Source organism: Nocardioides sp. CCNWLW216 (assembly GCF_037120545.1).
GTDB classification, from domain to species: Bacteria; Actinomycetota; Actinomycetes; order Propionibacteriales; family Nocardioidaceae; genus Nocardioides; species Nocardioides lianchengensis.
Window position 1 is genome coordinate 139,976 of sequence record NZ_JBBBBJ010000006.1, and the last position, 54,797, is coordinate 194,772.

Annotated in this window: 63 protein-coding genes (1 of these 63 cut by a window edge); 14 read left to right on the forward strand and 49 right to left on the reverse strand. The window is 72.3% G+C overall.

The window, feature by feature from the left end; translation table 11 throughout:
- Positions 1-132: 132 nt before the first annotated feature.
- Positions 133-1,092: a co-chaperone YbbN gene (locus V7S47_RS15145; RefSeq protein WP_336562336.1), complete on the reverse strand. Its 960-nt coding sequence runs from the start codon at positions 1,090-1,092 to the stop codon at positions 133-135.
- A gap of 33 nt (positions 1,093-1,125) precedes the next feature.
- Positions 1,126-2,331 (reverse strand): acetyl-CoA hydrolase/transferase family protein, encoded by a 1,206-nt coding sequence (locus V7S47_RS15150; RefSeq protein ID WP_336562337.1) that lies wholly within the window; start codon positions 2,329-2,331, stop codon positions 1,126-1,128.
- Between the two features lie 178 nt (positions 2,332-2,509).
- Here V7S47_RS15150 and V7S47_RS15155 point away from each other — a divergent pair, with 178 nt between their 5' ends.
- Positions 2,510-3,673: an endonuclease/exonuclease/phosphatase family protein gene (locus V7S47_RS15155; RefSeq protein WP_336562338.1), complete on the forward strand. Its 1,164-nt coding sequence runs from the start codon at positions 2,510-2,512 to the stop codon at positions 3,671-3,673.
- Between the two features lie 248 nt (positions 3,674-3,921).
- Here the strand turns inward: V7S47_RS15155 and V7S47_RS15160 are convergent, their stop codons facing one another.
- The 3 genes from V7S47_RS15160 to V7S47_RS15170 form a co-directional block, all read right to left on the reverse strand.
- Positions 3,922-4,443 carry a PH domain-containing protein gene (locus V7S47_RS15160; RefSeq protein ID WP_336562340.1) on the reverse strand — a complete coding sequence of 174 codons (522 nt, stop codon included), beginning with the start codon at positions 4,441-4,443 and terminating at the stop codon, positions 3,922-3,924.
- Positions 4,440-4,586 (reverse strand): hypothetical protein, encoded by a 147-nt coding sequence (locus V7S47_RS15165; protein ID WP_170867133.1) that lies wholly within the window; start codon positions 4,584-4,586, stop codon positions 4,440-4,442. Before V7S47_RS15165 ends, V7S47_RS15160 begins: the two co-directional genes overlap by 4 nt.
- A 118-nt stretch (positions 4,587-4,704) precedes the next feature.
- On the reverse strand, positions 4,705-5,193 hold the full coding sequence (locus V7S47_RS15170) for a VOC family protein (RefSeq protein WP_336562341.1): 489 nt from the start codon (positions 5,191-5,193) through the stop codon (positions 4,705-4,707).
- Between the two features lie 58 nt (positions 5,194-5,251).
- Between V7S47_RS15170 and V7S47_RS15175 the strand changes: the two genes are divergently transcribed.
- The gene (locus tag V7S47_RS15175) at positions 5,252-5,419 is read left to right on the forward strand and encodes a hypothetical protein (RefSeq protein WP_336562343.1); all 168 of its coding nucleotides are present in this window, start codon (positions 5,252-5,254) and stop codon (positions 5,417-5,419) included.
- 4 nt (positions 5,420-5,423) lie between these two features.
- Here V7S47_RS15175 and meaB read toward each other — a convergent pair whose 3' ends face one another.
- Entirely contained in the window at positions 5,424-6,386 is a 963-nt protein-coding gene (gene meaB / locus V7S47_RS15180) for a methylmalonyl Co-A mutase-associated GTPase MeaB (protein ID WP_336562344.1), read from the reverse strand.
- A complete protein-coding gene (locus tag V7S47_RS15185) occupies positions 6,370-7,569 on the reverse strand; it encodes an acetyl-CoA C-acetyltransferase (RefSeq protein ID WP_336562345.1) in 1,200 nt (399 codons plus the stop codon). The genes meaB and V7S47_RS15185 overlap by 17 nt, the downstream gene beginning before the upstream one ends.
- Positions 7,570-7,714: 145 nt before the next feature.
- On the opposite strand from V7S47_RS15185, the gene mce reads away from it, so the two are divergent.
- On the forward strand, positions 7,715-8,152 hold the full coding sequence (gene mce, locus V7S47_RS15190; RefSeq protein WP_336562347.1) for a methylmalonyl-CoA epimerase: 438 nt from the start codon (positions 7,715-7,717) through the stop codon (positions 8,150-8,152).
- On the opposite strand, the gene V7S47_RS15195 is transcribed toward mce, so the two are convergent.
- From V7S47_RS15195 to V7S47_RS15210, 4 genes are read right to left on the reverse strand one after another with little or no spacing between them, the layout of a single operon-like run.
- Positions 8,079-8,408 carry a hypothetical protein gene (locus V7S47_RS15195; protein WP_336562348.1) on the reverse strand — a complete coding sequence of 110 codons (330 nt, stop codon included), beginning with the start codon at positions 8,406-8,408 and terminating at the stop codon, positions 8,079-8,081. The two genes, mce and V7S47_RS15195, sit on opposite strands and share 74 nt — an antisense overlap.
- A 51-nt stretch (positions 8,409-8,459) precedes the next feature.
- The gene (locus V7S47_RS15200; RefSeq protein ID WP_336562349.1) at positions 8,460-9,320 is read right to left on the reverse strand and encodes a biotin-dependent carboxyltransferase family protein; all 861 of its coding nucleotides are present in this window, start codon (positions 9,318-9,320) and stop codon (positions 8,460-8,462) included.
- Positions 9,317-9,946, reverse strand: a complete 630-nt coding sequence (locus tag V7S47_RS15205; protein ID WP_336562350.1) for a 5-oxoprolinase subunit B family protein — start codon at positions 9,944-9,946, stop codon at positions 9,317-9,319. The genes V7S47_RS15200 and V7S47_RS15205 overlap by 4 nt, the downstream gene beginning before the upstream one ends.
- The gene (locus V7S47_RS15210; protein WP_336562351.1) at positions 9,943-10,704 is read right to left on the reverse strand and encodes a LamB/YcsF family protein; all 762 of its coding nucleotides are present in this window, start codon (positions 10,702-10,704) and stop codon (positions 9,943-9,945) included. Before V7S47_RS15210 ends, V7S47_RS15205 begins: the two co-directional genes overlap by 4 nt.
- Positions 10,705-10,805: 101 nt before the next feature.
- Between V7S47_RS15210 and ccrA the strand changes: the two genes are divergently transcribed.
- The 3 genes from ccrA to V7S47_RS15225 all read left to right on the forward strand — a co-directional run bounded on the left by ccrA (position 10,806) and on the right by V7S47_RS15225 (position 14,674).
- Positions 10,806-12,161, forward strand: a complete 1,356-nt coding sequence (ccrA, locus tag V7S47_RS15215; RefSeq protein ID WP_336562542.1) for a crotonyl-CoA carboxylase/reductase — start codon at positions 10,806-10,808, stop codon at positions 12,159-12,161.
- Between the two features lie 141 nt (positions 12,162-12,302).
- Positions 12,303-13,541, forward strand: coding sequence for a hypothetical protein (locus V7S47_RS15220; protein ID WP_336562353.1), 1,239 nt, complete (start codon positions 12,303-12,305; stop codon positions 13,539-13,541).
- Positions 13,538-14,674 (forward strand): AI-2E family transporter, encoded by a 1,137-nt coding sequence (locus V7S47_RS15225; RefSeq protein WP_336562354.1) that lies wholly within the window; start codon positions 13,538-13,540, stop codon positions 14,672-14,674. Before V7S47_RS15220 ends, V7S47_RS15225 begins: the two co-directional genes overlap by 4 nt.
- Before the next feature lie 7 nt (positions 14,675-14,681).
- Here V7S47_RS15225 and V7S47_RS15230 read toward each other — a convergent pair whose 3' ends face one another.
- Positions 14,682-15,662 carry an EamA family transporter gene (locus V7S47_RS15230; RefSeq protein ID WP_336562355.1) on the reverse strand — a complete coding sequence of 327 codons (981 nt, stop codon included), beginning with the start codon at positions 15,660-15,662 and terminating at the stop codon, positions 14,682-14,684.
- Between the two features lie 39 nt (positions 15,663-15,701).
- Here V7S47_RS15230 and V7S47_RS15235 point away from each other — a divergent pair, with 39 nt between their 5' ends.
- The gene (locus V7S47_RS15235) at positions 15,702-16,241 is read left to right on the forward strand and encodes a CGNR zinc finger domain-containing protein (RefSeq protein ID WP_090859446.1); all 540 of its coding nucleotides are present in this window, start codon (positions 15,702-15,704) and stop codon (positions 16,239-16,241) included.
- Position 16,242: 1 nt separating this feature from the next.
- Here the strand turns inward: V7S47_RS15235 and V7S47_RS15240 are convergent, their stop codons facing one another.
- Positions 16,243-17,019: an alpha/beta fold hydrolase gene (locus V7S47_RS15240; protein WP_336562357.1), complete on the reverse strand. Its 777-nt coding sequence runs from the start codon at positions 17,017-17,019 to the stop codon at positions 16,243-16,245.
- A 10-nt stretch (positions 17,020-17,029) separates the two neighbouring features.
- A complete protein-coding gene (locus tag V7S47_RS15245; RefSeq protein WP_336562358.1) occupies positions 17,030-17,797 on the reverse strand; it encodes an endo alpha-1,4 polygalactosaminidase in 768 nt (255 codons plus the stop codon).
- Positions 17,798-17,829: 32 nt separating this feature from the next.
- Between V7S47_RS15245 and V7S47_RS15250 the strand changes: the two genes are divergently transcribed.
- On the forward strand, positions 17,830-18,330 hold the full coding sequence (locus V7S47_RS15250; protein ID WP_336562359.1) for an SRPBCC family protein: 501 nt from the start codon (positions 17,830-17,832) through the stop codon (positions 18,328-18,330).
- A gap of 50 nt (positions 18,331-18,380) precedes the next feature.
- Here the strand turns inward: V7S47_RS15250 and V7S47_RS15255 are convergent, their stop codons facing one another.
- The 3 genes from V7S47_RS15255 to V7S47_RS15265 are packed head-to-tail and all read right to left on the reverse strand — an operon-like array spanning position 18,381 to position 23,206.
- On the reverse strand, positions 18,381-20,849 hold the full coding sequence (locus V7S47_RS15255) for a hypothetical protein (protein ID WP_336562360.1): 2,469 nt from the start codon (positions 20,847-20,849) through the stop codon (positions 18,381-18,383).
- A gap of 27 nt (positions 20,850-20,876) precedes the next feature.
- A complete protein-coding gene (locus V7S47_RS15260; RefSeq protein WP_336562362.1) occupies positions 20,877-22,676 on the reverse strand; it encodes a 3-hydroxyacyl-CoA dehydrogenase family protein in 1,800 nt (599 codons plus the stop codon).
- A gap of 35 nt (positions 22,677-22,711) precedes the next feature.
- Positions 22,712-23,206, reverse strand: coding sequence for a GNAT family N-acetyltransferase (locus tag V7S47_RS15265; RefSeq protein ID WP_336562363.1), 495 nt, complete (start codon positions 23,204-23,206; stop codon positions 22,712-22,714).
- Positions 23,207-23,241: 35 nt separating this feature from the next.
- Here V7S47_RS15265 and nucS point away from each other — a divergent pair, with 35 nt between their 5' ends.
- From nucS to V7S47_RS15280, 3 genes are all read left to right on the forward strand, one after another.
- Entirely contained in the window at positions 23,242-23,928 is a 687-nt protein-coding gene (gene nucS, locus V7S47_RS15270) for an endonuclease NucS (protein WP_336562364.1), read from the forward strand.
- 75 nt (positions 23,929-24,003) lie between these two features.
- Positions 24,004-24,177 carry a hypothetical protein gene (locus V7S47_RS15275; protein ID WP_336562365.1) on the forward strand — a complete coding sequence of 58 codons (174 nt, stop codon included), beginning with the start codon at positions 24,004-24,006 and terminating at the stop codon, positions 24,175-24,177.
- A 9-nt stretch (positions 24,178-24,186) separates the two neighbouring features.
- Positions 24,187-24,510, forward strand: a complete 324-nt coding sequence (locus tag V7S47_RS15280) for a DUF952 domain-containing protein (protein ID WP_336562366.1) — start codon at positions 24,187-24,189, stop codon at positions 24,508-24,510.
- Here V7S47_RS15280 and V7S47_RS15285 read toward each other — a convergent pair.
- On the reverse strand, positions 24,453-25,565 hold the full coding sequence (locus tag V7S47_RS15285; RefSeq protein WP_336562367.1) for a sensor histidine kinase: 1,113 nt from the start codon (positions 25,563-25,565) through the stop codon (positions 24,453-24,455). The genes V7S47_RS15280 and V7S47_RS15285 overlap by 58 nt on opposite strands.
- A 9-nt stretch (positions 25,566-25,574) precedes the next feature.
- A complete protein-coding gene (locus tag V7S47_RS15290) occupies positions 25,575-26,486 on the reverse strand; it encodes an FAD-dependent oxidoreductase (protein WP_336562368.1) in 912 nt (303 codons plus the stop codon).
- A gap of 72 nt (positions 26,487-26,558) precedes the next feature.
- Between V7S47_RS15290 and V7S47_RS15295 the strand changes: the two genes are divergently transcribed.
- Positions 26,559-27,617, forward strand: a complete 1,059-nt coding sequence (locus V7S47_RS15295; protein ID WP_336562369.1) for an alpha/beta hydrolase — start codon at positions 26,559-26,561, stop codon at positions 27,615-27,617.
- Here V7S47_RS15295 and V7S47_RS15300 read toward each other — a convergent pair.
- From V7S47_RS15300 to V7S47_RS15325, 6 genes are all read right to left on the reverse strand, one after another.
- On the reverse strand, positions 27,614-28,138 hold the full coding sequence (locus V7S47_RS15300) for a ferritin (RefSeq protein ID WP_090859471.1): 525 nt from the start codon (positions 28,136-28,138) through the stop codon (positions 27,614-27,616). The two genes, V7S47_RS15295 and V7S47_RS15300, sit on opposite strands and share 4 nt — an antisense overlap.
- Positions 28,139-28,170: 32 nt before the next feature.
- Positions 28,171-28,359 (reverse strand): hypothetical protein, encoded by a 189-nt coding sequence (locus V7S47_RS15305; protein WP_090859473.1) that lies wholly within the window; start codon positions 28,357-28,359, stop codon positions 28,171-28,173.
- A 65-nt stretch (positions 28,360-28,424) separates the two neighbouring features.
- Positions 28,425-28,970, reverse strand: a complete 546-nt coding sequence (locus V7S47_RS15310) for a hypothetical protein (protein ID WP_336562371.1) — start codon at positions 28,968-28,970, stop codon at positions 28,425-28,427.
- Positions 28,971-29,040: 70 nt separating this feature from the next.
- A complete protein-coding gene (locus V7S47_RS15315; protein ID WP_336562372.1) occupies positions 29,041-29,634 on the reverse strand; it encodes a histidine phosphatase family protein in 594 nt (197 codons plus the stop codon).
- Between the two features lie 3 nt (positions 29,635-29,637).
- Complete coding sequence (locus tag V7S47_RS15320) at positions 29,638-31,641, reverse strand: protein meaA (RefSeq protein ID WP_336562373.1); 2,004 nt, start codon at positions 31,639-31,641, stop codon at positions 29,638-29,640.
- Positions 31,642-31,870: 229 nt separating this feature from the next.
- Complete coding sequence (locus tag V7S47_RS15325; RefSeq protein WP_336562374.1) at positions 31,871-32,179, reverse strand: STAS domain-containing protein; 309 nt, start codon at positions 32,177-32,179, stop codon at positions 31,871-31,873.
- Between the two features lie 151 nt (positions 32,180-32,330).
- Here V7S47_RS15325 and V7S47_RS15330 point away from each other — a divergent pair, with 151 nt between their 5' ends.
- Both V7S47_RS15330 and V7S47_RS15335 read left to right on the forward strand, forming a co-directional pair.
- A complete protein-coding gene (locus V7S47_RS15330) occupies positions 32,331-32,906 on the forward strand; it encodes a cob(I)yrinic acid a,c-diamide adenosyltransferase (protein ID WP_336562375.1) in 576 nt (191 codons plus the stop codon).
- A 1-nt stretch (position 32,907) separates the two neighbouring features.
- Positions 32,908-33,852 carry a lytic transglycosylase domain-containing protein gene (locus tag V7S47_RS15335; protein WP_336562376.1) on the forward strand — a complete coding sequence of 315 codons (945 nt, stop codon included), beginning with the start codon at positions 32,908-32,910 and terminating at the stop codon, positions 33,850-33,852.
- Here V7S47_RS15335 and V7S47_RS15340 read toward each other — a convergent pair.
- The 24 genes from V7S47_RS15340 to V7S47_RS15455 form a co-directional block, all read right to left on the reverse strand.
- The gene (locus V7S47_RS15340) at positions 33,849-34,136 is read right to left on the reverse strand and encodes a SelT/SelW/SelH family protein (protein WP_442945353.1); all 288 of its coding nucleotides are present in this window, start codon (positions 34,134-34,136) and stop codon (positions 33,849-33,851) included. The two genes, V7S47_RS15335 and V7S47_RS15340, sit on opposite strands and share 4 nt — an antisense overlap.
- A 1-nt stretch (position 34,137) precedes the next feature.
- Positions 34,138-35,328, reverse strand: a complete 1,191-nt coding sequence (locus tag V7S47_RS15345) for an MFS transporter (protein WP_336562378.1) — start codon at positions 35,326-35,328, stop codon at positions 34,138-34,140.
- 37 nt (positions 35,329-35,365) lie between these two features.
- Positions 35,366-35,809, reverse strand: a complete 444-nt coding sequence (locus V7S47_RS15350) for a DUF2550 domain-containing protein (RefSeq protein WP_090859490.1) — start codon at positions 35,807-35,809, stop codon at positions 35,366-35,368.
- A gap of 127 nt (positions 35,810-35,936) precedes the next feature.
- Positions 35,937-36,332 (reverse strand): F0F1 ATP synthase subunit epsilon, encoded by a 396-nt coding sequence (locus V7S47_RS15355; protein WP_090859492.1) that lies wholly within the window; start codon positions 36,330-36,332, stop codon positions 35,937-35,939.
- A complete protein-coding gene (atpD, locus tag V7S47_RS15360) occupies positions 36,332-37,789 on the reverse strand; it encodes a F0F1 ATP synthase subunit beta (RefSeq protein WP_090859494.1) in 1,458 nt (485 codons plus the stop codon). The genes V7S47_RS15355 and atpD overlap by 1 nt, the downstream gene beginning before the upstream one ends.
- Positions 37,790-37,794: 5 nt before the next feature.
- Entirely contained in the window at positions 37,795-38,724 is a 930-nt protein-coding gene (locus tag V7S47_RS15365) for a F0F1 ATP synthase subunit gamma (protein WP_336562379.1), read from the reverse strand.
- Positions 38,725-38,731: 7 nt separating this feature from the next.
- Positions 38,732-40,375 carry a F0F1 ATP synthase subunit alpha gene (gene atpA, locus V7S47_RS15370; protein ID WP_336562380.1) on the reverse strand — a complete coding sequence of 548 codons (1,644 nt, stop codon included), beginning with the start codon at positions 40,373-40,375 and terminating at the stop codon, positions 38,732-38,734.
- A gap of 47 nt (positions 40,376-40,422) precedes the next feature.
- On the reverse strand, positions 40,423-41,235 hold the full coding sequence (locus V7S47_RS15375; RefSeq protein ID WP_090859501.1) for a F0F1 ATP synthase subunit delta: 813 nt from the start codon (positions 41,233-41,235) through the stop codon (positions 40,423-40,425).
- Entirely contained in the window at positions 41,235-41,786 is a 552-nt protein-coding gene (locus V7S47_RS15380; RefSeq protein WP_090859503.1) for a F0F1 ATP synthase subunit B, read from the reverse strand. The genes V7S47_RS15375 and V7S47_RS15380 overlap by 1 nt, the downstream gene beginning before the upstream one ends.
- A gap of 37 nt (positions 41,787-41,823) precedes the next feature.
- Positions 41,824-42,027, reverse strand: coding sequence for an ATP synthase F0 subunit C (atpE, locus tag V7S47_RS15385; RefSeq protein ID WP_056908071.1), 204 nt, complete (start codon positions 42,025-42,027; stop codon positions 41,824-41,826).
- Between the two features lie 60 nt (positions 42,028-42,087).
- On the reverse strand, positions 42,088-42,939 hold the full coding sequence (atpB, locus tag V7S47_RS15390; RefSeq protein ID WP_244509474.1) for a F0F1 ATP synthase subunit A: 852 nt from the start codon (positions 42,937-42,939) through the stop codon (positions 42,088-42,090).
- 43 nt (positions 42,940-42,982) lie between these two features.
- Positions 42,983-43,234 (reverse strand): AtpZ/AtpI family protein, encoded by a 252-nt coding sequence (locus V7S47_RS15395; protein ID WP_090859506.1) that lies wholly within the window; start codon positions 43,232-43,234, stop codon positions 42,983-42,985.
- A gap of 27 nt (positions 43,235-43,261) precedes the next feature.
- On the reverse strand, positions 43,262-43,759 hold the full coding sequence (locus tag V7S47_RS15400) for a hypothetical protein (RefSeq protein WP_336562382.1): 498 nt from the start codon (positions 43,757-43,759) through the stop codon (positions 43,262-43,264).
- Between the two features lie 123 nt (positions 43,760-43,882).
- A complete protein-coding gene (locus tag V7S47_RS15405; RefSeq protein ID WP_090859510.1) occupies positions 43,883-45,031 on the reverse strand; it encodes a glycosyltransferase family 4 protein in 1,149 nt (382 codons plus the stop codon).
- 3 nt (positions 45,032-45,034) lie between these two features.
- Positions 45,035-45,694 (reverse strand): L-threonylcarbamoyladenylate synthase, encoded by a 660-nt coding sequence (locus V7S47_RS15410; protein WP_336562383.1) that lies wholly within the window; start codon positions 45,692-45,694, stop codon positions 45,035-45,037.
- Between the two features lie 40 nt (positions 45,695-45,734).
- Positions 45,735-46,598 carry a peptide chain release factor N(5)-glutamine methyltransferase gene (gene prmC / locus V7S47_RS15415; protein ID WP_336562384.1) on the reverse strand — a complete coding sequence of 288 codons (864 nt, stop codon included), beginning with the start codon at positions 46,596-46,598 and terminating at the stop codon, positions 45,735-45,737.
- The gene (gene prfA / locus V7S47_RS15420; RefSeq protein ID WP_090859517.1) at positions 46,595-47,668 is read right to left on the reverse strand and encodes a peptide chain release factor 1; all 1,074 of its coding nucleotides are present in this window, start codon (positions 47,666-47,668) and stop codon (positions 46,595-46,597) included. Before prfA ends, prmC begins: the two co-directional genes overlap by 4 nt.
- Before the next feature lie 93 nt (positions 47,669-47,761).
- Positions 47,762-47,977 (reverse strand): 50S ribosomal protein L31, encoded by a 216-nt coding sequence (rpmE, locus tag V7S47_RS15425; RefSeq protein ID WP_090859519.1) that lies wholly within the window; start codon positions 47,975-47,977, stop codon positions 47,762-47,764.
- 116 nt (positions 47,978-48,093) lie between these two features.
- A complete protein-coding gene (locus tag V7S47_RS15430) occupies positions 48,094-49,698 on the reverse strand; it encodes a sensor histidine kinase (RefSeq protein ID WP_336562385.1) in 1,605 nt (534 codons plus the stop codon).
- 8 nt (positions 49,699-49,706) lie between these two features.
- Entirely contained in the window at positions 49,707-50,078 is a 372-nt protein-coding gene (locus V7S47_RS15435; RefSeq protein ID WP_090859523.1) for a response regulator transcription factor, read from the reverse strand.
- Between the two features lie 107 nt (positions 50,079-50,185).
- A complete protein-coding gene (gene rho, locus V7S47_RS15440; RefSeq protein WP_336562386.1) occupies positions 50,186-52,165 on the reverse strand; it encodes a transcription termination factor Rho in 1,980 nt (659 codons plus the stop codon).
- 228 nt (positions 52,166-52,393) lie between these two features.
- Positions 52,394-53,299, reverse strand: coding sequence for a homoserine kinase (thrB, locus tag V7S47_RS15445; protein WP_336562387.1), 906 nt, complete (start codon positions 53,297-53,299; stop codon positions 52,394-52,396).
- On the reverse strand, positions 53,296-54,381 hold the full coding sequence (gene thrC, locus V7S47_RS15450) for a threonine synthase (RefSeq protein ID WP_090859529.1): 1,086 nt from the start codon (positions 54,379-54,381) through the stop codon (positions 53,296-53,298). Before thrC ends, thrB begins: the two co-directional genes overlap by 4 nt.
- A protein-coding gene (locus tag V7S47_RS15455; protein WP_336562388.1) for a homoserine dehydrogenase crosses the window boundary here: on the reverse strand, positions 54,378-54,797 show its 3' portion. It continues 876 nt past the right edge of the window; the window shows 420 of its 1,296 coding nt (coding positions 877-1,296); the start codon falls outside the window, past its right edge — the gene reads right to left on this strand; its stop codon occupies positions 54,378-54,380. The genes thrC and V7S47_RS15455 overlap by 4 nt, the downstream gene beginning before the upstream one ends.

Sequence of the window (54,797 nt, forward strand, 5' to 3'; positions counted from 1 at the left end):
AGCGCCAGCGAGCGTATCGAGACCCTCGGTCACGGTCTCGATACGCCGGTCGCGACCTCCTTCGTCGGTCGCGCGGCTACTCGACCTTGCCGCTGCTTCCTCGTCCCCGAGCGAGCTCGGGGACGAGGGCGGCTAATACAGCGCGGAGGCGAGGGCCTGGCGGCCCTTCAGGACGCGGGCGTCGTCGTTGCCGACAGCGGCGAACAGGCCGAGCAGGTGCTCACGGGCGGCGTCGCGCTCCTTGCCCGACGTACGACGGACCAGGTCGACCAGGCGCGTGAAGGCGTCCTCGACGTGCCCGCCGTAGAGGTCGAGGTCGGCGACCAGGGTCTGCGCCTCGAGGTCGTCGGGCGCGGCCGCGGCCGCGGCCCGGGCGGCGTTCAGGTCGACGCCCTGGACCCGCTGGAGCACCTTGGCCATGGCCAGCCCGGCGGCCGCCTCGGCGTCGGCGGGGTTGGCGGCGACCAGCTTCTCGTACTCCGCGACGGCCCGGTCGACGTCGCCCTCGGCGAGCGCGTCCTGGGCGGGCGCGTAGCGCGGGTCGACGTACTCCTCGGCCTCGTCGCCGTCCGCGGCCGGGCCGGCCTGCCGCGGCTGGTGCCGGCCGCTGATGCCCTGCGCGGTGAGCTGCTGGGCGAGCTGGTTGAGCAGCGTGCTGAGCTCGTCGGCCTGCAGCACGCCGGGAATCGGCTGCGTCGCCGGTCGGCCGTCGAGCAGCACCATCAGCAGGGGGATCTGCTGGACCTGGAGCGCCTGCGCGATCTGGGGGGTCACGTCGACGTCGACCAAGGCGGCCAGGAAGCGGCCCTCGTAGGCGGCGACGGCGGCGGCCACGTCCTCGGCGTACGTCGCGCTCTCGGGCGAGCGGCCCGGCGAGTAGAGCACCAGCACGACGGGCGCGGTGACCGACGCCTCGATGGTCTCCTGGAAGTTCTGCTCGGTCACGGAGACGGCGTACGACGAGCCGCCGCCCGGTGCGCCGCCCGGCGTCCCCGCGGGCGCTCCGGCGCCTGCCGGCGGGGCGCTCGGCGCGGGACGCTTGAGCGCCGACAGGTCGATGGCACCGGGACGGGAGAACGGCTGCTGACTCATGGGCCCAATCCTAGGGATCCCGGGGTCACCCGATCACGCCAGCCCGAGCTCGACCGCCTCTTCCAGCAGCTCGTCGCGCACGCTCGGGTGCGCCACGGAGATGATCTGCCGGGCCTGCTCGCGCTCGTCGACCCCGAAGACCTCGGCCAGCCCCTGCTCGGTGACGACCGCGCTCATCTGGAACGAGGTGACCGGCTCGTCGACGAGCGGCACGATCGTCGAGACGTCGGCCTTGGGGTGCCAGGAGCGCAGCGCCATGAAGGCCTGGCCGCCCTGGCTGTGCAGGGCACCGACGTAGAAGTCGGTCTGACCGCCGAAGCCGGAGTGGATCCGGGCCCGGATCCGCGAGGCGTTGACCTGGCCGAAGAGGTCGACCTGCAGGGCGGTGTTCACGCTGACCATCCGCGGGTTCCGGGCGATCCGCGCCGGACTGTTGGTGACCTCGGTGCGCTTCATGACGATCCGGTCGTTGCGGTCGACCCACTCGAGCAGCTCCGGCGATCCGAAGAGGAACGACGCCGTGACCGGGACGTTGCGGTCGAGCGCGCCGGCCTTCTCCAGGGCCAGCACGCTGTCGGAGAACATCTCGGTCCAGACCCGCAGCCCGGTCCGGTCGACCAGCCCGCGCAGGGTGGCGTCGGGGACGGCGCCGATCCCGGCCTGCAGGGTGGAGCCGTCGCTGACCCGACCGGAGACCAGCGCACCGATCCGGGCGGAGGTCTCGTCCACGGCGTGCACCGGGGCGTGCGGCATCTCCGCGTCGCCCTCCACCAGGACGTCGATCTGGTCCAGGTCGAGCTCGGCGTCGCCGTACGTCCACGGCATCCGGTCGTTGACCTGGGCGACCACCAGGCCGCCCCGGCGGCGGCAGGCCTCGATCGCGGCCGGCAGCACGTTGACCTCGACGCCCAGCGAGACCTTGCCGTCGCGCGGGCGGGTCGTGTGCAGCACGACCAGATCGGGCGGCAGCCGGTCGGCGAAGAGCCGCGGCACCATCGACAGCCGGGCGGGCACGTAGCGCAGCCGCGGGCTGCGCCGCTGGGCCGGACCCACGAAGGACGACTCCAGAACGACGCCCTCCCGGTCGGGCAGGCCGGGCTGGCCGTTCAGCGCCCAGAGCCGGTACGACGCCAGCGCCTCGTCGACCAGGCCCAGCAGGTGCCACGGAGTGGCGTGGTTGCCGGTCACGACGACGCGGGGGTTCTCGGGCAGGCGGGCCAGGGCGGTACGGAGGTCCACGTCCCCATCCCACCACGCCCCCGGGCACCGGTCCTGGGGCGAAGGTCACCGGCCGACGGGACGTTCGCTCGCGGTTCGGTTTCCCGACACCTGCCCCGGGGACGCTCGAGCCATGACTCTCTCTCGGGGAGCCGCCGCTTGCGTCGCGGCTCTGATCACCACGTCCACCCTCACCGCCGTGACCGCCGGGCCCGCCGACGCGGGCCGCGGCCACCAGGACCATCACGGCCATCACGGCCACCAGAACCGCACCGTGCGGTTCCAGACCTTCAACGCCTCCCTCAACCGGGCCACGGCCGGGGAGCTGGTCGCCGACCTGTCCACTCCCGACGACGCCCAGGCGGCGGCCGTCGCCGAGATCGTCCAGCGCACGCGACCCGACGTACTGCTGCTCAACGAGTTCGACTACGTCGAGGGCGGGAAGGCCGTCGACCTGTTCCGGGAGAACTACCTCGAGGTGCCGCAGGGCGACGCCGAGCCGATCCGCTACCGCTACTCCTACGTCGCCCCGTCCAACACCGGCGTCCCGAGCGGGCACGACCTCGACAACAACGGGACCGTCGGCGGCGGCAACGACGCCTACGGATTCGGCGAGTTCGAGGGGCAGTACGGCCTGGTCGTGCTGAGCCGGCTGCCGATCGACACCCGCAAGGTGCGCACCTTCCAGCACTTCAGGTGGGCCGACATGCCCGGCAACCTGATCCCGACCGACTTCTACTCCCCCGAGGAGCAGGCCGACCTGCGGCTGTCCTCGAAGTCCCACTGGGACGTCCCGATCAAGGTCGGACGCCGGAGCGTGCACTTCCTGGTCTCGCACCCGACCCCGCCCACCTTCGACGGGCCCGAGGACCGCAACGGCCGCCGCAACCACGACGAGATCCGGTTCTGGGCCGACTACGTCGCCGGTGCCCGCTACCCGTACGACGACCGCGGCCGCCGCGGCGGCCTGGCCCGGGGCGAGTCCTTCGTGATCGCCGGCGACCAGAACGCCGACCCGCTCGACGGCGACTCCGTGGACGCCGCCATCGACCAGCTCCTCGACTCCCCGCGACTGCGCGACCCGCTGCCGACGTCGGCCGGCGGTCCCGAGGCGGCGGCCCGCCAGGGCGGCGCGAACGCCACCCACCGCGGCGACCCGTCGTACGACACGGCGGACTTCGCGGACACCGCCCCGGGCAACCTGCGGGCCGACTACGTGCTGCCCTCGCGCGACCTGAAGGTGCGCCACGCCGGGGTGTTCTGGCCCGAGCCGAGCGACCCGCTCTCGCGACTGACCGGCGAGTACCCCTTCCCGTCCTCGGACCACCGGGCGGTCTGGGTCGACGTCGAGGTCCGCCGCTAGCCGTCGGTGGCGGTGGGGCCACCGTCACCTCTGGGCTGCGGGGGTTTCGACACGGTTGCTGCGCAACCTGCTCAACCACCGGGAGCGCCGGTGGCTGAGCAGGGACGAAGTCCCGTGTCCAAACCCCCGGGAGCGCCGGTGGTTGAGCAGGGACGGAGTCCCGTGTCGAAACCCCCGCAGCCCGACCGCCCACCTGGATCGAGACCGTCGCTCGATCACCATCAGCGGATCCGCTGGCGCGTCTGCCGCTAGTTCATCCGGGGCCCGCGGAGCCCGCTGCGCTGCACGACCCGCTGGATGGACAGGTCCCGCTCGTCGGGGCGGCCGACGTAGCGGATGTCGCGCAGGCCCTGCTCCTGGGCCGCGGACTCGAACACGAAGTGGCCGAAGCCGAGGACCCGGCCGTGCAGCGGCTTGACGACGGTGATGTCGAGGATCCGGCTGAGCGGCATCGTCGCCAGGTTGCTGGAGAGCACGCCGTGCACGCGGAAGACGCGCATGTTGGTGATCACGAACCGGTCGCGGTGCTCGCGCAGCACCCCCCAGAGGCCGTACAGGAAGACCGCCAGGGCCAGCAGCATCACGATCCCGGCCACGTCGACGTGGATCCAGGGCGTGGTCGCGAGGAGCACGATCGAGGCGACGATCGCGAGACCCGGCCGCAGGTAGGCCATCCAGTGGTGGACGACCTCGTCGACGATCACCTCGCCCTCCTCGCGGAGCAGGTGGCGGGCGATCTGGGGGTCGGCGAGGGAGCCGAGGAGCGTCACAGCTCGCCGAAGAACGTGATCGCCGACGAGAACACGTCGCCGGTCGCCTCCCAGGCCCGGCCCCCGCCGTCGCTCGCCGTGTCGGCGAGTCCTCGGGGGTCGGAGACCAGCCAGAAGCCCAGGAACACCACGAGCACAGGCACGACTGCCTTCTTCACTACGACACCATCCTCAGACACCCGGAGTCAGACATGGATCGCCGTCGATGATGGCGTACGGCGGGCGGCGGACCCGGCAGGCGCGCCGGTCCAGACCAGTCGGCTACCCGGCGCGGACCGCGTCGTAGAACGCCTGCATGGCCGGGCCGATCCGGGCCAGCTCGACGTACGGGACGCCGGAGGCGGAGCCGTCGACGTAGGCGAACTCGATCTCGCCGTCCATCATCGAGCCCCGCATCAGCACCGGTACGCCGGCCGCCTCGGCCCGACGACAGGCCGCGTCCACGTCGTCGACGGCGAAGCAGAGGTGGTGCAGCCCGGGCCCGTTCCGGTCCAGGAACTCCCGGTGGATGGTGGGGCCGCTGACCGGCTCGATGAGCTCGAGCTGCAGGTCGCCGGCGTACCCGAGCGAGACGTGGGCGGTGAAGTCGACCGGCCGCCCGCGCAGGGTCGTGGCGTCCTGACCGAACCGGACGTCGGGGATCCGGGTCCAGGCGCCCACGCCGAACTGCTCGCTCAGCAGCCGCTCGGTGGCGGCGACGTCGTCGGTGACCCAGGCGAGCTGGATGACCGGACCCTGGGCGATCGTCATGGCCGGACCGTAGACCGGATCGCCGCAGGTCGGGCCCGCGCCGGCCGATGAGCGGGGCATGGACACCCTCTTCGACGGCCTGATGACCGTGGCGGCCGGCCTCCTGGTCGGCGCCGCCTGTCGCGTCGCGATCGACGCCTGGGACCCCGCCCGCGCCGAGGCGCGCACCTCGCTGACCGACGCCCGGCTCGAGGCCTTCCTCGAGGCGGCCGTTCGCTACCGCTGACCCGTCAGGAGTCGGCGAGCAGCTCGTCGGCCGCGGCGTAGGGGTCGCACTCCCCCGCCACCACCCGCTCGGCCAGCGCGTCCAGCTCGGACCGCCCGCCGAGGTCGGCCCAGCGCGACCGCAGCGCGGTGACCGCGATGGTCTCGATCTCCCGCCGCACCCGACGGGTACGACGGCGCGCCAGCTCCCCGGTCGACTCCAGCCACGCGTGGTGGTCGGCGATCGCCGCCGCGACCTCGTCGAGCCCGGTGCCGGCCCGGGCGACCGTCTTCACGATGGGTGGGCGCCAGGCGTCCTCGGTCCGCTCGGCGAGCGCCAGCATGGAGCGGAGGTGGCGTCGTACCTCGTCGGCTCCGTCGCGGTCGGCCTTGTTGACGACGTAGAGGTCGCCGATCTCCAGGATCCCGGCCTTGGCTGCCTGGATCCCGTCGCCCATCCCGGGCGCGAGCAGCACCAGGGTGGTGTCGGCCTGGGCTGCGATGTCGACCTCGCTCTGGCCCACGCCCACGGTCTCGACCAGGACCACGTCGTAGCCGGCGGCGTCCAGGACCCGGATCGCCTGCGGGGTGCTCCAGGCCAGCCCGCCCAGGTGGCCGCGGGCGGCCATCGAGCGGATGTAGACGCCGTCGTCGGAGGCGTGGTCCGACATCCGCACCCGGTCGCCCAGCAGCGCGCCGCCGGAGAACGGCGACGAGGGGTCGACGGCCAGGACGCCGACCCGGTGTCCCGCGCCGCGCAGCTCGCGGACCAGGGCGCTGGTGGTGGTGGACTTGCCGACGCCGGGCGAGCCGGTGACGCCGACCACCTGCGCGCGGCCGGCGTACGGCGCCAGCGCGGCCATCACCTCGCGCAGCAGCGGCGACTCGTCCTCGACCAGCGAGACCAGGCGCGCGACGGCCCGGACCTCGCCGGCGCGGGCGCGCTCGACGAGGTCCGGGACGTGGACGACGCTACTTCTTCGGGACACGCACGATCAGCGCGTCGCCCTGGCCGCCGCCCCCACAGAGCGCGGCCGCGCCGACGCCGCCGCCGCGGCGCTGCAGCTCCAGCGCGAGGTGCAGCACGACGCGGGTGCCGGACATGCCGACCGGGTGGCCGAGCGCGATGGCGCCGCCGTTGACGTTGACCTTCTCGGGGTCCAGGCCCAGCGCGCGGGTCGACTCGATGCCGACCGCGGCGAAGGCCTCGTTGAACTCGACCAGGTCGAGGTCGTCGACGGTGAGGCCCTCCTTGTCGAGCGCCTTCCTCGTCGCGTTGGCCGGCTGCAGCTGCAGGCTGGAGTCGGGGCCGGCGACCATGCCGTGCGCGCCGATCTCGGCCAGCCACTCCAGGCCCAGCTCCTCGGCCTTGGCCTTGCTCATCACGACCACCGCGGCCGCGCCGTCGGAGATCTGCGAGGCGGAGCCGGCGGTGATGGTGCCGCTCTTGGCGAACGCCGGGGGCAGCTTGCCGAGCGACTCGGCGGTGGTGTCGCCGCGGACGCCCTCGTCGGCGGAGACCACGATCGGCTCGCCACGACGCTGCGGGATGGTCACGGGGACGACCTCGTCGTCGAAGACGCCGTTCTTCCAGGCGGTCGCGGCCTTCTGGTGCGAGGCGGCCGCGAAGGCGTCCTGCTCCTCGCGGGTGAGCTGCACGCCCTCGGCGTTGACCTGCTCGGTCAGCCCGCCCATCGCCTGCTGGGTGGCCTGGTCGTAGAGGGCGTCGTACGCCATCGAGTCGAGGAGCTTCACGTCGCCGAACTTAAAGCCCTCACGCGACTTCGGCAGGAGGTGCGGGGCGTTGGTCATCGACTCCATGCCGCCGGCCACGACGATCTCGCACTCACCGGCACGGATCAGCTGGTCGGCCATCGCGATCGCGTTGAGGCCGGAGAGGCAGACCTTGTTGATGGTGATCGAGGGCAGGCTCCACGGCAGGCCGCCAGCGATGCCGGCGGCGCGGGCCGGGTTCTGGCCGGCGCCGGCGAGGATGACCTGGCCCATGATCAGGTAGTCGACCTGCTCCGGCTGCACGCCCGACTTCTCGAGGGCACCCTTGATCGCGATGCCGCCGAGGTCGGAGACCGACAGGGACTTCAGACCGCCGAGCAGGCGGCCGATCGGGGTGCGGGCACCGGCGACGATCACCGAGGGCGAGGCGCTAGACATGGGTTCCTCCAGAGCGGGGCGGACAGGCCGATGTCTCGGACCTTACCCACGGGTCACATGCCTGGCGAGGGGCTGTGAGATGCCCGGATGAGGCACATGTCACAAGGCGTCGCCGCGCTGCGCGCCGTCGTACGACGATGAGGCCATGAGCCTGCCGACCCACCTCTTCACCGCCATCGACCACGTCGGGATGGCCGTGCCCGACCTCGACGAGGCGATCGCGTTCTACCGCGACGTCTTCGGCATGACGCTGGCGCACCAGGAGGTCAACGAGGAGCAGGGGGTGCGCGAGGCGATGATGGCCGTCGGCGACTCCGGCTCGTCGGTCCAGCTGCTGGCGCCGATCGACGAGACGTCGACGATCGCCAAGTTCATCGGCCGCAACGGTCCCGGCTGCCAGCAGGTCGCCTACCGGGTCGAGGACGTCGAGCAGGTCAGCGCGATCCTGCGCGAGCGCGGCGTCCGCCTGCTCTACGACGCCCCGAAGCGCGGGACGTCGGACTCGCGGATCAACTTCGTGCACCCCAAGGACGCCGGCGGCGTGCTGGTCGAGCTGGTCGAGCCCGCGGGCTCGGCGCACTGACCTGCAGCAGGACCGTGGCGAGGTCGCCCATCGCGTCGTGCACGCAGCGGTAGGCGCGGCGCAGCCGCTCGTCCCGCGACTCGCGATGCGGGCCCAGCGCGACGAGCGCGACGCTCAGCCGGTGGCCGACGTCCTCCAGACCGTCGTCGGCGGGCGTGGCGTCCACCCGCCCGGCCACCCGGCCGGAGCGCAGCAGCAGCTCCGTGGCGTTGCAGGGCTCGACCTCGGCCCGACGTGACCACGCCCACACGGTCATGGGGCCACGGTACGCCCGAACCGTCCGGACGCCGCGTGAGCCGCCGGTCGGTCAGAGGCGGGTCCAGCGGAACCGGACCGCCTGCCCCGCCCGGACCTGGGCGGCCCGGTCGACGTCGGCGTCGATGACGACGCCGACCACCGGGTAGCCGCCGGTCACCGGGTGGTCGGCCAGGAACAGCATCGGCTCGCCCCCGGGCGGCACCTGCACCGCGCCCCGCCAGGCTCCCTCGCTGGGCAGCTGACGGTCGGGGTCGCGGTGGCGCAGCGGGGCGCCGTGCAGCCGCACGCCCACCCGGTTGCTCTCGTCGGACACCGTCCACGCGGTGCTGACGAGGCGGTCGGCGTCGGCCAGCCAGCCGTCGCGCGGACCGCGCACCACGCGCAGCTCGACCACCTCCGGCAGCCGCTGCGGGGGCAGCAGGTCGGTCGCGGGCAGGTCGCCGGTCGGCGCCCCGACCGGCAGCTCGTCGCCCTCGGCCAGTGGCTCGGGCCCGAGGCCGGCCAGCACGTCGCGGCTGCGCGAGCCGAGCACGGCCGGCAGGTCGAGCCCGCCGCGGACCGCGACGTACGAGCGCAGCCCGGAGGGCGGCCTCCCGAGGCGGACGACGTCGCCGTCCCGCGCCCTCGCGACGTACGACGACCCCGTGTCGCGGTCGCCCACGCGCACCGGCGCCGGGGCACCGGTGACGCAGAGCGTGACCGACCCCCCGACCACCTCCAGCTCCAGCCCGCCCAGCAGCACCTCGATCGCCGCCGCCGCCTCGGGGTTGCCGACCGCCCGGTTGGCCAGCCGGAGCGCGGCCCGGTCGGCGGCGCCGGAGCGGCCGACCCCGATCGCCGCGTGGCCGGGCCGGCCGAGGTCCTCGACCAGCGCCAGCGGCCCGGTACGACGGACCCGCAGGACGGTCACCGGCCGACCTCCACGAACCGCACCCTGAGGCCGCGCTGCAGCAGGGCCGGCGGGTCGCGATCGAGGTCCCACAGCCGCAGGTCGGTGCGGCCGAGCAGCTGCCAGCCGCCGGGCGAGGCACGCGGGTAGACGCCGCTGAACTCCCCCGCCAGGCCGACCGCACCGGCCGCAACGGTGGTGCGGGCCCGCTCCCGGCGCGGCACCCGCAGCCGCGGGTCACCGCCGACCAGGTAGCCGAAGCCGGGGGCGAAGCCGCCGAAGGCGACCCGCCACGGTGTACCGGTGTGCGCAGCGACCACCTCGGCCGCGGACAGCCCGGTCAGGGCCGCGATCTCCGTGAGGTCGGGGCCGTCGTACACGACGGGGACCTCGAGCACGCCCGTGTCCGGCGGGCCTGGGCTCGTCGTACCTGCTCGGACGGCGCGCAGCGCTTCCCGCACGCGCTCGTACGGCGCGTCCCCGCCCAGCACCACGAGCACCGTCTCGGCGGCCGGCACGACGTCGACGACGCCCGCCGGCCGATCGGACTCGAGGGCGTCGACCCAGGCCAGGGCCCGCTCGGTGCTGCCGAGCTCGACCAGGAGCGCGCGGTCGCCGTACGGCAGCAGGGTCGGGGGCTCGCTCACGCGAAGGCTCGCAGCTCGACCCCGGCCTCCCGGAGCCGGGCGTTGACGGTCTGGGCCGTGCGGACGGCACCCGGGGTGTCACCGTGGACGCAGAGCGAGTCGGCCCCGACCTCGACCACCCTCCCGTCGACCGCCACGACCGTGCCCTCCACGGCCATCCGCACCGCCCGGTCCGCGACCTCGTCGGGGTCGGTGACCAACGCGCCGGCCTCCGAGCGCGGGACCAGGGTCCCGGCCGCGGTGTAGCCGCGGTCGGCGAACGCCTCGCGGACCGTCCGCAGCCCGGCCCGCTCGGCGGCGGCCAGCAGGGCGGAGCCGGGCAGACCGAGCACGGCCAGGCGGCCGTCGTACGCCGTGACCGCGTCGACCACGGCGCCCGCCTGCTCCTCGTCGTGGACGGCGGTGTTGTAGAGCGCGCCGTGCGGCTTGACGTAGGCGACCCGGGTGCCCGCGGCCCGCGCGATGCCGTCCAGCGCGCCGAGCTGGTAGAGCACGTCGGCGGCGAGCTCGGCCCGCTCGTAGGCGATGTAGCGACGGCCGAAGCCGGCGAGGTCGCGGTAGCCGACCTGGGCGCCGACGCTCACCCCGAGGCCCTGGGCGACCTCGCAGACCCGGCGCAGGGCGAGCGGGTCGCCGGCGTGGAACCCGCAGGCGACGTTGGCACTGGTCAGGGCCTGGAGGAGGGCGGCGTCGTCGACGAGCTCCCAGCGCCCGAACGACTCGCCGACGTCGCTGTTGAGATCGATGGTCCGGGCCACGTGCCCACGGTAGAGCCAGATAGATCACAGGTGGTCGCGCTGGGCGTTACCGACCGGTAATACTCGGCCCACTCGTGACCCCGACCACGCAGGAGCCCGACGTGCAGCACATCCTCGACGCCATCCTCGCCGCCTCCACCGATCCAGGGAGCACCTCCCCGGAGGACTTCGCGAACCTGGAGATCCCCGAGTCCTACCGCGCCGTGACCGTGCACAAGGACGAGGTCGACATGTTCGAGGGCGTCGCCTCGAAGGACAAGGACCCCCGCACGTCCCTGCACGTCGAGGACGTCGCACTCCCCGAGCTCGGCCCGGGCGAGGCGTACGTCGCCGTCATGGCCAGCGCGATCAACTACAACACCGTCTGGACGAGCATCTTCGAGCCGGTCTCGACCTTCGGGTTCCTGGAGCGCTACGGCCGGGTCTCGGAGCTGACCAAACGCCACGACCTGCCCTACCACGTGGTCGGCTCGGACCTGGCCGGCGTCGTGCTGAAGACCGGTCCCGGCGTGACCGCGTGGAAGCCGGGCGCCGAGGTCGTGGCCCACTGCCTGTCGGTCGAGCTCGAGGACCCGGCCGGCCACGACGACTCGATGATGGACCCGCAGCAGCGGATCTGGGGTTTCGAGACCAACTTCGGCGGTCTCGCCCACATCGCGCTGGTGAAGTCCAACCAGCTGCTGCGCAAGCCCGACCACCTGACCTGGGAGGAGGCGGCGTCTCCCGGCCTGGTCAACGCCACGGCGTACCGTCAGTTGGTCTCCAAGAACGCCGGCCAGATGAAGCAGGGCGACAACGTCCTCATCTGGGGCGCCTCCGGCGGCCTGGGCGGCTTCGCGACCCAGTACGCCCTCAACGGCGGCGCGAACCCGATCTGCGTCGTCTCCAACGAGGAGAAGGCCAAGATCGTCCGCTCGATGGGCGCCGAGCACGTCATCAACCGCTCCGAGGAGAACTGGCAGTTCTGGAACGAGGACGGGACCGAGCAGAACCCGAAGGAGTGGCAGCGACTCGGCAAGCGGATCCGCGAGCTCACCGGCGGCGAGGACATCGACATCGTCTTCGAGCACCCGGGCCGCGAGACCTTCGGCGCGAGCGTCTACGTCACGCGCAAGGGCGGCACCATCACCACCTGCGCCTCGACCACGGGCTTCATGCACGAGTACGACAACCGCTACCTGTGGATGAACCTCAAGCGCATCGTCTCCAGCCACTTCGCCAACTACCGCGAGGCCTTCGAGGCCAACCGGCTGATCGCCCAGGGCAAGATCCACCCGACCCTGTCGCGCACCTACTCCCTCGACGAGGTCGGCCAGGCCGCGCTCGACGTCCACCACAACCTGCACCAGGGCAAGGTCGGGGTCCTCTGCCTGGCCCCCGAAGAGGGCCTCGGCGTCCGCGACCACGAGCTCCGCGCCCGCCACGAGGCCGCGATCAACCGCTTCCGCGGCGTCTGATCCGCCCCGCTCGCACGACCCACCACCCCGGTTCCTGCCCGGTCGCCACACCGTCGGGAACCGGGGTGGGAAGTTTTCAGGGTCATCGGGGAGGATGGGCCAGCGAGACCTCCCCCGATGCGGAAGAAGGATGCTTCGACCATGAGCGACCAGGGCCTGTCCATCTTCGACGACGAACCCGACAAGGAGTCGGCCGACGGCGAGAAGACCCAGGTCATCCCCGTCGTCGACCAGAAGGGTGCGGCCCCGGCCGCGCCCGCCGCGAAGCCTGCCGCGCCGAAGCCGGCCACCGCGGAGCCGACCCAGAAGCGTCCGGTGATCCCGCCGGCCCGGCCCGCCCCGAGCCCCTCGCGGTCGACCGCCGCCGCCCCGCGCACCACCTCGACGACGCCGTCCTTCCCGGTCGTCCGGCGCAACGGCTACGACCCCGCCGCGGTCGACGGCGCCTTCACCCAGCTGGCCGGCGAGAAGGCCGGCCTGGGGGCCAGCCTGGCCGAGTCCGAGCGCCGCGCGGTCGCCCTGGAGGAGCAGCTGGAGGCCGCCCGCCAGGAGCTCGCCGAGCACGCGAACCCGTCGTACGCCGGCCTCGGCGGTCGGGCGAGCGCGATGCTCCGGCTGGCCGAGGAGGAGGCCAACGAGATCCGCGAGACGGCCGACCGCGACGCGGCCGAGATCCGCGACCAGGCCACCCGCGACGCCAAGGCGATCCGGGCCGACGCCAGCCGCGAGGCCGAGGACATGCGCACCGTCCAGCTCGCCGAGCTCGACGAGATGCGGCAGCGCGCGACGGCCGACGCCGAGCAGGAGCGCACCCTGGCCCGCGGCGAGGCCGAGGACCTGCGCGCCTCGGCGCGCCGCGAGTCCGAGCAGCTGCGCCTGGCCGCCCAGCAGGAGACCACCGAGCAGCGCACCACCGCCCAGCGCGAGGTCGAGCAGGCCCGCGCCGCGGCCGACCGCGAGGTCCAGGAGGCCCGCCGGATGCTGGCCGTCGAGAAGGAGCGGCTGGCCCGCGAGGCGACCGACTTCCACAACAGCGCCACCGCCGAGACCCGCAAGCTGGTCCAGGAGGCCGAGGAGCGCGCGACCGCGGCCGAGGAGCGGGCCCGCCAGGCCACCTCGCAGGCCACCGAGCACCGCCAGCAGGCCCAGACCGAGGCCGAGGCGCTGCTGAGCCGGGCCCGGCGCGAGGCCGAGCAGATCGTCACCTCGGCGCGCACCCAGGCCGAGTCGATCAGCTCCTCCGGCAACGCGGAGGCCGAGCGTGAGCTGGCCCAGACCCGCGCCGAGCTCGAGCGGCTGCGCAAGCGGCGCGACGCGATCACCGCCCAGCTCGCCTCCCTGCGCGACGTGGTCGCGGGCTTCGGCGAGGACGACGCTTGAGCGACGCGCCGGAGGCGGCCGCCCCGGCCGCCCCGCCCGAGGACGCCCTCCCCGAACGCACGACCGTCGCGAGCCCCGACCACCTCGGCGAGCCCGGCCCGCCGCTCGACCACAAGGCCCCCTTCTTCGTGGGTCTGGTCGGCGGGCTGGGCTTCGCCCTGGCCTGGTGGCTCTTCGACCTGGTCACCGGCATCGGGTCGACCCTGGTCCTCATCGTGGTGGCGTTCTTCATCGCCGCCGGCCTCAACCCGGTCGTGCTCCTCCTCGAGCGACGGGGCCTGAAGCGCTCCTACGCCGTGATCGCGGTGATCATCGCCTTCCTGGCCGCGCTGGCCCTGTTCTTCGTCGCGATCGTCCCGGTCATCACCGACCAGATCACCAAGATCACCGACAACGCGCCGCACTGGCTCGACGAGCTGCAACGCAACCGTCGGGTCCAGGAGCTCAACGACGAGTACGAGGTCGTCGACAAGATCCGCGACTACGTCACGAACGGCGACTTCGCCGGCGCCGTGTTCGGCGGCGCGCTCGGCATCGGCTTGGCGGTCGTCGGCGCGCTGTTCAACGCGTTCATCGTGCTGGTCCTGACGCTCTACTTCCTGGCCTCGATGAAGTCCACGACGGGCGCCCTCTACAGCCTGGCCCCCGCCTCGCGCCGCGACCGGGTCAGCCGGCTCGGGGACCGGGTGATCGCCGGCATCGGGGGCTACGTCTCGGGCGCGTTCGTCGTCGCCCTGTGCGCCGGCACCTCGACGCTGGTCTTCCTCTTCATCGTCGGCCTGGGCGAGTACGCCGTCGCGCTGGCCTTCGTGGTCGCGCTGCTCGACGTCATCCCGATGATCGGCGCGACGCTCGGCGCCGTGGTCGTGACCGCGATCGCCTTCGCCACCGACGTCAAGACCGGGATCATCTGCGCGATCTTCTTCATCATCTACCAGCAGCTCGAGAACTACGTGATCTACCCGCGGGTGATGTCGCGCTCGGTCGACATCCCCGGCGCCGTGACCGTGATCGCGGCCCTGGTCGGCGCGGCCCTGCTCGGCGTCGTCGGCGCGCTGCTGGCGATCCCCACCGCCGCGGCGATCCTGATGCTGGTCCGTGAGGTCTACGTACGCCGGCAGGACGCCCGCTGAGCGTTGCTCAGGCCGGTGTCGGCACCTCGGTCCGCACGGTCCGCTCCCCCAGCTTCACGCCAACCACGCCGGCGAGGATGAGCAGGCCCCCGACGAGCTGCACCGCCCGGGGCAGCTCGTCGAGCAGCAGCCAGGCGAACCCGACGCTCGCGACAACCTCCAGCAGCGCGACGAAGGACGCGAGCCGGGAGCCGAGGCGCCGGTTGGCGGCGACGCCGGCGACGTAGGCGAGGGCGGCGGTGATCACGCCGAGCCCGATCAGCGGCACCCACCAGGCCACGTCGCCGACGGCGTACGACGCCCGCGCGGTGCTGGCCGTCATCGGCATCAGCCCGACCAGCCCGAGGGTGCCGAGCACCGCGGTGCCGACGGCCAGGCCGCCGGCGGCCAGGGTCAGCCCCGGCAGGCCGTTGGACTCGTCGGCCGAGATGATGAAGTACGACGCCGCGCCGACCATCGCGGCCAGCGCCCACAGCACGCCGGCGGTGCTGAGGTCGGCACCGGACAGGAGGTCGAGGACCAGCACCAGGCCGAGCGCGGCGACACCCGCGCCCGCGAGGGTGAGCGGGCCGGGGCGCTGACCGTGGCGCAGCCACAGGAAGACGACCACGGCGGCCGGTGCGGTGTACTCGATGAGGATGGCCGGGCCGACCTGCATGTGGGTGATGGCCTGGAAGTAGCAGAACTGCGCCCCGGCCACCGCGAGCAGGCCGTAGAGGCCGATCAGCCCGGCGTTGCGGCGGACCAGCCCCCAGCGACCGCGCAGCGCCACGATGCCGAACGGGAGAACGACGGCGGCGGCCAGCGCCACCCGGACCAGGACGACCGAGCCCGCGGTCCAGCCCGTGTCGAGGAGGCCCCGGGCAAGGGCGCCCGACATGCCGAAGGACGCCGCCGACACCACGGCGAGGAGCAGCCCGGCCGCGAGGCGCGACCCGTCCGCGACGATCGGGGCGACCGGATCGCTGTCATGAGTCATTGCCGTCATGGAGCATGACGGTAGGGGCCTATGGAGTAACCTGTCAACGTGGTATTCGCCCATGACACCGAGATGGCCCTGCAGGCGGCGGCGACGCTCGCCAACAGCGCGCTCGACCCCGACACCCTCGAGACCGTCGCCGACCTCGACGAGATGTACGCGCGCTTCGAGTACACCGGCCGCCACGAGCGCACCCGAGCCGAGCTCGACGAGGTCCGCGCCCTGCGGCCCCGGCTCTACGCGCTGCTGACCGCCGACCGCGACCGCGCCGTCGAGCTGGTCAACGAGATGCTGGCCGAGGCCCGGGCGCTGCCCCGCCTGGTGCGCCACGATCGCTGGGACTGGCACCTGCACGCGGTCGCCGACGACGCCCCCCTGGCGACCCGGTTCCTGGTCGAGACGGCGATGGCCATGATCGACGTGATCCGCGCCGACGAGATGTCCCGCCTCGACATCTGCGCCGACGACGACTGCGAGGGCGTCGTCCTCGACCTGTCCCGCAACCGCTCGCGGCGCTTCTGCTCCAACTCCTGCGGCAACCGCAACGCCGTGGCCGCCTACCGGGCCCGCCAGGCCGCGAGCGGCTGAGTCAGGCCAGGAACCGCTTCAGCACCTCCAGGAACACCGCCGGCTGCTCGGAGTGCACCCAGTGGCCGGCCCCCTTCACCGTCACCTTGCGCACCCGCGGGAACCACCGCTCCATCGCGGCGGCGTACTCGTCCTGCACGTACGACGAGGTCTGGCCGGCGACCCACAGCACCGGCCCGCCGTACGGCGCGGTGCCGGCCAGTGCGTCCTCGGGCCAGCCACCCAGCACCGGAAGGTCGCGGCCGAGCACGTCGAGGTTGGGCTGCCAGGCCCAGCCGTCGCCCTCGCGACGCAGGTTCTGCAGCAGGAAGCCCCGCACGGTCGGGTTCGGCACCGCCTCGACCAGGGCCGCGTCGGCCTCGTCGCGCCGGGTCAGCGCAGCCAGGTCGAGACCCTGCATGGCGTCGATGTAGCGGCCGAACTCCGACAGACCGTGGTAGTCGACCGGCGAGATGTCGACGACGCAGAGTCGCTCGACGAGCTCGGGGTGGCGCAGGGCCAGCACCATCGCGGCCTTGCCCCCCATCGAGTGGCCGATCAGCGCGACCGGGTCGTCGGCGGACAGCAGCGCGGCGACCTCGTCGGCGACGTCGAGGTAGTCGAACCGGTCCTGCCACGGTGAGCGGCCGTGGTGGGGCATGTCGACCAGGAGGACCCGGTGGTCGGGCGCCAGGGCCTTGGCGACCGAGGTCCAGTTCTTGCCCTGGCCGAAGAGCCCGTGGCAGAAGACGACCCGGGGCCCCGACTCGCCGTACGACGTGGTGTGCAGGCCGGCCATGGCGGCGAGGCTACTTCCGGCAGTACTCGCGCACGCCGTCGGGGCTCAGGTCGCGGTCGCGGTAGACGACCGCCAGCCGGTCGCCGTACTCGCGGCAGGTCTTCACGAAGTCCTGGCGGCGGTACTCGATGACCAGGACGCGCCGGCCGTACTCGGCGGCGTACTGCCCGCACTCGTCGTAGCGCCCGCACTCCTCGGCGACGGCGAAGTCGAAGCCGACCCGACGGCCGTGGAAGCCGGCGAGGTTCTTCTGCCCGACGGCCAGGCCGACCCGGTGGGCCCGACGGGTGAGCAGCCTCGAGAACGCGACAGCGTGCCGCTTGCGGACCAGGCCGTGGCTGCGGGTGAAGGAGTCGAGGTTGTCGTACTCCACGGCCTCGTAGCCGGCGCGCGCGCAGCCGGCCGTCCAGCGGCCCACCACCCGGGCCAGGGCTCGGCGCTTCTGCGGGGTGCGGATGTCGAGCAGCCACTCGCCCCAGGCCTCGTCGACGACGACCCTGCCGGCGCCGTCGCGCAACAGCAGGTGGCGGCGCTTCTTCCAGAACCGCTTCTCGTTGGGCTGGGTCTGGAAGCCGTTGACGTAGCAGACGTCGTAGCGCCCGGCCGGGCGCGCCGTACGCTCGCGCACCACGATGCCGACGTCGTCGGGGACGCTGCGGTTGCCCCCGAGCTGGTAGTCGACGCCGGTCCCGACCGGCAGCTGCTCCACGGCGTACGACGGCGCGACGCCGCCCACCAGCAGACCCAGCACGACGAGCATCCCCATGATCTTGCGCATGCCCGACGGTAACCCGGGGCACGGACCGGAGCATGACCGAGCCTGCCCGCTCCGAGACCCGCCTGGAGACCAGCCGCCTGGTCGCCGCTCCCGCCGCCGACGTCTTCGCCCTGCTCTGCGACCCGCAGGGTCACGTCGCCATCGACTCCTCCGGGATGCTCCAGGACGCCACCGGGGAGCCGGTCGCCGCGGCGGGTGACAGCTTCGTCGTGCACATGGACCGCGAGTCCTTGAACGACTTCCCCGAGATGGGGCGCTACGACGTCACCGTCACCATCCAAGAGTACGAGCCGGACCGACTGATCTCCTGGGACATCCTGGGCCGGGTCCGCCCGCAGATCGGCCACGTCTACGGCTACCGGCTCGACCCGGACGAGTCCGGCGGGACCCTGGTCACGTCCTTCTACGACTGGTCCGACATCCACCCCGACTGGGCCGCGGCCGGCATCTTCCCGGTCATCTCCGAGGACGCCCTGCGCGCCACCCTCGGCATCCTCGACCGCACCGTCCGCCGCGGCTACGTCCGGCCGTGACCGGCTCGGTGGTCGCGTAGCCCGCGAGGGACGAGCGGGCGTATCGAGACCTAGTCGTCGGCGTCCCCGGCGTCCTCGTTGCACTCCAGCTGCGGCGGCTCCTCGCCCGGGAACGCCAGCAGGCTGAGCTGCGGGAGCCGGGGTCGACCCAGGTCGAGGACCAGCGCCCGCCGGCGCGAGGGCCGGCCGGCCCGGTCGCGGTAGTCGTACCCGGCCTCGACGCGCGCCCCGACCGTGTAGAGGCACTCGTCGAAACGGGTGATCTCGGCGACCGGCCCGCGCAGGTCCGCGACGTCCTCGCGCAGCGCAGCGATCCGGGACCGGCGATCGCGCGCGCTCACCCGGTCGGTCCCCTCGCCGGGGTCGCGGTCGCAGCGACCGAGGGCCAGCAGCTCGTAGTCCGGGTCGTCACGCTCGCTGCGGTCCAGGTCGAGCGCCGGCCGGTACGCCGTCCGACCGCCCACCCGGGCCAGGTAGCCCAGCCGCTGCTCGGCGTCGCCGTCCTGGGTCACCGGGACCGACGTCAGGCAGGACTCCCACGCGTCGAAGCGGCCCGCCTTGCGGTCGATCACCCGGACCGCCCGCTCGAGCCGGCCCAGCCGCGACCGGCGCGTCGGGTGGGCGACCCGGGCGTCGGCCCCCGTCCCGTTCGGTGCCGGCGCCCGGCTCAGGCAGCGGCGGGCCGCAGACAGGGCGAGCAGCCGCCACCGGGGCGTCCCGGTCGCCGGCGCCAGCGCGGACCGTCGGTCGAGACCGGTGCCATCGCGCTCGTCGTAGGCGTAGCCCCAGCGGTGCCGCGGGTCCCCCAGCCGGTCCACGCCGACCGGGTGCGTGCAACGGCGCAGCGTGTCGAAGCGTCGTACGCCGCGGCGCAGCCGCTCGACCCGCACCTCCAGGCGGCCCAGCCGGGACCGGGGCCGGGTCCGGTCCCGGTCCCGGGACCTGGCCGGAGCCGCCTCGTGGGCGGCCGCCGGCTCCGTCGTCGCCGGCGGGGGCGGGACCGGGGGCGCGCTCCTCCCCGGGCCCGGCAGCGGTGCCGACTGCACGGCGCCGATGTCGCACGGCACTCCGGTGTCGCGACGGTTGCCGAGCGCGTCGTGGGCGAGCACCCGGTCCCAGTCCAGCCAGGCCTCCAGCAGCTGCCCGGCCGGGACACGAGCCGGCAGCCGGCCCCGGCAGGAGCCGGGCGGGATCCGGGCGCGGACCGGGCTGTCGTCGTACGGCTCGAGCACGAAGCCGCCGGGGTCGTCCTCCAGCCGGGCCAGCTGCGGGCTCTCGCCCGTGACGTCGGTGGTCGCCGACAGACCGCAGGACGACTCGGTGCTGAAGTTGTGGCCCCCCGAGACCGGGTGGTGCAGGCGGCAGCTGCGCCGGGTGGGGATGGTGTCGCCGGTGACGCCCTCGAAGGCCGGCGGCCCCAGGATCGAGCCGAAGACCTCGCTCGGCCCGGCCGCCCCGAGGTCACCCGCGATCGACGCGATGTTGCGGGTGACGGTGGAGGAGACGACGTAGGCCCGGCCCGCGGTCAGCAGTCCGCCACCCTCCCCCTCGGCGTAGTTGTCGGTGACCGTCGAGTTGACCACCGCGAGGTCGCCGCGGGCCCAGACGCCACCGCCGGCGTGGGCGACGGCCAGGTTGCGCGCCACGGTCGTGTTGACCAGCAGGACGTCGGCCTCGCCGGCGATCGCCCCGCCGCGGTCGTCGGCCCGGTTCCCGATCAGGGTCGAGTCGAGCACCGCGACGTCACCGTCGACGGTGAAGATCGCGCCCCCGGGACCGTCCGCGTCGCTGCCGTCGATCAGCGAGTCGACGACCGTGACGTCGCCGTCCTCGTCGGCGTACAGCGCGCCGCCGTCGCCGTCCGTCGTGTTGCCGTCGGCGTACGACCGGACGACCAGGACGTCGCCGGTCGAGCCGATCGCCCCGCCCGAGCCGTCGACCAGGTTGTTGCTGAGCACCGAGTCGTGGACCCGCACCCCGCCCCTGCGCGCGTAGAGGCCCCCGCCGTCGTCGTTGGCCAGGTTGCCGCTGATCCGGCACCGGCGGGCGGTGATCCGCCAGCTCGCGAACACCCCGCCGCCCGGCTCCTCGGACAGGTTCTGCGCGACCACGCAGTCCGACAGCAGCACCTCGCCGCGGGAGATCAGGCCGGCGCCCGGTCCGTCCGCGCCGCCGCGCGTCAGCGTCACGTGCCGCAGGTCGACCAGGCCGGTGCCGTCCTGGCGCAGCACCCGCTTCTCGACGCAGGTCTGGCGCAACACGTGGCCGTGCCCCTCCAGCACCACCGGGTACGGCGACTCGCGGATCGGATCGCCGAGATGGCAGTCACGCAGCACCACGTCGGCGCCGAGGTCGATCCGCCTCCGGGTCGGGTCGGCCCACGCCGCTCGCAGGGCCTGTTCGGTGGTGACCGCTCCCCCCGCCCCGTCAGCGGCGGACGCCGCGTCCGCGGGCACCATCAGGACGAGCAGGACCAGGGCACCCGCGAGGATGCTCGAGCCGGCCTGCGCGCGGACCACGTCCGCGACGCTACGGCAACGCAGGCCTCAGCGGACGCTGTAGTCCCGGAAACCGCGCTTGGTCTTGCGGCCCAGGTAGCCGGCGGTGACCAGGTGCTCCAGCAGCGGCGCCGGCGCGAAGCCCGGCTCGCGGAACTCCAGGTAGAGCTCGCGCTGGATGGCCAGCGAGACGTCGTTGCCGACCACGTCGAGCAGCTCGAAGGGCCCCATCGGCAGCGCGCACCCCTGCTTCATCGCGGTGTCGATGTCGTCGGCCGTCGCGTAGTGCGCCTCGAGCATCTTCACGGCGTCGTTGAGGTAGGGGAAGAGCAGCGCGTTGACGATGAACCCGGCCCGGTCCCCGCAGGTCACCGCGACCTTGCCGACCTTCGCGCACAGGGCGCGGGTGGTCTCGGTGACGGCGTCGTCGGTGGCCACGGTCGAGACCACCTCGACCAGCTTCATGATGGTGGCCGGGTTGAAGAAGTGCATCCCGATGACGTCCTGGGGACGGCTGGTCACCTTAGCCATCGCGATGATCGGCAGCGACGACGTGGTGGTGGCGAGGATGGCGCCGGGCTTGCAGATGTCGTCGAGGTTCTCGAAGAGCGTCGTCTTGATCGCCAGGTCCTCGGCGATCGCCTCCACCACCAGGTCGACCTCGGCCAGGTCGTCGAGCGAGGCGGAGCCGGTCAGCCGGGACAGCACCTCGGCCTTCTTCTCCTCGGTGGAGCGGCCGCGCTGGATCTGCTTGTCGAAGCTCTTGGTGATCGCGGCGACGACGCCGTCGACCTTCTCCTGGCTGCGGCCAACGTACGTGACGTCGTACCCGCTCTTGGCGAAGACCTCGATGATGCCGGTGGCCATCGTGCCGGTGCCCACGACCCCGACGGTGGTGATCTCGTGGCGCAGCGCCGGCTCGTCGTCGGCCGACGGGGTGAGGGCGTCGGCGACGACGACCGGGCTGTCGGGGGCCTCGTAGGTGTAGAAGCCGCGCCCGGTCTTGCGGCCGAGCAGGCCCGCGGTGACCATCTGCTTGAGGATCGGCGACGGGGCGTGCAGCCGGTCGCGACCCTGCCGGTACATCGTCTCGAGGATCTCGTACGCCGTGTCCAGGCCGATCAGGTCGAGCAGCGCGAGCGGGCCCATCGGGTAGCCGCAGCCGTAGCGCATGGCCGCGTCGATGTCCTCGCGGGTCGCGTAGCGGCCCTCGTACATCGCGACCGCGTGGTTGAGGTAGCCGAACAGCAGGGTGTTGGCGATGAAGCCGGCCTTGTCGCCGCAGACCACCGGGTTCTTGCCGAGCGCCTCGACCAGCGCCTTCACCTCGCCCAGGACCGTGTCCTCGGTGACCACGGTGCGCACGATCTCGACGAGGTCCTGGACGGGCGCGGGGTTGAAGAAGTGCACGCCGACGACGCGACCGGGTCGGGCCGTCGCCGTCGACAGGTCGGTGACCGAGAGCGAGGAGGTGTTGGTCGCGAGGATCGCGTCGGGCGCGACGATCGCGTCGAGCTCGCGGAAGATCTGCTTCTTCAGCTCCATCGACTCCACCACGGCCTCGACCACGAAGCCCGCCCCGGCGAGGTCCGTCAGCTCGGTCGTCAGCGAGATCCGGCCCAGCAGCTCGGCCTGCTCGGCCTCGGTCAGCTTCTCGCGCTTCACCGCGCGGGCCGTGGAGTGCTCGAGGTACTGCCGGCCCCGGGCCAGCGCCTCCTCGTCCTTCTCGACGCCGACGACGGCGTACCCGTGACGGGCGAGGACCTCGGCGATGCCGGCACCCATGGTGCCGAGGCCGACGACGCCGACGGTGGTGAGCGTGCGGGCGGTGGCGGTGGTCTCGGTCATGTCGGGGATGCTGCCAAAGATGACCCGTGAGTAACTTACTTAGTGAGCGACGTCACCATCATCAGTCGTGGGCCGTGCTCGAGCAGGCCCATCCGCTCCTCCGTGCGCTGCGCCGCGCGGTGCCAGTGCTCCAGCCGTTCGAGCTCGCGGAACCCGAGCCGCTCGTAGAACGGCGCGTTCCACGGCACGTCGCGGTAGGTGCTGAGGGTCAGCCGCCGGTGGCCGCGCGCCCGGGCCTCCGCCTTCGCGGCGGCGACGAGCGCGGACCCGATCCCCTGCCGCCCGTGGTCCCGTCGTACGGCGAGCAGCTCCAGGTGGGCGTCGCCGTCGATCTCCAGGACGTGCGCGAAGCCGACCGGCGGACGACCGGCCACCAGGAGGAAGCCCGGCTCGAAGGCCCGGTCCTGCCCCGGCGTCGGCGGGTCCCACGGCGGGTTGCCGAACCGCTCCAGGAAGAGCTCGTCGGCGTCCGCCTCGATCCCGGCCAGCAGGGGGAGGTCGGCGGCCCGCGCGGGGCGTACGTCGGTCACGCCGCCACCGTAGGCGACCTGTAGATTCACCGCCCGTGAGAATCGTCGTCGCGAAGTGCCAGGTCGACTACGCCGGTCGACTGACCGCCCACCTTCCGATGGCCACCCGGGTCCTGATGATCAAGGCGGACGGGTCGGTCCTCGTCCACTCGGACGGCGGCTCCTACAAGCCGCTCAACTGGATGTCACCGCCCTGCACCCTGCGCGAGGGCACCACCGAGGACGGCGTCGTCGAGTGGACGGTCACCAACCCCAAGACCGACGACACCCTGCGGATCCTGCTGACGGAGGTCCTCAGCGACTCCAGCCACGACCTCGGCGTCGACCCGGGCCTGCAGAAGGACGGCGTCGAGAAGCACCTGCAGGAGCTGCTCGCCGAGCACCCCGCCACCCTCTCCCCCGGCCTGACCCTCGTCCGTCGCGAGTTCCCCACCGCGATCGGCCCGGTCGACCTGATGTGCCGCGACGGCGAGGGCGTCTCCGTCGCCGTCGAGATCAAGCGTCGTGGCGAGATCGACGGGGTCGAGCAGCTCACCCGCTACCTCGAGCTGCTCAACCGCGATCCGCTGCTCACCGGCAACGGCGCGGTGAGAGGCATCTTCGCCGCCCAGGAGATCAAGCCCCAGGCCCGCGTGCTGGCCACCGACCGCGGCATCGCCTGCGCCGTCGTCGACTACGACGCGCTGCGCGGGCTCGACGATCCCAGCCACCGGCTGTTCTGAGGGTGCGTCGCCGCTCGTCCACAGCCGTGGCGGATCCACTGGCGACTCCCGCCCCCTCGACGTAGCGTGACCGGCATGACGAGCGAACCCAGCCTCACCCGCCGGGTGACCCGACTCGAGAACGACGTCGAGTCGGTCGATGAGCTCATCACCGAGATCAGGTCGGTCCAGGACGAGCACAGTCGACGGTTCGAGCAGGTCGAGGCCACGCTCGGCGAAGTCGTCCGGCGCCTGCCCGAGCCCCGCTGAGCTCCCTCCGTGCTGATCTACCACGTCGCGACCGCAGCCGACTGGGCCGAAGCGCAAGAGGCTGGTGCTTACACGACCTCGACGTACGGCGTGAGCCTGGCGCAGGAGGGGTTCATCCACGCCAGTCGCGAGGAGCAGTGGCCCGCCGTGCTCGAGCGCTTCTACGCGGAGGTGACCGAGCCGCTGGTGCTCCTCGTCATCGACACCGACCGGCTCGACGTGCCGCTCGTCGAGGAGGCTCCGGCGCCGGGGGTGGAGGAGACCTTCCCCCACCTCTACGGCGCGCTGGATCCGGCGTCGGTGGTCGACGTGCGGCCGTTGGGCGCGGAGTAGGGCAGCTCGACGCGGAAGGTCGTCCCGACGCCGAGCCGACTCTCGACGCTCACGTCCCCGCCGTGTGCCTCGACGATCTTGCGGACGATCGAGAGCCCCAGCCCGGCGCCCTGTGCGTGCGCGGCCACGGCACTGGGGGTCCGGTAGAGCCGGTCGAAGATGCGGGAGGTCTCCTCCTCGCGCAGGCCCACGCCGGTGTCGGCGACCTCGAGCCGCGCCCCGCCGTCCGTCTCGGCGACGAGGACTCGCACCTCGCCGCCCGAGGGCGTGAACTTGAGGGCGTTGGTGAGCAGGTTCTCGACCACCTGGACCAGCCGGTAGAAGTCCCCCGACACCGGACGCACCGGCCCGTCGGCCTCCAGCACCAGCCGTACGTCGGCCTCCGCGGCCGCCGCGCGCTGGTCACCGACCACTCGGCGAGCCAGCGCGGCCAGGTCCATCGGCTCACGCACGATGCGCAGCCGGTCGCCGTCCAGGAAGGCCATCGTCAGCAGGTCGTCGACCAGCCGCATCTCGCGGGCGGCGTTGCGCTCGATGACCGAGACCAGGCTGCGGGCGGTCGGTCCGAGCTGGTCGGGACCGAGGTCGGCCAGCAGCTCGGTGTAGCCGATGATCGAGGTGAGTGGGGTGCGCAGCTCGTGGGAGACCGTCGCGATCAGCTCGTCCCGCAGCCGGTCGGCCTCCTCCTGGATCCGGCGCCGCTCGGTGATGTCGCGGATGGCGGCGGAGACCATCACCCCGTCGTCGGTCTCCAGCGGTGAGAGGGAGACCTCGACCGGGACCTCCTGACCGTCGCGGTGCAGGACGGCCAGCTCGTGGTTGCCGGTCGACCACGGACCCGGGCTCTCGAGGAAGCGCTCGGCGCCGCGCCGGTAGCGCTCGGGCAGCAGCACGTCCACCGCCTGCCCGACGAGCTCGTCGCTCGACCAGCCCAGCACGTGGAGCATCTGCCGGTTGGCGAGCACCACCCGCGCCTCGCCGTCGACGATGACCGTCGCGTCGGGAGCGGCGTCCAGCAGCTTGCGGAACAGGCTGGCATCACCGGCGATGGCCACGTGTGAAGCCTAGGCCATGGCCTCGGCGAGGCCGGCCACCTCGTCGGCGCAGCCCCACGACAGCGTGACGCCGGCGCCGCCGTGGCCGTAGCAGTGCACGACGCGACCGACCCGCTCGAGCCGGACGGCCGGACGCGCGGGACGCAGCCCGACCCTGTGCTGCAGCACCCGGGCTCCGGCCAGCTCGGGCACCAGCCGCGCGGCCCGCGCGAGGATGGCGGCGGCGGTCTCCGGCGACGGCGTACGACTCCAGTCGCCCTCCTCGTCGGTGCCGCCGACGACCACGTGCCCCGAGAGCGGTACGACGTAGGTCGGCCCCGCTGAGTCGAGCCACCAGCGGTCCAGGCCCCACTGCTCGAGCACCACGACCTGCCCGCGGACGGGGGTCACCGACAGGTCGGCGCCCAGCAGCCGCGCCCCGAGACCCGAGCAGTTGACCACCAGGTCGCCACCCTCCGGCAGACCCCGGACGTTGAGGCGGGTCAGGGTGCCGCCGAGGTCGAGGAGCCGCGTCCGCAACCAGTCCAGGTGCACCGGCATCTCGACCACGGGCGTGGTGAACGACCAGCCGTCGTCGTACCCCGACGGGAGGCCGGTCGCCCGCTCCAGGCCGGGGACCGCAGCGGCCCACCACGGCTGGACGCGGGGCTCGGCGAGCACCTCGGTCCCGGGGACCATCCGGACCCCGGTCGCGACGTCGGCGGACAGCTGCTCGAGCACCTCGAAGGTCCGACTCGCCCAGGCCGCGACCCGGTCGGGCGGGAAGGCGCGGTAGGGGTACCAGAGCGCCGCAGCCACGGCCGAGGTCGTCTCGCGGGGCAGGTCGCGCGCCACGACGTCGACGCGGTGCCCGGCCTCCAGCAGGCGCACCGCGCAGGTCAGCCCCACGACGCCCGCTCCCACCACGATCACCCGGCTCACGTCTGCAGTGTGGCAGGCCGGGCGTCGTCCAGGTCACAGCGTCGGACCTCGGAGCGGGGGTACTACTGAACCATGTTCAACAACCTGCGCGCGCGGACGCTCCTCCTCGGCCTGGTCGGCGGACTGCTGGTCGCCCTTCCCGCAGCCCCCGCCGCCGCGGGCGATCGGGACCGCGCCCCACGCATCGTCTCGCGGGCGGTCACCTTCTCGGTGGTCAACCGGGGCCCCGGGTGGTGCGCCGCCGACGGCGGGACCCATCAGGTCCGAGGTCGCCTCGTCGGCACCCGCGCGGCCGTCGAGGGCCGCACCGGCGCGCGCCGGCTCAACATCCTGGTCCACGACTTCGCCGCCGGCTCCTGGTTCTGGCACCTGCGCAGCCACCCGGCCTACGACTACGCGACCCAACTCGCCCGGCGCGGTGAGGTCTCGCTGGTCCTCGACCGGCTCGGGTACGGCGCTAGCCCGCTCGCCGACGGTCGCGCGACCTGCCTGGGCGCCCAGGCCGAGACGCTGCACCAGGTGGTCCAGCGGGTCCGGTCCGGGCTCTACTCCTTCTCCCCCGACCGCGACACCCGGCCCCTGCACGCAGCCAGCGTGGTCCTGCACGGCCACTCGGTCGGCGCCGCGATCGCCCAGCTCGAGGCCGGGACGCACGACGACGTCGACGGGCTGGTGCTGATGTCGTGGGCGGACTCCGGCGCCTCGACGCGAGCGGTCCGCGCGGCCTCCGCCCAGGTGTCGACCTGCCTGCGCGGCGCGGACTACGCGACGTACGGCGGCGGTGCCGCGGCGTACCGGGCCCTGATGTTCCGGACGGCACCCGTTGCCGTCCAGCGCAGCGCCGTACGACGCCGCAGCGCGGATCCCTGCGGCGACGCCACCAGCCTCGCGCCGGCGCTGCTCCCGTCGGCCCTGGCCGCTCGGAAGGTCGACGCCCCGGTGCTACTGCTCGTCGGCAGCGCGGACGTCCGGGTCCGTCCGGGCGCGGCCGAGCGTCAGGCCCGGTCCTACCCGCGCGACGTCGCGGTCACGACCCGCACCATCCCCGGTGCCGCGAGCGCCCTCCCGCTGGAGCGCTCCGCGCCGGCGACCCGCCGGACCGTGCTGCGCTGGCTGCGGGCCTTGCGCTAGGCGCCGGCGACGCGCGGGGCGGTCGGGTCGGCGCCCTCGCCACCCTGCTCGCGGGCGACGTACTCCTCGATGTCCTCGACGTCGTCGAGGTTGCGGTTCACCACCGCGAGCAGGTCGGTCATGGTGGCGACCTCCTCGACCTGCTCCTTGATGAACCACTGCATGAACTGCTCGGAGGCGAAGTCGAACTCCTCGCGGGCGATCCGCAGCAGGCCGTTGATCTGCTCGGTGACCCGCTTCTCCTGCTCGAGGGCGAGCGCGACCGGCGCGGCGACGTCGGCGAAGGTGGCGATCGGTGCCTCGACGCCCGGGATGACGACGTCGGCGTCGGTGTCGAGGAGGTACTGGACCATCATCATCGCGTGGTCGCGCTCCTCGAGCGCCTGCGCGTAGAAGAACGCGGCCATCCGCGGCATCGTCAGCGCGTCGTAGTAGACCGCGCAGGCGAGGTACTGGTTGTGGGCGGAGAGCTCGTTGCCGATCTGGACGTTGAGCTGCTCGGCGAAACGGGCGGCGGGCATCGGTGCTCCTAGCGAGGACGGGAGGTCGGGGATCAGGCGGCCTTGGCCAGCTTCTTCTTGCTGACCTTCTTGCCGTCCAGACGGACGAGCTTGCGCCTCTTGACCGTATACCCGTCGGGCAGCGTGCCCTCCTTCAGCATCCGCAGCGGGCACCGACCGCACTTCGACTTCGAGACGCAGCACTCCACCTTGGGGAGCTTGGTCTTGGTCTTCTTGCCCACGCCCGCATCGTACGCGACGTCCCTTAGGTGTGCCTTGCCTTCGTGACGCGTGACACGGAAGCAGGTCAGGCCCGCTCGCCGACGAGCGTCAGCAGATCGACCGTCAGCGCCCGGACGTCGTCGGCCGGCAGGTCCTCGGCCTGGAGAACGGACACCTGGACCGTCGTCCCATCCAGCAGCACGGCACCGCCGCCCTGCTGGTTCTCCCCACCCAGAGCGGTGCCGACCGCGACGAACGCGTCGTCGCCGACCCCGTCCAGGGTCTCCGCGGTGGCCCCGTCGAGCAGGCTCGTGACCCCCTGCCGGGTGCCGTCCATGCCACCGGAGCCCTCGTCGTACGGCGTCGCGACGAGGCTCGCCGAGACCGCGCGCGGGTCCTCCTGGTGGAACGAGCAGCCCCCGCCGGGCACCTCGGTCGTCGTCACGGTCGCGCCGAGAACCTCCCCGACGTCCTCGGCCGAGACCTGCGAGCAGACGTCGACCAGCTCGGACGAGCCGGATCCTCCGTCCCCGGGCGCGTCGGCCGCGGACGACCCGGAGGAGTCGTCACCGCCGCAGGAGGTCAGGACGGCGAGGGCGGCGAGGGCCAGGGCAGGGAGGGTACGGCGCATGCGGCGACCGTAGGGACCGGTCACCCCGGGGGTCTGTGGTCCGAACGGGCCATGGCGCGGCGGGTCGACCTCAGTCCAGCCGCAGGTGCTCGGCGGCCACGGACCAGGTCGCCCCGGCACGGACCAGCTCGACGTACCCGCCACCACCGAGCAGCAGGTCCCAGGCCGATGCGCGGGGACGACCCACCAGGACCGGGACGGTCGCCATGATCGCGCCGCCGTGGCTGACCACCAGGGCGGTGCCGTCCTCGTGCCGGTCGGCGACCTCCACGAGCACGGCGCGCACGCGCGCGACCACTCCCGAGACGGCCTCCCCGCCGGGGATGGTGGCCTCGTCGTCACCGCCGACCCACCGCTCGAAGACCGGCCCGATCACCTCGGTCTCGCTCCCGTCGGTGCCCGCGAGCGAGCCGACGCCGTACTCGCGCAGGCCCTCGCGGACGGTCACCTCGACGCCCAGCACACCGGCGGCGAGCTCCGCGGTCTGCACGGCCCGCGAGAGCGGGCTGCTCCAGACCGCCTCGACGCCCTCGGACCGGAGCCGGTCGCCGAGGGCACGCGCCTGGCCCCGGCCCTCGCCCGTGAGGGAGCCACCGTCGTCGGTGACCAGCTCCGTCTCGTAGTCCGCGAGCCCGTGCCGGCCGAGGAAGAGCCGCGCGACCACCGGTCAGTCCAGTCCGTTGGCGGCCCGGATGACGTCGACGATGCCGCCCATGATCTCGGTGAGCCCGAAGTCCTTCGGCGTGTAGACCGCGGCCACCCCCGCCTCGCGGAGCCGGCGCGCGTCGGAGTCGGGGATGATCCCGCCGACGATGACCGGTACGTCGTCGAGGCCTGCCGCGCGGAGGCCGTCGAGGACGGCGGGGACCAGCTCCATGTGGGAGCCGGAGAGGATCGACAGCCCGACGCAGTGCACGTCCTCGGCCACGGCCGCCGACACGATCTGGTCGGGGGTCAGCCGGATGCCCTGGTAGACGACCTCGAAGCCCGCGTCCCGCGCCCGTACGGCGACCTGCTCCGCACCGTTGCTGTGCCCGTCGAGGCCCGGCTTGCCGACCAGCAGCCGCAGCCGGCCGCCCAGCTCCTCGCCCGTCTCGCGGACCCGCTCCCGGACCGCGGCCAGCTCCGCGCCGGCCTCGGCCACGACCGCGCCGCTGACGCCGGTCGGGCCGCGGTACTCGCCGAACACCTCGCGCAGCGTGCCGGCCCACTCCCCCGTCGTCGCGCCCGCCCGGGCCGCGACCAGGGTGGGACCCATCAGGTTCGCCTCCGTCTTCGCGGCCGCCGCCAGCGCGGCGAGCGCCTCGGCGACCTCGGCCTCGTCCCGCTCGGCCTTCCAGGCCTCGACGCTGGCCCGGGCCGAGTTCTCCGCCTCCGGATCGGCGGCCATGATCGCGCCGTCCAGGTCGGCGGTCAGCGGGGACGGCTCGGTGGTCTCGTACTTGTTCACGCCCACGATGACCTCCTCGCCGGACTCGATCCGCGCGCGGCGGGCCGCGTGGGAGGAGACCAGCTCGGACTTCATGTACTCGACGGCCGCGATCGCACCGCCCATCGCCTGCACCCGGTCGATCTCGGCCTTGGCGCCCGCCACCAGCTCGGCGACCTTGGCCTCGATCACGTGCGAGCCGTCGAAGATGTCGTCGTACTCGAGCAGGTCGGACTCGAAGGCCAGCACCTGCTGCAGCCGCAGCGACCACTGCTGGTCCCACGGGCGCGGCAGGCCGAGCGCCTCGTTCCAGGCGGGCAGCTGGAGCGCGCGGGCCCGGGCGTTCTTCGAGAGCGTGACGCCCAGCATCTCCAGGACGATGCGCTGGACGTTGTTCTCCGGCTGGGCCTCGGTCAGGCCGAGCGAGTTGACCTGGACGCCGTACCGGAAGCGGCGCATCTTGGGGTCCTGCACGCCGTACCGCTCGCGGGTGATCTCGTCCCACAGCTGGACGAAGGCCCGCATCTTGCAGGTCTCCTCCACGAAGCGCACGCCCGCGTTGACGAAGAACGAGATCCGGCCGACGACCTTCTCGAAGTCGCCCTCGTCGACCTGGCCGGAGTTCTTGACCTGGTCGAGGACGGCGATCGCGGTACTCAGTGCGTAGGCGAGCTCCTGCGCCGGCGTCGCGCCGGCCTCCTGCAGGTGGTAGCTGCAGATGTTGATCGGGTTCCACTTCGGGATCTGATGGACCGTGTAGGCGATCATGTCGGCGATCAGCCGCATGGAGGCCTCGGGCGGGAACGCGTAGGTCCCGCGGGAGAGGTACTCCTTGATGATGTCGTTCTGGGTGGTGCCGGCCAGCTGGGCGGCGACCTCCTCCGGGGTGCTGTCCGGGTTCTGCTCCTCGGCCACCACCTGGTACATCGCGAGCATCCACATGGCGACCGCGTTGATCGTCATGGAGGTGTTCATCCCCGTGAGCGGGATGTCCGCGAAGAGCTTGCGCATCTCGCCCAGGTGCGGGACCGGGACGCCGACCTTGCCGACCTCACCCCGCGACATCACCGAGTCCGGGTCGTAGCCGGTCTGCGTGGGCAGGTCGAAGGCGACCGAGAGCCCCGTCTGCCCCTTGGCCAGGTTGCCGCGGTACAGCGCGTTGGACGCCTCCGCGGTGGAGTGCCCTGCGTAGGTGCGCATCACCCAGGGACGGTCGCGAACCGGTCGAGCGTTCTCGGTCATGGGACGAGAGTAGGACGCAGGCTACCGATTGGTAACCGTCCGGCGTGTGGTCAATCCGACAGTGTCAGCCCCTGTCCCCGCGCGCTGACCCGTCACTCAAGTACTCGAATCGGCGGCGTGTCGGCGCCGGATCGACGGTTCGCCCAGAGGTACGACGGCGTCCGCTCAGCGACCCGTGGACGGCGGCACGACACGCCGACGAATCAGGACATCCAGTGACGGGTCGGCGTCAGGCGGGGGTGGCGGTTCGCTCGACCTCGAGGACGCGGATCATCCGGGTCATGTGCAGCAGGCGCCGTACGGCGGGCCGGCAGCCGCGGAGCGTGAGGTGGTGACCGTCGCGGGCGGCCTGGCGGGTGGCCACACCGAGGACCTTCAGCGCGGTGAGGTCGATCGAGTCGACCCCCGAGAGGTCGACGACCACGTCGCCGTCGTGGAGGGCGAGCAGCTCGTAGAGCGCGTGGCGGACCTCCATGGTGCTGCGGACGTCGAAGTCACCGGCCAGCACGAGCGTCGACCCGTCCGTCTCGATGTCCATCGCAGCCTCCCGCGGCGCCAGGGTGTGGTCCTTTACCCACAATGACGCGCGGCACCACCGTTCGGTTGCACCGAGCACCGAACTTTCTTGCTCGTGTCGGTCGTGACTTCTTCAACCACCGTCCGCTCGGGTCCGTCGCTACCCTCGGCGCATGGTCAACCTCACCCGCATCTACACCCGCACCGGCGACGGCGGGGAGACCCGGCTCGGAGACATGAGCACCACGACGAAGAACGACCTGCGCCTGCACGCGTACGCCGACGTCGACGAGGCGAACGCGACCATCGGCCTCGCGCTGGCCGTCGGGAGCGTCGAGGACGACGTCGTCACCGTGCTCACCCGGGTGCAGAACGACCTCTTCGACGTGGGTGCCGACTTCTGCACCCCGGTCGTCCCCGACCCCGAGTACCCGCCGCTGCGCATCGAGCAGGAGTACGTCGACCGCCTCGAGGAGTGGTGCGACCACTACAACGAGGACCTGGAGACGCTGCGCTCCTTCATCCTCAGCGGCGGCACGCCGACCGCCGCGCACCTGCACGTCGCGCGCACCGTCGTACGACGGGCCGAGCGGTCGGCCTGGGCCGCCTTCGAGGTGCATCACGACACCATGAACAAGGTGGCCATCACCTATCTCAACCGGCTCTCCGACCTGCTCTTCATCCTGGCCCGGCACGCCAACCGGGCACAGGGCGACGTGCTGTGGGTGCCGGGCGGCGAGCGGGGCTGACGTGGCCCGGTTCCTCGGCCCGGTCGTCGCGCTGGTCCTCCTGGTCGGTTGCGCCTCGGCTCCGGCGCCGGACGCCCCCGAGCAGGACGTCACGCCGTCATCCTCGGCGACGCCGGACGCCCCGGCCGCGGAGCGCCGTACCGGGCTGACGCCGCCCGTGGTCGCCCGGTCACCGCGCGAGCTGGCCGAGCGCCTGCTCGCCGCTGAACGGATCACTCGCAGCACGAGCGCCGCGGACGCCGAGGTCGCCGCGGCGGCCTTCGAGAGCCAGGTGCTCTACCGTCAGCTCGCCCGACGGGAGGCCTGGCGGCGCCCGGTGGGCCGGATGCTCCCCCGCTGGCTGCGGGCCACGGCGCGCGCCCACGTCGCCGCTCGCCGCGACTTCCGCGGCATGCACCGCTCGCTGTCGCGGACCCTGCCCGCCTGGCGCATCGTCGCCCCCGCGAGCGAGGCGGACCTGAGGTCCTTCTACCGCCAGGGCGAGCGGCGCTTCGGGGTTCCGTGGGAGGTGCTCGCCGCGGTCAACCTCGTCGAGACCGGCTTCGGCCGGATCCGCGGTACGTCGGTCGCGGGCGCCCGGGGGCCGATGCAGTTCATGCCGGCCACCTGGCAGGCGTACGGGCGCGGTGACATCGATGACCCGCGCGACTCGATCCTGGCGGCGGCCCGCTACCTGGCCGCCAACGGAGGCGGGCGCGGCCGGGTGGCCGAGGCGCTGTACGCCTACAACCGGCACCCGGCGTACGTCCGCGGCGTGCAGGCGTACGCCGGGATCCTGCGGGCCGCGCCCGAGGCCCTCCGCGGGCTCTACCACTGGCAGGTCGTCTACCTCTCCGCCCGCGGCGACGTCTGGCTCCCCACCGGGTACGACCGGGAGCGACCGTTGCGGGTGGAGCGCTACCTGCAGCGTCACCCCGAGCGACTGCTCGACACGCGGACCGACTAGTCGTCGGCCGCGCGGTCGGCGTGGCCCAGCGACTTGTCCGGGGCCACGAGGTCGCGCACCCGCCGCTTCAGCTCGGTGATCTCGGGGAAGCCGCCGTCGCGCTTGCGGTTCCAGACGGTCTCGCCGGCCACCTCGACCCGGAAGACCCCTCCGGTGGTCGGCGCCAGCGCGACCTCGCCGAGCTCGTCGGCGAAGGTGGTCAGCAGCTCGCCGGCGTACCACTGCGCGCGCAGCAGCCAGCGGCACTGGGTGCAGTAGGTGATCAGGACACGAGGCGCGGGCACGTCAGCCATTCTCCGGTACGACGGGCCGCGCCGCGGACGCGCTGAGGAACGCGGGAACCATCAGCACCGCGACGACCAGCAGCGCGTCCAGCGTGCCGACGTGGTCGCCCACCAGGCCGAGGAGCGGCGGGCCGGCGAGGAAGGCGCTGTAGCCGATCGTCGACACGACGCTGACCCGGGCGGCCGAGCGGCGGCTGTCGTCGGCGGCGGCGCTCATCCCGACCGGGAACCCGAGCGACGCGCCCAGCCCCCAGACCAGGATCCCCAGCGCGACCACCAGCGAGTGCGGACCGAGCACGACCAGCACGATGCCGACGGCGGCCGCAGCAGCGGTCGCCCGCAGCACGGGCACGCGGCCGAAGCGGTCCAGGACGACCGGACCGAGCAGCCGGCCGGTGGTCATCGCGCAGACGAAGACCGAGAACCCCGCGACGCCGACCCAGTGGCGGACGTCGTACCCATCGATGAGCGCGAGCGAGAGCCAGTCGTTGGCCGTGCCCTCGACGAGGGCGAAGGCCAGCACCATCGCGCCGATCGCCAGCGTCCGGGGCTCGGTCCAGGCCGAGGCGGCGCTGCCGGACGGCTCGGCGTGGTCGACCTCGGCCGGCAGGAAGCGGCCTGACGTGATCACGGCGAGGGTGAGTGCGACCAGGGCGACAACGCCCAGGTGCAGGACCAGCGGTACGTCGGCCGCCGCCATCGGGATCCCGATCGCGGCACCGGCGATCGACCCGAAGCTCCAGCCCGCGTGGAAGCGGGGCATCACGGTGCGCTGAAGGCGACGCTCGACCTCGGCCGCCTCCACGTTCATCGCGACGTCCCAGATCCCGATGCCGATGCCGTGGACGAACAGGCCGAGCGCCGCCAGCGGCACCAGCTCGAGAACGCCCGCGCCGAGCGAGGCGAGCACCAGCCCGCACGCGTCGAAGGCCGCGCCCAGGCGCACCACGGTGGCCGCGCTCGAGCGCTGGATGAGCGCGCCCGTGGTCGGCAGGGTCAGCACCGAGCCGGCCGCGATGGCGAGGAGCAGCAGGCCGAGGTCCCCGTTGCCGAGGTCGAGGTGCTCGCGCACCGTCGGGATGCGGGACACCAGGGTCGCGAAGAGCAGTCCGTTGAGCGCGAACGACAGCCCGACGGCGTTGCGCGCGGGGATCACGTCGACGGCCACGCCGCCCAGTCCATCAGAAGCCATGGCCCCCGCCGCGGGTGGGCCGCCGGGTGAGCAGGAGCTAGCGCTGGTCCCAGTCGGTGCCGGGCGGCCGGGCCTCGAGCCAGGCCTGGAAGCCCGTCAGCGACGCCGTGCTCATCGCCAGCTCCAGGTCACCGTCCCGGGTGCTGAGCTCGATGACCAGGTGGTCGGGGTAGAGCGAGATCTCCTCGGGCCCCTCCGGGACGCGGCGTCCGTCGAAGGAGAGCTCGGCCCGGCTCCAGCAGGCCTTGGGCCGGGCGGACAACGAGAAGATGCGGAACCACTCCAGGGTCTCCCCGGAGTAGCGGCCCAGTCCCAGAAGCCAACCGCGCCCGGCCCTCGTGGACCGGACGCGGTAGCTGAGCTCGAAGGTGCCGCCGTGGCGCGAGATGACGCGACGGCGGACGATCAGGGCGACGCCGTACACCAGGAACAGCCCGAGCAGCAGTCCGGCCCCGTCCAGCAGCCACTGCCACACCGGCATTCCGTCCCCCTTGCACCGGACGCGACCCGGCGATCGCTCGCGCTCTCACCCTAGCGGGCGATGGACGCACGAGCGCGGTCGGGTCCGGCGTACCGGACCCGACCGCGCTCGGGGGTGAAGCGGTTGTTCAGGAAGCCTTCTCGACGGCCCGGATCCGGGCCTCGGCGAGCCGGATCCGGCGCTCGGTCTCGTCCGGTACGTCGAGCTCGCCGGACCGAGCCGCCTCGAGCTCCGCGCGGGCCTCGTCGACGTTGATCTCGCTGGCCAGCACCGAGCGCTCCGACAGGATCGAGACCCGGTCGTTGGCGACGGAGAGGAACCCGCCGTCGACCGCCGCGACGACGACGTCACCGTCGACCTCCGCGATCTCGACGACCGCCTCGGTCAGCAGGGACAGCATCGGCGCGTGCCCGCGCAGCACGCCGACGTCACCCTCCACCGTCCGTGCGATGACCATGGTGGCCTCACCCGACCAGACCGTGCGGTCGGCCGCGACGAGCTCCACCTGAAGGTTGTCAGCCATCAGAGACCCTTCTGGATCTCGGCCCACTTCGCCTCGACGTCGTCGAGGCCACCGCACATGAAGAACGCCTGCTCGGCCACGTGGTCGTAGTCCCCGTCGGCGATCTTGTTGAACGCCTCGATGGTGTCCTTGACCGGGACGGTCGAGCCCTCGATGCCGGTGAACTGCTTGGCGACGTAGGTGTTCTGCGACAGGAACCGCTGGATGCGGCGGGCGCGGGACACGATGATCTTGTCCTCTTCGGACAGCTCGTCGACACCGAGGATGGCGATGATGTCCTGGAGCTCCTTGTTGCGCTGCAGGATCTGCTTGATCCGGATGGCGCAGTCGTAGTGCTCCTGCCCGATGTACTGGGCGTCGAGGATCCGCGAGGTCGACGTCAGCGGGTCCACCGCGGGGTAGATGCCGAGCGACGCGATCTCACGGGAGAGCTCGGTCGTCGCGTCCAGGTGGGCGAACGTAGTCGCCGGCGCCGGGTCGGTGTAGTCGTCCGCGGGGACGTAGATCGCCTGCAGCGAGGTGATCGAGTTGCCTCGCGTCGAGGTGATCCGCTCCTGGAGCTGACCCATCTCGTCGGCCAGGTTGGGCTGGTAGCCCACGGCGGAGGGCATCCGACCCAGCAGGGTGGAGACCTCGGAGCCGGCCTGGGTGAACCGGAAGATGTTGTCGATGAACAGCAGCACGTCCTGGTTCTGCACGTCGCGGAAGTACTCCGCCATCGTCAGCGCGGACAGCGCCACCCGCAGCCGGGTGCCCGGCGGCTCGTCCATCTGGCCGAAGACGAGCGCGGTCTGACCGAGAACGCCCGCCTCCTCCATCTCGGCGATGAGGTCGTTGCCCTCACGGGTGCGCTCACCGACGCCGGCGAACACCGACACACCGCCGTGGTCCTTGGCGACGCGGGCGATCATCTCCTGGATGAGCACCGTCTTGCCGACGCCGGCGCCGCCGAACAGGCCGATCTTGCCGCCGTTGACGTAGGGCGTCAGCAGGTCGATGACCTTGATGCCGGTCTCGAACATCGTGGTCTTCGACTCGAGCTGGTCGAAGGCCGGCGCCTTGCGGTGGATGCCCCAGCGCTCGGTGACGTTGTACTCCTCGCCCTCCTCGAGGTTGAGGACGTCACCGGTCGCGTTGAACACGTGACCCTTGGTGATGTCGCCGACGGGGACCGTGATCGGCCCGCCGGTGTCGAGGACGGAGGCGCCGCGCACCAGGCCGTCGGTCGACTGCATCGAGATGGCGCGGACCATGCCGTCGCCGATGTGCAGCGCGACCTCGAGGATCAGCGTCTTGGTCTCGCCGTTGAGCTCGAGCTCGACCTCGAGCTTGTTGTACATGTCGGGCATCGCGTCCGCGGGGAACTCGATGTCGACCACGGGGCCGGTCACGCGGGCGATCCGACCGGTGCTCCCGGCGCCCGAGGCCTGGTCGGTCTCTTCAACAGTGGCAGTCATGTCTCTCACTCACTCCCGGCGTTGGCGTCGGCCAGCGCGTTGACGCCACCGACGATCTCGCTGATTTCCTGGGTAATGCCGGCCTGGCGGGCCTGGTTGGCGATACGGGTGTACTTCTTGATCAGCTCGTCGGCGTTGTCCGTCGCGGACTTCATCGCCTTCTGCCGAGCGGCGAGCTCGGAGGCCGCCGCCTGCAGGAGGGCGAAGAAGATCCGACTCTGGACGTACTGCGGGAGCAGCCCGTCGAGCACCGCCTCCGGCGACGGCTCGAACTCGTAGAGCGGCAGCACCTCGGACGCGCCGGGCTTCTCCCCCGGACCACCGTCCTCGGCCTCGACGACCTCGAGCGGCAGCAGCCGCACCGCGGTCGGCTCCTGGGTGAGCATCGAGCGGAAGCGCGTGTAGACCACGTGCACCTCGTCGACGTCGCCGTCCTCGCCCTGCTCCTTGAGGAAGGACTCGATCAGCGCGTGCCCGATCTCCGCGGCCACGTCGTACGACGGCTGGTCGGAGAAGCCCGTCCAGACCCGCACGACCGGGCGGCTGCGGAACTTGAAGTACGCCTCGCCCTTGCGACCGGTGATGTACCAGTCGATCTCCTTGCCCTCGTCGCGGAGCCGCTCGGCGAGCCGCTCCGCCTCCTTCAGCACGCTGGAGGAGTAGGCACCGGCGAGACCACGGTCGCTGGTCACCACGAGGACGGCGGCCCGCTTGGGGTTCTCCTCCTCGCGGGTCAGCGGGTGGTCGACGTTCGAGAACGTCGCGACGGCCGAGACCGCACGGGTCAGCTCACGGGCGTACGGCGCTGCCGCCTGTGCCCGCTGCTGCGCCTTGATGATGCGAGACGCAGCGATGAGCTCCATGGCGCGCGTGATCTTCTTCATCGACTCCGTCGACTTGATCCGCGCGCGGTACTCACGCAGCGATACAGCCATGGTGTCGTCAGCCCCGCTTCTGCTTGACGATCTGCTCCTGCTCGAGCTCCTCGTCCTCGAGGGCCTCGGCCTGGGCCTCGTGACCGACCTTGATCGAGCCGCCGTCCGACGTCTCGAACTGGTCGAGGAACGAGGTGTAGGCGTCCTCGAGCGAGGAAGCCGTGTCGTCGTCGAACTTCAGCGACTCACGGATCGCGGACAGGATGCCCTCGTGCGAGCGGCGCAGGTAGTCGAGGAACTCGTTCTCGAAGCGCAGCACGTCGTCGACCGGGACCTTGTCGAGGCGACCGGTGGTGCCGACCCACAGGGAGACGGTCATCTCCTCGACCGGGTACGGCGAGTACGCCGGCTGCTTCAGCAGAGCCATCAGCCGCTGGCCGCGGTCGAGCTGCTGGCGCGAGGCCGCATCGAGGTCGGAGGCGAACATCGCGAACGCCTCCATGGCGCGGAACTGGGCCAGGTCGACCTTCAGCGAGCCGGTGACGGCCTTCATCGCCTTGGTCATCGCCGAGCCACCCACGCGGGAGACCGACACACCGACGTCGATCGCCGGGCGCTGGTTGGCCGCGAACAGGTCCGACTGCAGGAAGATCTGGCCGTCGGTGATCGAGATGACGTTGGTCGGGATGAACGCCGAGACGTCGTTGGCCTTCGTCTCGATGATCGGCAGGCCCGTCATCGAGCCCTTGCCCATCTCGTCGGAGAGCTTCGCGCAGCGCTCGAGGAGCCGGCTGTGCAGGTAGAAGACGTCACCCGGGTAGGCCTCGCGGCCCGGCGGACGACGCAGCAGCAGCGACACGGCGCGGTAGGCCTCGGCCTGCTTGGTCAGGTCGTCGAACACGATGAGGACGTGCTTGCCCTCGTACATCCAGTGCTGGCCGATGGCCGAGCCGGTGTAGGGGGCGAGGTACTTGAAGCCGGCGGAGTCGGACGCGGGGGCGGCCACGATGGTCGTGTACTCCAGCGCGCCGGCCTCCTCGAGGGCGCCACGCACGGAGGCGATGGTCGAGCCCTTCTGGCCGATGGCGACGTAGATGCAGCGGACCTGCTTCTCCGGGTCGCCGGTCTCCCAGTACTGCTTCTGGTTGATGATCGTGTCGATCGCGACCGTGGTCTTGCCGGTGGCGCGGTCGCCGATGATCAGCTGACGCTGGCCGCGGCCGATCGGCGTCATGGCGTCGATCGCCTTGATGCCGGTCGCGAGCGGCTCGTGCACCGACTTGCGCTGCACCACCGACGGAGCCTGCAGCTCCAGCGCGCGACGACCGCTGGTCTCGAGGTCGCCGAGACCGTCGATCGCGTTGCCGAGCGGGTCGACGACACGACCGAGGTAGCCGTCACCGACGGGCACCGAGAGCACCTCGCCGGTCCGGCGGACCGTCTGGCCCTCCTCGATCTTGTCGAAGTCACCGAGGACGACGGCGCCGATCTCGCGGGTGTCGAGGTTCAGGGCCAGGCCCAGCGTGCCGTCCTCGAACTCGAGCAGCTCGTTCGCCATCGCCGAGGGCAGTCCGCTGATGCGCGCGATGCCGTCACCGGCCTCCGCGACCGTGCCGACCTCTTCCTTGCTGGCCGCCTCGGGCTGGTAGTCGGCGACGTACTTCTGCAGCGCGTCGCGGATCTCCTCCGGACGGATGGAGAGCTCCGTCATCGTTGTGCCTTCTCTCTTGTCTCTACTGACGTCTGGGTGGTGTGGGGTCAGCCCACGAGCCGGCGGCGGGCGTCGTCGAGACGGCTGGAGACCGTCCCGTCGATGACGTCGTCGCCGATCTCGACACGGATGCCGCCGAGCACGCTCGGGTCGACGACGAGGTTGAGGTGGACCGGGCGGCCGTACTGGGTCGACAGCGCCTGCTCGAGGCGCCCCCGCTCCGCGTCCGACAGGTCCCGGGCGACCCGGACGGTGGCGACACCCTGTCCGTGCACCTCGGCCGCGATCTTCTGGTACTCGTTCAGCGCAGCGCCCACCGTGCGGTGGGTGCCCGAGAGCGACTGCACGGCGAGCGTGACGGTGGCCGGGAGGGCCTTGCCGTCGAGCAGGCCGTGGAGCAGCGAGCTCTTGTCCTGGATCGACCGGGCGGGGTCCGAGAGCGCGTCGCGCAGCTCGGGGTTCGCCTTGACGACCTGGGCGAAGGCGAACAGCTCGTCCGAGAGCCGCCCACCGTCCTGACCCGCGGACCGGACCACGGCGACGGCGCCGAGGTGCTCGAGCGTGTCGGCGAGGTCGCGCGCCGCCGTCCAGCGGCTCGACACGGCCTTCGTGAGGACCCCGAGAGTCCCCCCGTCGACCTTGCCGGCGAAGACCTGCTGGACCAGCCCGGCCTTGGCCTCGGCCGGGATCGAGCCGTCGGTCGCGAACCGTCGCAGTGCCCCTTCGGAGCGCAGCGTCGCCGCGACGGAGAACAGCTCGTCGCCGACCGTGGACGCCGACGATCCGGCGCCGGAGAGCACGCTCTCCAGCTCAGTGGTCAGCGCCGCGAGGGCGTCGGCCGAGGCACCGCGCAGGCTCATCAGTTGACCCCGCTCCCGGGCGTGCCGGCCTCGAGGTCGGCGAGGAACCGCTCCACGACACGCGACTGGCGCTCGTCGTCGTCGAGGCTCTCGCCGACGATGCGGCCGGCCAGGGTGGTGGCCAGGGTGCCGACCTCGGCGCGCAGGGAGGTGACCGCCTGCTGGCGCTCCGCCTCGATCTGGGCCTTGCCGTGGTCGACGATCCGCGCTGCCTCGGTCTGGGCCTGCTCGCGCATCTCGGCGACGATCTGGGCACCCTGCTCACGCGCTTCCTCACGGATGCGCGCGGCCTCGTGCCGGGCGTCGGCGAGCTGCTTCTCGAGCTCGGCGAGCTTGGCGTCGGCCTCGGCCTGCTTGGTCTCGGCCGCCGCGAGGCCGCCTTCGATCGCCTTGGTGCGCTCGGTGTAGATCTCCTCGAACTTCGGCGCCACGAACTTGCTGACGGCGAAGAAGAGGATGCCGAACACGACGAGCGAGAGAACGATCTCGACGGTGTGCGGGAGCAGCGGGTTCAGCTCACCCGCCGCGAGGGGGACGAGTTGTGTCTGCATGGGCAGGTCCTTCCGGGTCCTACGTCAGTGGGACCGGTCAGAGGACGAACGCGAGGGCGATACCGATGATCGCGAGCGCCTCGGCGAGCGCGAAGCCCAGGATGGCGATCGACTGCAGGCGGCTCTGGGCCTCCGGCTGACGGGCGACACCGCTGATGTAGGCGGCGAAGATCAGACCGATGCCGACACCGGGGCCGATGGCAGCCAGGCCGTAACCGATCATGTTGAGGTTGCCGTCCACGGCGATTTCCTTTCGGTTGTTTCTACTTCAGAGGGGTGAAGCTGGGTGGTGCGGTGGAGATCAGTGCTCGTCCGCGAGCGCGCCCTGGATGTACATGGCGTTCAGGAGGACGAAGACGTAGGCCTGGAGGAACTGGATCAGGATCTCCAGGAAGGCGACCAGGGCGAAGAGCACCCAGGCCAGGACGCCGACCGGCGCGTAGGCGCCACCCATCTCGACGATGAGGTACTCGCCACCGAGGGCGAACAGGATCAGCAGGAGGTGGCCGGCGAACATGTTGCAGAACAGTCGCAGCGCCAGGGTGACCGGGCGGACCAGGATGTTCGACATGAACTCGAGCGGGACGAGCAGGAGCAGCATCGGGCCGCCGATGCCCGAGGGCACGCACTGCAGCTTCAGGTAACCGAGGAAGCCGTGCTTGCGGATGCCGACCGCGTTGTAGATGACCCAGCTCAGCAGCGCGAGGCCGTAGACCATGCCCGAGCGCGAGAACGTCGGGAACTGGATGAACGGGATCGTCGCGAACAGGTTGTTCAGCAGGATGAAGAAGAACAGCGTGAAGAGGTACGGCACGAACCTCGCGAAGTCGTGGCTGCCGATGATGTCGCGGCCCAGCGAGTTCCGGGCGAAGCCGTAGGCCTCCTCACCGACGAACTGCAGCTTGCCGGGGACCATCGCGCGCTTGCGGGACGCGAGGTAGAAGAAGACGAAGACGAGGACGCCGGCGAGGACGATCTGGAGCATCGGCTTGGTGACGCCGGCGACGAAGTCCTGGCCGAACATCGAGAAGGTGTCGTGGCCACCGCCGATCGCGGGGAGGTCGAAGTCCGCCGGACCGGGGGCGTGGAAGGACTCGCCACCCGAGCCCTCGCCGCCTTCGCTGCGGATGATGACGCTGCCGATGCCGCTCACCGTGTCTCCTGTGTCTGTGCTGCTACGTCGGTCGCTGCTGAATTCACTGCTTGCCGCCGTCCTGCGGATCGTCGTCCGGGATCTGGAAGCGCTTGTAGGTCTGGTAGGTGCCGAGCGCGGCACCCGCGATGATTCCGATCGCCACCAGGAACGACGTCCCCAGCCAGCGGTCGAGCCCCCAGCCGATCAGGCCGTACAGCAGCACGCCGGAGACGAGGTACCCGAAAGCGTTCCAGGGGTCGCCCTGGGGCCGGTTGGGGTCGCGTTGCCCTGCGGGGGGTTCGTGCGGAGCCATCGCGAACCGGACAATAGCAGTCGGACTTCATGCTCGATCACCCCCCTGCTCCGGGCGCCCACGACCGGCCGCCACCGGCTCCGGGGACTCCCCCGCCGGGAGGTCGTAGGCCGGGATCCGCATCCGGGTCGTCAGGACCACCTGGGCCGTCAGCCACACGAAGGTCCCGACGATGACGACGCCCGCGAGCCACTCACGGTCGAGGGTGTCGTCGAGCAGGCCCGAGCCGGACAGGGCGGCGAAGACCAACCCCATCAGCACGACCTGGAGCGTGTAGGTCAGCAGCGCGACCATCAGCGAGGCCGCCGGCATCACGGTCGCGACGACGTTGACGACCGTCGAGCCGAAGCCGATGACCGCGAGCACGAGGGCGGTGCCGGCGAGGGCGCCGTACGCCGCGGCCGAGCCGTCCGTCAGCGCACCTGCGAGGGCGCCGACGAGACCCAGCGACAGGGCCGCGAGGGCCGCGAGCAGCAGGACTCGTGTCCCGCTGGCGCGTGGGTCCTTCTTCGACTCGGTCGTCATCTCGGCGGCCCGTCCATGGAGGTGTGCGGCATGCTGATCGGTGGTGCGGGCGGCCCGGCGGGGCTGCTCGTGAAAACTATCACAAAGTCTCCGCAGCCCTGAACTCGAACGATCCAAGCCCGCTCAGGGGTCGACCGGCTCGTCGAGCGCCTCGAGGACCTTGGGCTTGTGCAGGACCGGCAGCGCGAAGGTGAGCACGACCGTCACGGCCGTCATGACCGCGAGCGAGACCCACATGCCGACTCCCTCGTACAGGCTGGCCAGGACCGTCCCGAAGGCCACCAGCGCGGCCCACAGCCACATGATGACGACCGCGCGGCGCTGGGAGTGCCCGATCTCCAGCAGCCGGTGGTGCAGATGCTGCTTGTCCGGGGCGAACGGCGAGCGACCGGCACGGGTACGGCGTACGACGGCCATCACCAGGTCCAGCAACGGCACCAGCAGGATCGAGACCGGGAGCAGGACGGGGAGCAGGGTCGGCAGCAGGCTTGCGGTCGCGCCCGCGCCGCCCTGGCTGAGGTCGGAGCTGGAGAACTGGCCGGTGAGGGTGATCGCGCTGGCCGAGAGCACCAGGCCGATGAGCATCGAGCCGCTGTCACCCATGAACAGCCGGGCGGGGTGGAAGTTGTGCACGAGGAAGCCGATGCACACGCCCGCCAGGGCCACGCTCAGCAGGGCGGCCGTCGTCGCGCGCGGCGCGCTGTTGAGGCGGGTGAGCTCGTAGCAGAAGACGAAGAAGGCCAGCGCCCCCACCGCGACGACGCCGGCGGCAAGACCGTCGAGACCGTCCACGAAGTTCACCGCGTTGACCGTCGCCACCACGATGAACCCGGTCAGCAGGGCACCCTGGGCGGCGTCGACGGTGTACTGCTGGCCGTCCCAGGTGAAGAAGTAGTACTGGATCTGGTAGCCGATGAGGAACGCCGCCGCCAGGACCTGGCCGCCCAGCTTGGTGAGGGCGTCCAGCTCGAAGAGGTCGTCGAGCACCCCGACCGCGCAGATCAGGGCGCCCGCGATGAGGACGACCCCGGCGTCGCGGAACACGAGCGGTCCGGCACCCGACAGGAACGGCAGCTCGCGGGCCACCAGGTAGGCCGCCACCAGACCGCCCAGCATGGCCAGGCCGCCGAGGTACGGGATCGGCTCGGCGTGGACGTCGCGGTCGCGGACCTTCGCGACCGCACCGGTGCGGAGCGCGATCTCGCGCGCGACCACCGTCAGCAGGTAGGTGACGGAGGCGGCGACGAGGAAGACCAGGATGTACTCCCGCAACCGCTACCCCTCGTCCGTGAGCGTCGCGCCGAGAGGCTCGAGCGCGGCGTTCAGGGTCCAGATCCCCAGGGCACCGCGGCGCAGGATCCGGCCCTGGGTGCCGGTGCAGTCGACGATCGTCGAGGCCTCGCCGCCGGGCGACGTCCCGTCGTCGACCACGACGGCGACCGACTCGCCGAGCATCTCCGTCGCCTGGTCGGCGTCCGTGGCCGCCGGCAGCCCGGTCTTGTTGGCCGAGCTGACCGCCAGGGGGCCGGTGCGCTCGAGGATCTCCAGGGCGACCGGGTGGTCGGGCATCCGGACCGCGACCGTGCCGCGGGTGTCCCCGATGTCCCACTGCAGGGACGTCTGCTGGTGGCAGACCAGGGTCAGCGGGCCGGGCCAGAAGGCCTCGACCAGCGCCCGGGCGTAGCCGGGCACCTTGGTCGCAAGGGCGTCGAGGGTCGTCGCGGAGCTGACCAGCACGGGCGGCGGCATCTCGCGGCCGCGGCCCTTCGCGGCGAGCAGGGCGCGGACGGCGTGCGGGTCGAACGCGTCGGCACCGATGCCGTAGACGGTGTCGGTCGGGATCACCACGAGCTCGCCGCGCTGGACCGCGAGGCTGGCCGCCTCGATGGCCGCCTCGCGCTCGTCCTCCGACGAGGTCGGGAAGCGCTCGCTCACGGCAGGATCACCACTGTCGTCACCAGGGTCGTCACAGGGGTCATCGTGCCAGCCGCGCGGTCAGGAACCGTGCCCGACCTGCCAGGTCCGGGTGGTCGCGGACGTCGCGCCAGCGTCCCGCGCCGGCGAACACGGCCGGTGCGGACTCGCCCTGGAGGTCGGCGTGCTCGGCGCCGACGACTCCTCCGGGCCTGAGCAGCAGCGCGGCCCGCGTCTCGAGGACGCGCATCGCGTCCAGGCCGTCGTCGCCTGAGAAGAGCGCGAGGTGCGGGTCGTGGTCCCGGGCCTCGGTCGCCACGGACTCCCAGGCGTCGAGCGGGATGTACGGCGGGTTGCAGACGACGACGTCGACCGTGCCGGCCAGGTCGTCGAACGCGGTCCCCATGTCCCCCAGCCGCAGGTCGACGTCCGTGCCGGCCAGGTTGCGCTCGGCCCAGGCGTGCGCGGCCGGGTCGAGTTCGACGGCGTGCACGCGGGCGCCCGGGACCTCGTCGGCGACCGACTTGGCCACCGCCCCCGAGCCGGTGCACAGGTCCACGACGACGCACCCGCCCCGCTCGGCCACGAGTTCCTCGGCCCGGGTGATCGCCCAACCGGCCAACAGCTCGGTCTCGGGCCGCGGCACGAACACCCCCGGGCCCACCTGCAGCTCGACGTTCCGGAACCAGGTCACCCCGGTGAGGTGCTGGAGCGGCTCGCGGGCGGCTCGGCGGTCCAGCAGCCCGTCGTACGTCTCCTGGGCGCTGGGCGCCACGTCCTCGACGAGGAACAGCCGCGACCGCTCGGTGCCGAGGACGTGCGCGAGCAGCACCGCGGCGTCGGTCTCGGGGCTGGCGACCCCGGCCTCGGCCAGCCGGGCCGCCGCGGCACGGAGCAGCTCGCGGGCCGCCGTCGGTCGGCTCATTGCTCCAGTGCCTCGAGCCGGGCCGCGAGATCGGCCTCGACGCTGGATGCCACCACCGGCCCCAGGTCGCCGTCCAGGACCTGGTCGAGGTTGTAGGCCTTGTAGCCGGTGCGATGGTCGGAGATCCGGTTCTCCGGGAAGTTGTAGGTGCGGATCCGCTCGGAGCGGTCCACCGTGCGGACCTGGCTGCGTCGTACGTCGCTGGCCTCCGCGTCCGCGGCTTCCTGGGCGGCGGCGAGGAGCCGCGCGCGGAGGATCCGCATCGCCTGCTCCTTGTTCTGCAGCTGGCTCTTCTCGTTCTGGCAGCTGGCGACGATCCCGGTGGGGACGTGGGTGATCCGCACCGCGGAGTCGGTCGTGTTGACGCTCTGGCCGCCGGGCCCGCTGCTGCGGTAGACGTCGATGCGCAGGTCGTTGTCGTTGATCTCGACGTCGACCTGCTCGGCCTCCGGCAGCACCAGCACGCCCGCCGCGCTGGTGTGGACCCGCCCCTGGGACTCGGTCACCGGCACCCGCTGGACGCGGTGCACGCCGGCCTCGAACTTCAGGAGCGCGTACGGCGTCTCCCCCGGCTCCGGCGTGCCCTTGGTCTTGACCGCCACGGTGACGGACTTGTAGCCGCCCAGGTCGGACTCGGTCGCGTCGAGCACCTCGGTGCGCCAGCCCCGGGCCTCGGCGTACCGGGTGTACATGCGGAGCAGGTCGCCGGCGAACAGCGCCGACTCCTCGCCGCCCTCCCCCGACTTCACCTCGAGGATCGCGTCCTTCTCGTCGGCCGGGTCGCGCGGGACGAGCAGCCGGCGCAGCCGCTCCTCCCCCTCGTGCAGCCGGGTCTCCAGCGACCGGGCCTCCTCGGCGAAGGCGGCGTCCTCGCCGGCCAGCTCGCGAGCGGCCTCGAGGTCGTCGCCGAGCCGCTGCCAGTCACGCCAGGCTCCGATGATCGAGGAGAGCGCGGCGTACCGCTGGTTGAGCTGCTTGGCCAGCCGGGCATCGGCGTGCGTCTCGGGAGCGGCCAGCCGCTCCTCCAGGTCACGGTGCTCCGCGAGCATGCCTTCGACAGCCTCGAACACTCGGGTCCCCTCGTCGGTCGGGTGGTGTGGGGTGGCGGAAATACGACGAGCGCCGGTCCCCGCCTGTGGGCGGGGACCGGCGCTCGGACGCAGCTACTTCTTGGCAGCCTTGGCGTAGCGGGCCTCGAAACGGGCGACGCGGCCGCCGGTGTCGAGGATCTTCTGCTTGCCGGTGTAGAACGGGTGGCACTGCGAGCACACGTCGGACTTGATGACGCCCGACGTCACGGTGCTGCGAGTGGTGAACGACGCGCCACAGGTGCAGGTCACCTGGGTCTCGACGTACTCGGGGTGGATGTCGCTCTTCATGGTGTCTTCCTCTCAGTCGCCGGGTCGCCTCCGCGCCGTGCGGAGCAGCGTGAACCGGAACCAGCGCACAAGTGTGCCACCGACTCCAACACCGTGGTAATCGGCGACATTCCCCCTCAGGTGACGCTGGGGAAGTCGACCACCCGGGCGAGCGGGGAGGTGTCCTCGGCGTGCAGCCGCAGCCGGATCGACACCGTGGTGCCGACCCGCTCCTGGGACTCGATCCGGACGTCGCCCGCGTGCTTGTCGACGATGGTCTGCACGATGCGGATGCCGAGACCGGTGCCCGCGATCTCGTTGGTCACGGCATTGGACGCCCGGAAGAAGCGGGTGCCGAGCCGCTCGACCTCGGCCTGCGGGATCCCGATCCCGTGGTCGGCGACGGTCACGGTCACGCGGCCCATCTCATCGGTGATCCCGACCTCGACCCGGCCGCCGTCGTGGCTGAACTTCACCGCGTTGCTGAGGACGTTGAGGAAGGCCCGGTTGAGCATCGCCCGGTCGGCGAGCACCGGCAGCGGCTCCGCCGGAGCCGTCACCGCGACGTCGATGCCGCGCCCGGCAGCCGTGATCCGGACGTCGGTGACGGCGTCGCGCACGACCTGGATCAGGTCGACCGCCTCCAGGTCGGTGGCGCGGTTCTCGGCCTTCGACAGGGTGAGCAGGTCGTCGATGAGCGCGCGCAGGCGCGAGACGTTGCGTCGGGTGGCCTCGAGCATCCGCTCGTGGCGGGGGCCCATCTCGCCCTCGAACTCCTCGGCGACCATCTCGAGGTACCCGCTGATCGTGGTCAACGGCGTCCGCAGCTCGTGCGAGACGTTGGAGACGAAGTCGTCCTTGGCGGTGTCGAGGGTGCGCAGCTCGTGCTGGATCCGGTTCTCGACGGCGCGGGCACGACCCTGCGCCTCGGCGAAGTCGTTCAGGGCGGCCGCAACCGCCCGGACCTCCTTGGGCCCGTCGTTGCGCGCTCGCACCTCGGGCTCGTTGCGCGACATCTTCTGCACGACGTTCTCGAGCGCGATAAGCGGCGCGGAGAGCTCGCTGAGCAGCCGGGTGCGGGAACGGGACACCCCGAGCCAGGCCAGGCCGGCGACCAGGACGATGGCCAGGATCGTGCCGCGGAATCGCCACCCGGCGTCCTCGCGGGCCTGTCGCACCCGTTGGTCGAACGCCTCGGACGTCGCGGCGTGGGTGTCCTCGACGGTCCCGAAGAGCGCCCGGCCGAGCTCGAAGCGCTGCTGGTCGAAGGTGCGCGGACCGCCCGGCGCGCCGATGCGGGGGTCGGCGTACTGGCTGATCCAGGCCTGGGCCGCCTCCTCCTGGCGGGTGACCAGGATGTCGAGCTGGGCATCGTCGGCGGCGAACTCTCGGACCCGCTGCTGGTCGCCCGGCAGCCGTTGGAGCAGCTGCTGATAGGCGTCCTGGGCCGTCGGGTCGTTGCTCGCCGCCCAGGACTCGACCGCGGCCTCCATCGAGGTCAGGTCGAGCAGCACGTCCTGGTTGGCGGCCGCGGCCGGCTGCAGCTCGTCGGTGAGGTGGTCGACCGCACGGGTCGAGAGCACCACGCCGAGGATGCCGATGACCGCCATCAGTCCGACGAGCGTGCCGAGGCGGAAGATCACCGGCGCGACGAGCCGGGCGACCGGGCGACCGCTGCTCGGCAGCGGTGCCGCCTTCCCCGGTGAGCGGTGCTGGATGCCGGACTGGACCGACGGTGCCACGGGGCCGCCTACTGCGAGCGCGAGAGGAGGGCCTCGACGCGCGAGGCCAGCTCCCGGGGGCTGAACGGCTTGGTGATGTAGTCGTCTGCGCCGGAGTCGAACCCGGTCTCCACGTCGGACTCCTGGGCCCGCGCCGTCAGCAGGATCACCGGCAGGTCGGCCAACCCCGGATCGGCGCGGATCGCCCGGATCGCATCGAGACCGGAGACCCCGGGCATCATGACGTCGAGCACCGCGAGGTCAGGACGCTGCGCCTGGCAGGCCTCGATGGCCGCCTGACCGTCCGAGACCGCCGTGATGTCGTGCCCGAGGGTCGAGAGCTTGAACTCGACGAGCTCCCGGATGTCGACGTCGTCGTCCGCCACCAGGATCCGTGCCACGTCCGTGTTCCTCCCTGCCATGATCCTCGCGCTTGCCCCCTGCGCGACGGCCTCGGCGAGCAGCCTAGCCGCAAGCCGCGACAGCCACGCCGCATTGGGGGCAAGCCTCAGTCGTCGCTGCCCGCGGTGGGCGTGGTCTTCTGCACCTGCATCAGGAACTCGTAGTTCGTCTGCGCCTTCTTCAGCCGCTCCAGCAGCAGCTCCAGCGCCTGCTGCCCGTCGAGGGACGACAGCACCCGCCGCAGCTTCCAGACGATCGCCAGCTCCTCCTTCGACAGGAGCAGCTCCTCGCGCCGGGTGCCGGACTGGATCGCGTCGATCGCCGGGAAGAGCCGCTTGTCGGCGAGGTCGCGCCGCAGCCGGATCTCCATGTTGCCGGTGCCCTTGAACTCCTCGAAGATCACCTCGTCCATCTTCGAGCCGCTCTCGATCAGCGCGGTCGCGAGGATGGTCAGGGAGCCGCCGTTCTCGATGTTGCGCGCGGCGCCGAAGAACTTCTTGGGCGGGTAGAGGGCCGCCGAGTCCACGCCGCCGGAGAGGATCCGACCGCTCGCCGGCGTCGCCAGGTTGTAGGCACGGCCCAGGCGGGTGATCCCGTCGAGGAGCACCACCACGTCGTGACCGAGCTCGACCAGCCGCTTGGCCCGCTCGATCGCCAGCTCGGCGACCATCGTGTGGTCGGCGGCCGGCCGGTCGAAGGTCGAGGAGATGACCTCGCCCTTGACCGAGCGCTCGAAGTCGGTGACCTCCTCCGGACGCTCGTCGACCAGGACCACCATCAGGTGGCACTCGGGGTTGTTGGTGGTGATCGAGTTAGCGATCGACTGCAGCACCATCGTCTTGCCGGCCTTGGCCGGGGACACGATCAGCCCGCGCTGGCCCTTGCCGATCGGCGCGGCGATGTCGATGACCCGACCGATCATGTTGTCGTGACCGGTCTCGAGGCGCAGCCGCTCCGAGGGGTAGAGCGGCGTCAGCTTGGAGAAGTCGACCCGGTGCTTCGAGCTCTCGGGGTCGGCCCCGTTGACGCTGTCGATGCGCACCATCGGGTTGAACTTCTCCTTGCGCTCGCCCTCGCGCGGCTGGCGCACCTGGCCGACCACGGCGTCGCCGCGTCGCAGGCCGAACTTCCGGACCATCGAGAGCGACACGTAGACGTCGTCCGTGCCCGGGAGGTAGCCGCTGGTGCGCACGAACGCGTAGTTGTCGAGCACGTCGAGGATGCCCGCAGCTGGCACCAGCACGTCGTCCTCGAGCACCGTCGTGTCGGGCTCGTTGCGGCCCCGCGGGGCGTCGGTGGCGCGGCCGGCCGGCGCCGGGCGGTCGCGGTCGCGATCACGGCCGCGGCGACGCCGGTTGCGGCCTCGGCCCTCGCCGTCGACGTCCTGCTCCTGCTCGCGGTTCTGGTCGCGCTGCTGGTCCCGGCTCTGCTCGCGGTTCTGCTCGCGCTGCTGGTCCCGGCTCTGGTCGCGCTGCTGCTCGCGGTTCTGGTCGCGCTGCTGCTCGCGGTTCTGGTCCCGGTTCTGCTCGCGGTTCTGCTCGCGCTGCTGGTCCCGGTTCTGCTCGCGGTTCTGGTCGCGCTGCTGGTCCCGGTTCTGCTCGCGCTGCTGCTCGCGGTTCTGCTGGCCCCGGTCGCGCTGCTGGCCCTTCTCGGGTCGCTCCTCCGGCTCGGACTGCTCAGCCCGCTCCTCGGCCGGGGCGTCCTGCTTGGCCTGCTTGGCCTGGCGCGACTGCCGCGGCTTGCGCTCGGCCTTCGGCTGGTCCGCCGGCTCGCCCGCGACGGGCAGCTCGGGCTGCGCCGGCGACTGCTCGGGCTGCGCCGGCTGCTCGGGGTCGGTCTTACGGCGGGTCGCGCGCTGGCGCGCCGGCTTCTCCGCCGTCGGCGCCGGTCCGCTCTGGGCAGCCTTGATGGCCTCCACGAGCTGCGCCTTCTTCATGCCACCCGCGCCCGCGATCCCCAGGCCGCCGGCCAGGGACTTCAGGTCCGCGAGGAGCATGGAGTTGAGCCCACCACCGCGCTTCTTGGGCGCCCCGCCGGCCGGGGCCGAGTCGGGGGCTGCGGTGGAGGAGTCGAGGGTCTCCGTCACGTGAGGTCCTTCCCACGTATCAGTGCCGAGGGCCGCCTACCGGGGCCGTCGGCTGCTGGTCGGGTCCTCTCCCCGACACCCGCGCCCGTCACAAGGACGAACGGAGGGGCACGGAGGTCCGTGCGGGAGAGGAAGGGTGGCGCACCAGGGCGCGTACGCCGAGCTGAGCGGCGTGCCGTCAATGTATCACCCGGGTGTCCGGCTGTGACGCGGACCGCGCCACTCCCGCTAGTCCACCGTTGCGCCCCTCGTGTCGACGCGCAGCCGGTGCACCGCCCAGCCGTCCGGGCAGAGAGCCGCCAGGGCAGCGACCCCCGCCTCGTCGGCGGTGTCACAGAACGCCAGGACCGTCGGCCCCGCACCTGAGACGACCGCCGGGTGTCCGTCCGCGCGCAGGGCTCCGACCAGGTCGAGGGAGGCCGGCATCGCGGGCCGGCGATAGTCCTGGTGGAGGTAGTCGCGGGTGGCGACCAGCAGGTGCTCGGGACGGCCGGCCAGCGCCGCGACGAGCAGCGCGGCGCGGCCGGCGTCGGCGGCCGCGTCGGCGTGCGGCACCTCGGCGGGGAGCAGGCCGCGAGCCACCTCGGTCGAGACCGGATCGGCCGGGACGAACACCACGGCGCCGACGGCGGGGTGCACGGGCGAGCCGACGGCGTACCACTGGTCGGCCTCGCGGCCGGAGATCACGAACCCGCCGAGGAGCGCGGGCGCGACGTTGTCGGGGTGCCCCTCGAGGTCGGCCGCGAGCCGCAGCACGGCGTCGTCCTCGAGGCGGGCCGCGCCGTCGGCGACCAGCGCGCGGGCCAGCACCAGGCCGCCGACGATGGCGGCCGACGACGAACCCAGCCCCCGGGCGTGCGGGACCACGTTGTCGCAGGTCAGACGCAGCCCCGGGGGCTGCTCCCCCAGCGCGGCGAAGGCGGTGCGCATCGCCCGCACGACCAGGTGCGACCCGTCGAGGGGTACGGCGCCCGCGCCGGCCCCCCGCACCTCGACGACCAGCCCCTCGGCCAGCACCTCGCCCTCGAGCCGGTCGCGCAGGTCGAGCGCGAGGCCGAGCGAGTCGAAGCCGGGGCCGAGGTTGGCCGAGGTGGCCGGGACCGAGACCCGGACCGGACCCTCGACGAACGTCACCTCAGGCCGGCGGCCTCGGCCGCCGCGGTGACGTCGACGTCGACGACCGTGTCGACGAGCGGGCCGAAGCCCTCCAGCGCGGTCGCGGTGTCCTTCAGCCCGTGGCCGGTCACCGTGACGACCAGCTGCTTCCCGGCGTACGACGTGCCGCCGGCGAGCTGCTGCAGCAGACCCGCGACGCCCGCGGCGGAGGCCGGCTCGACGAAGACCCCGTCGTGGCAGGCCAGCTCGCGCTGGGCAGCCAGGATCTGGTCGTCGGTGACCGACTCGAACGAGCCACCGGACTCGTCGCGGGCCGCCTCGGCCAGCTTCCACGAGGCGGGGTTGCCGATCCGGATGGCCGTGGCGCGGGTCTCGGGGTCGGGGAACGGCTCGCCGGTGACCAGCGGCGCGGCGCCCTCGGCCTGGAAGCCGCGCATCACCGGCTTGCGGGTGGCCAGCCCGAGGTCGGCGTACTGCCCGTAGCCGAGCCAGTACGCCGAGATGTTGCCCGCGTTGCCGACCGGCAGCAGGTGGTAGTCGGGGGCGTCCCCGAGGAAGTCGCAGATCTCGAAGGCGGCGGTCTTCTGGCCCTCGAGCCGGACCGGGTTGACCGAGTTGACCAGCGCGACGGGGTAGTCCCAGGCCAGGCCCTTGGCCATCGCCAGGCAGTCGTCGAAGTTGCCGCGGACCATGATCACCTGGGCGCCGTGCAGGATCGCCTGGGCCATCTTGCCGGCCGCGATCTTGCCCTCGGGCACCAGCACGAGCGGCTTCAGCCCGGCCTTGGCGGCGTAGGCCGCCATCGACGCGGAGGTGTTGCCGGTGGAGGCGCAGACGACCGCCTCGGCCCCGTCGTGCTTGGCGACGCTGATCGCCGCGGTCATGCCGCGGTCCTTGAAGGAGCCGGTCGGGTTGTCGCCCTCGACCTTCAGCCACACCTCGCCCCGGGTCAGGCCGGAGAGCCACTCCGAGTGCACGAGCGCGGTGCCGCCCTCGCGCAGCGTGACGGCCGCGGTGCCCTCGGGGATCTCCAGCAGGTCGCGGTACTCCTCGATGACGCCACGCCACTGGTGGGTGCGGGCTCGGGTCGCGGTGCTCACTCTGCTTCTCCTTCGACGCGCATCACCGAGGTGACCTCGCGGACGATCTCCATGCCCCGCAGGTGCTCCACGGTGGCGCTGAGCTGGGCGTCGGTCGCCTCGTGGGAGACGACGACGAGCTGGGCGTCCAGGTCGCGGCCCTCCTGGCGCACCGTCTGGATGGACACGTCGTGCTCGGCGAACGCGAGCGCGACCTGGGCGAGCACGCCCGCGCGGTCGTCGACGTCGATGGCGACGTGGTAGCGGGTCCGGGTCTCCCCCATCGGCAGCACCGCGCGGTCGGCGTACGCCGACTCGCCGACGCCGCGGGTGCCGGCCCGGGCGTTGCGGGCCACGGTCACCAGGTCGCCGAGGACGGCGGAGGCGGTCGGCGAGCCACCGGCGCCGGGGCCGTAGAACATCAGCTGGCCGGCGGC

What these genes read in the sequence shown, in the direction of transcription:
- atpA (WP_336562380.1), bottom strand. Translation starts at nt 40,375, where the DNA reads ATGACGGAGCTCTCCATCCGTCCGGAGGAGATCCGCGACGCGCTGCAG.
- V7S47_RS15330 (WP_336562375.1), top strand. Translation starts at nt 32,331, where the DNA reads ATGGTCAACCTCACCCGCATCTACACCCGCACCGGCGACGGCGGGGAG.
- V7S47_RS15175 (WP_336562343.1), top strand. Translation starts at nt 5,252, where the DNA reads ATGGACACCCTCTTCGACGGCCTGATGACCGTGGCGGCCGGCCTCCTG.
- rpmE (WP_090859519.1), bottom strand. Translation starts at nt 47,977, where the DNA reads ATGAAGAGCGACATCCACCCCGAGTACGTCGAGACCCAGGTGACCTGC.
- V7S47_RS15310 (WP_336562371.1), bottom strand. Translation starts at nt 28,970, where the DNA reads ATGCGCCGTACCCTCCCTGCCCTGGCCCTCGCCGCCCTCGCCGTCCTG.
- V7S47_RS15260 (WP_336562362.1), bottom strand. Translation starts at nt 22,676, where the DNA reads ATGACCGAGACCACCGCCACCGCCCGCACGCTCACCACCGTCGGCGTC.
- V7S47_RS15395 (WP_090859506.1), bottom strand. Translation starts at nt 43,234, where the DNA reads ATGGCTCCGCACGAACCCCCCGCAGGGCAACGCGACCCCAACCGGCCC.
- V7S47_RS15320 (WP_336562373.1), bottom strand. Translation starts at nt 31,641, where the DNA reads ATGACCGAGAACGCTCGACCGGTTCGCGACCGTCCCTGGGTGATGCGC.
- V7S47_RS15300 (WP_090859471.1), bottom strand. Translation starts at nt 28,138, where the DNA reads ATGCCCGCCGCCCGTTTCGCCGAGCAGCTCAACGTCCAGATCGGCAAC.
- mce (WP_336562347.1), top strand. Translation starts at nt 7,715, where the DNA reads ATGAGCCTGCCGACCCACCTCTTCACCGCCATCGACCACGTCGGGATG.
- V7S47_RS15350 (WP_090859490.1), bottom strand. Translation starts at nt 35,809, where the DNA reads ATGCCGGTGTGGCAGTGGCTGCTGGACGGGGCCGGACTGCTGCTCGGG.
- V7S47_RS15375 (WP_090859501.1), bottom strand. Translation starts at nt 41,235, where the DNA reads ATGAGCCTGCGCGGTGCCTCGGCCGACGCCCTCGCGGCGCTGACCACT.
- atpD (WP_090859494.1), bottom strand. Translation starts at nt 37,789, where the DNA reads ATGACTGCCACTGTTGAAGAGACCGACCAGGCCTCGGGCGCCGGGAGC.
- V7S47_RS15400 (WP_336562382.1), bottom strand. Translation starts at nt 43,759, where the DNA reads ATGACGACCGAGTCGAAGAAGGACCCACGCGCCAGCGGGACACGAGTC.
- V7S47_RS15170 (WP_336562341.1), bottom strand. Translation starts at nt 5,193, where the DNA reads ATGACGATCGCCCAGGGTCCGGTCATCCAGCTCGCCTGGGTCACCGAC.
- V7S47_RS15355 (WP_090859492.1), bottom strand. Translation starts at nt 36,332, where the DNA reads ATGGCTGACAACCTTCAGGTGGAGCTCGTCGCGGCCGACCGCACGGTC.
- V7S47_RS15145 (WP_336562336.1), bottom strand. Translation starts at nt 1,092, where the DNA reads ATGAGTCAGCAGCCGTTCTCCCGTCCCGGTGCCATCGACCTGTCGGCG.
- V7S47_RS15365 (WP_336562379.1), bottom strand. Translation starts at nt 38,724, where the DNA reads ATGGCTGTATCGCTGCGTGAGTACCGCGCGCGGATCAAGTCGACGGAG.
- V7S47_RS15345 (WP_336562378.1), bottom strand. Translation starts at nt 35,328, where the DNA reads ATGGCTTCTGATGGACTGGGCGGCGTGGCCGTCGACGTGATCCCCGCG.
- V7S47_RS15245 (WP_336562358.1), bottom strand. Translation starts at nt 17,797, where the DNA reads ATGCGCAAGATCATGGGGATGCTCGTCGTGCTGGGTCTGCTGGTGGGC.
- V7S47_RS15325 (WP_336562374.1), bottom strand. Translation starts at nt 32,179, where the DNA reads ATGGACATCGAGACGGACGGGTCGACGCTCGTGCTGGCCGGTGACTTC.
- V7S47_RS15275 (WP_336562365.1), top strand. Translation starts at nt 24,004, where the DNA reads ATGACGAGCGAACCCAGCCTCACCCGCCGGGTGACCCGACTCGAGAAC.
- V7S47_RS15230 (WP_336562355.1), bottom strand. Translation starts at nt 15,662, where the DNA reads ATGACGGCAATGACTCATGACAGCGATCCGGTCGCCCCGATCGTCGCG.
- V7S47_RS15195 (WP_336562348.1), bottom strand. Translation starts at nt 8,408, where the DNA reads ATGACCGTGTGGGCGTGGTCACGTCGGGCCGAGGTCGAGCCCTGCAAC.
- prmC (WP_336562384.1), bottom strand. Translation starts at nt 46,598, where the DNA reads ATGAGCCGACCGACGGCGGCCCGCGAGCTGCTCCGTGCCGCGGCGGCC.
- V7S47_RS15295 (WP_336562369.1), top strand. Translation starts at nt 26,559, where the DNA reads ATGTTCAACAACCTGCGCGCGCGGACGCTCCTCCTCGGCCTGGTCGGC.
- V7S47_RS15185 (WP_336562345.1), bottom strand. Translation starts at nt 7,569, where the DNA reads ATGTCTAGCGCCTCGCCCTCGGTGATCGTCGCCGGTGCCCGCACCCCG.
- V7S47_RS15250 (WP_336562359.1), top strand. Translation starts at nt 17,830, where the DNA reads ATGACCGAGCCTGCCCGCTCCGAGACCCGCCTGGAGACCAGCCGCCTG.
- V7S47_RS15380 (WP_090859503.1), bottom strand. Translation starts at nt 41,786, where the DNA reads ATGCAGACACAACTCGTCCCCCTCGCGGCGGGTGAGCTGAACCCGCTG.
- V7S47_RS15220 (WP_336562353.1), top strand. Translation starts at nt 12,303, where the DNA reads ATGAGCGACCAGGGCCTGTCCATCTTCGACGACGAACCCGACAAGGAG.
- V7S47_RS15240 (WP_336562357.1), bottom strand. Translation starts at nt 17,019, where the DNA reads ATGGCCGGCCTGCACACCACGTCGTACGGCGAGTCGGGGCCCCGGGTC.